Genomic DNA, 52,705 nt, shown 5'->3' with positions numbered 1-52,705 from the left:
GCATATCCCCGCCTTCAAGGTCAGCATCGAGGACAAGGATTTGACGGCCATCGTTTCACCGCGGCTAATCAATTTGACGTTGACCCTGTGCCGTGGCGACGAGAGCGACCAGCTCGATATTTCCCTGGACGACAGCGACGGCAAGCTGGCCATGCCGCCGCGCGGCGCGCAGATCGCCCTGGCGCTGGGCTGGCAATCGTCCGGCCTGGTGGACATGGGCAAATTCACCGTCGACGAGGTGGAGCACAGCGGCGCGCCCGACACCATCACCCTGCGCGCCAGGTCGGCCAACCTGATCGACACCTTCAAGCAGCAGCAGGAACACAGCTTTCACAAGACCACCCTGGGCGCCATCATCGAGGCCATCGCCTTTCGCAACGAGCTGGCGTCGGGCGTGTCGGCGCGCCTGCGCGACACCGCCATCGAGCACATCGACCAAACGCACGAGAGCGACGCGGCCTTCCTGCGCCGGCTGGGCAGGAAATACGACGCGGTGGCCACCGTCAAGAACGACACCCTGCTGTTCATCCCCATCAACCAGAGCCGCACCGCCAGCGGCAAGGCGCTGCCCATGATTCCCATCACGCGCGCCCTGGGCGACGGCCACCGCTACCACAGCGCCGAAAGCGACGCCTACACGGGCGTGCGCGCCTTCTGGCACGACGAACGCTACGCACGCCGCCGCAGCGTCGTGGCAGGCGTGCCGGGCAACAGCAAGCGCCTGCGCACCACCTTCGCCAACGAAACGGACGCGCGCGCGGCAGCCGTGGCCGAATGGCAGCGCATCCTGCGCGGCCTGGCCACCTTTGAAATGAGCCTGGCCCTTGGCAACCCGGCCGTATTCCCGCAATCGCCCGTGACCGTGACAGGCTTCAAGCCCGAGATCGACGCCACCGAATGGCTATCGGTCAAGGTCACGCACAGCCTGGGCGGCAGCGGCTTTACCACGCGCGTGGAATTTGAAACGAAGACGGAAGCAGTCGAGGCCGAGCGCGAGGACGAGAAAGACCCGGACGAAGGTATCACTGGCGTGGTGGCGAAGTGGAAGGACGTGGCGGCGAAAAAGAAAAAGGCGGGGCAGGAGCAGGCTGGCGCCACGGGCACGCTCAAGACGCTGGAACATCTTTATCAGAGCAGGCAGGCGGCAAAGCGGGCGGCCCTGCAGGCTTGGAAGAATATCGAGGAAGTACGGGAGATCATCCGCGAAAACAGCGAGGAACCGTGGAAGCCTCCGTGAGCTGCAGCCGGCGAAAATGCGATATAAATATACCGCATTTATCTGGAATCAACGGCTGCTATCGCCCCAAAACGGGCAGTTTTACGTTAGTTCGCATAAGACATCAACAGAAACGAGTTCAACGTTTAAATTCTTTCAATTCCGACTTCCCTATTGCAAGTTAAGGCTGAGCAACGCCGGAGAGGAGTACTTGCTTCCAATCCTTCAAACTTGCCAAGAAAATTTCCAAAATCACATGAAATAGCCAAATCCTAGCAGTCGACATAAACTATGAAATGACCTAAATTTTAGACATTACTACGGCCAACAGCGCTTCATTCCTCACGTTGATATTTGAATGCTTGGGCATACATCATGATCTCGCATTTACTGTCCACTGCAACGTCCCAAGATGCATTTTTGACTAGCTGATACTGCAGCGCATTCATCTCCTGCCACACTTGGTCCTGTTGCCACCTGCGGCTATCGATACCCTTAAAATAAAGGTACATGTCGCGGCACATAGGTGAATAGCAGAACGCATAATCACCGATTGGTTCGATAGAAACCAATACGTGTTTTTCATCGCAGTAGCGTTTCGCTTGGTCGCGATCACCACTGCCAATCAAGGTCTTACTTCGAAAATGCAATCCAAACTGCTGTCCGAACCAGGCATCTGCAAGTTCGTGTAGTTCGGGAGAAGTGTCTCTCGGTTGCCGTGCAATGTTTAGAAAGGGATTGACTAGTACGCCTTGCTTCTCTGGTAGTTCGCTCAGACGATGAGATCGAAAAATTTTCTTCATGAATACCTTTAGATTGGTTACAAGTATGGTCGGCTTAGACTCTTTGGATTGAGCTGATTTTTTCCTTTTGAACTTCATGTCAACTTAGCGCAGTTTTGATTTATTCACCGCGTTTGAGGGGCAGGCCTGCCATTCCGACACAGCCCAAGCTATGCGAACCCCGAGCTGAAGTCTCTGCGTAAGCTCAGCGTCATTACGCATACGCAGCATAGTTAGACGAGCCACATTGGTAATTAATATATCATAGTTGCTTTGAGCCTATACCCCAAGGCTGAGATCGCGTCCGAATGGCAAACTTGGTCCCGCTAGCCTATCATCACCCGCGTGGGATTTGAGACGAAGCCGGAAGCGGTCTGGGTCAAGCGCGAGGAAAAAAAGGGAAGACCCGGACGAAGGCATCACAAGCATGGTGGCCAAGTGAAGAACGTGGTGGCGAAATAGAAAAAGGCGAAGCAGGAGCTTGCTAGGGGTACAGGAACGCTCAAGACGTTGGAGCATCGTAAAGAGCAAGCGCTGTAAAACAAGCCGCCCCGCATACGTGGATGCAAGAATCAAATTTTTAAAAATCTCACAAAATAGTATAGTTAAAACCAATAAAATTTAGACGAAATATTAACAAAATAAGAAAGTCAATCTTTCCAGCAAGTTGACCAATATCACTCGACCAATCATACTGATGAGTGAAAATTATTGAAAATCGTTTTATACACACATACGGAGTTTCTCTTGGATCTGGTTTCGGATTTTATTAAAAGATACGGAAAAGAATTTGATTTTTACGAGCAAGCGTGTCGGCTAGCGGCTCAACTTATTGATTCCAATTTACAATCGGCGGGCGTTAGAGCAATCGTAACTTCAAGGGCGAAGAGCATACGACCACTTGAAGCTAAAGTGCGCCATCGCCAAGTCAAAAAACAGTATGATAGTATCGAGAGAATCTATGAGGATGTAGCTGACTTAGCAGGTGTAAGAGTAGCACTTTACTTCCCCGGACAGAGAAAAGAAGTCAATTCTTTCATTAAATCTCTATTTACAATAATAGAAGAACCAAAAGAGTTTCCAGATAAAGCACCATCAAGCTACATGAAGAGATTTTCTGGTTATGGTGCGACGCATTATCGAGTGCAAATCAAAGAGGAAAATCTAACTAGTTCTCAAATTCGATTTTCAAATGCAAAGATAGAAATACAGGTAGCATCTGTCCTAATGCATGCATGGTCTGAAGTAGAGCATGATCTCGTGTACAAACCTATGCAGGGCACACTATCCGAAGATGAATATGCGATTCTTGATGAGCTAAACGGACTGGTTCTTGCTGGCGAAATTGCTTTAGAACGGCTACAGCGAGCGATGGAACGCAGAGTCTCGGAGCATGGTAGAAAATACTCCACTCATTATGACCTTGCAGCCTCACTTGTGGACATGGCACGAGAAAAATTCGACGTTAGAAACTTCGACGAGCATCAAGTCGGAAGGGTTGACCTGCTTTTTGAATTGTTAAACGAATTGAGCCTCAACACACCAGATCATATTAGGAGCTATGTTTCTGCCTTTCATTTTGATCTTGATCGGCGCCCATTAGCGGAGCAAGTAATCGATCAAGTAATCGCTGGAAATTCTGATCGCTATATGGTGTTTGAAAAAATTCGAACAATAGGAATGTCTACTTTCGCAACCATCTCCAGCGAGGAAGCGATCAAGAAAAGACATGAATCCGCTAGCAAATTCATAAAATTATGGGTGGATTTAGAAGTATTTATTAATAATTATGCAGAAATCAACGGCGCAGCACGCCTATCCCCACTACGTGTATTAAGAATTTTAAATAAAGATATTCCACCAGATATTTTGATGCACATATCCGAATTAGGCAGATTTAGAAATCAATTAGTGCATGGGAAAGAACCATTTGATTTTGAAACTATTGACTTGTACACAGAAGATATTAAAAAGGCAACAAAAGAACTACACGAATTCTTGCAAGATGCAGAACCTCCTCCCATAAAATAATTCTAAATAAATAATCTGCAAGGTCGAGGGTCAGATCTGCCATTCCGACACAGGCCCAGCTATGCGAACCCCAAAGCTGAAGTCGCTGCGTAAGCTGGGCGTCAATACACATAAGCAGCATAGTTAATCGAGCCGTATCGACAATTAATGGATCACCGTTTCTGTGAGTCTGGACGTCAAGGCTGAGATCGTGACCGAATGGCAGACCTGACCCCGCTGCCACAAGACGTTGGAGCATCTTTACAAGAGCAAGCAGGCCGCGAAACGGGCGGCGCTGCATGCTTGGAAAACAATTGAGGAAGTACGGGATATCATCTGCGAGCATGAAGAGAAACCCTAGCAAAGATCCGCGGTAATCACAAGGAGAATAGGATAATTTTTCAATTGGGATTTCCCGCTATGCTTGCAACAATTCCGGAATCGGTCTTATATATTTCTTCGTCGAAGCCGCATTTTCTATGTCAGTTTTGTATTCGCGCATCAACTGCAAAATCTCATCGACGAGCTCACCAAATTCCCGGCCACCCAAATCCAGATATTCGCCATGCGCAACTTTATTTCTCTTATTCACAAGACTTTCATCGATAAGATTAAATTTAGTCGCATAAGAAATTGTACTTATATCCAAAGATGAAGCAATATTAGAAAATACTTTTGAAGTCAAATTTGATTCTGTGTCAATTGCTGACGACATATTCAAATTTGCCTTTTTCTCAAGCTCAGAAAATATAAAATTAAATGCCTCAAGATTTGGCGCCGATTTTCTTGAGTTCGCAAGAGTCTGCAACTTACCTTTCAAACCAAATAATGAAAAGCAACTTTGCAGTTCCTTATATGTATGCCCTTGATTATTTATATAATTCAAATAATGTTCGGAAGCGTTTTTTACAAAACCTTCCCAGTGGGCATAAAGAATCGCCACACCAGCCCGAATGAAGAACTTCTTTTCCTGCCCATCAGATTTAGACACGAATCTAAATGCGCCTATCTCTTTAACTCTCCACCCCATTTCTTTATCAAGAGTATCCTGAAGCTGGGTTAAGGTTTTAATATCAGACATTGCCAGGGCCTGTTGGGTTCAGGAAAATAGCCGCCAAGGGTAGAAGTCTTGAGAGACGTGTGGTACCTCTTATGCCAGCGCCAGAACTCTGTGTGAAGGCCTCTGTTGCCCACAGCTTTCGAGCGACTTCATTAAGGAAAGCATGACGTTCTACTGGTGTCATGGCTTCGATTTGAGCAAGATTTAAAGAAACCCCAGTAGCCATCACTTCAAATACAGAAATTAAGAATTTCCCGGAAAAACTGGCCCCGTTCCATCGTTTAAATGCCATGCTACCTAAAGCATCATCTAAGAACCTAAATGTTTTAGAGAATACCTCTTTTTCAGAGTCCATATCAAAATTATCATCGGTTGCCATTTTTATCAAGGCATCATCGAGATATTCATGTACATCTAAACCGGCTACATAAGGAACATTTCTAAATGCAAAAAATCGCAATGCTAATTCCACACCGGTCTGTGACTCTATCGCAACACCAGTTTGATCTGTAGTTTTTAAAAAGGAAGCATCAACCGAACGATCCATTAACCAATTGTAAAATTCCCGATTTAAGGAAACCGCCATACTATTTCTAACTTCCTGTTCGGACAGGCCGGCACCACCTGTATTTAGACGCTGAAAGAGTTCAAATTTCGCGGCAACGTCACTATCGGCCTTAAGAATTTCCACACGAATTCGTGCACGCTTCATCTCTATTTGCAGAGCTTGTCCAATCCCGTCATCCGCACCTGCAGCAGATTCTTTCCAACGTTTTTTGTCCAGGCTCGGCAAGAAGCGAGTTCCATTCAGAACTAGAGGCCCTAATTGGTCAGCACGCTCACCTTTGAGATCGCCAGTAAGCTGAAGCACCGTTGATAGGCGCTGAAGTCCATCGATAAGCTCCCACACTCCGTTTTCATCCTGATAGACAAAAATTGGTGGAATTGGAATTCCAAGAATTAACGACTCAATAAAACGTGTTTTTCGCTCATCTTCCCAACGAAAAAGTCGTTGGAAGACTGGATCAATAACAAGCTCTCCGTCCTTGTATAAGTTGATAATTTCACCGAGTGACATCTCATATCCATCGGTCACAACTCTCTTTCTAGTCGCCTGAATTTCGTCTGTTAGTGCCATGAAACCTCCAGTTAATTTAGTTCAACGAATGTTTTTTCTATCATTTTAAAACACAAGGCAACCATGCATATTACAAAGTAGAGGATAATCCGCTGTACGGTACAACCAAACGGTGCGTGCTTTGTATCGACCATTACAAGGCATTGATCATTTTTTTTTACGACCGACATGGATCGTTTGTGGTGCTGTTATATTCCCGTGGATCTGCTGACCAATCTCGCCATGAACAATAACTTGAGTATGCCGCTCTGCAGACTTAGCTACCGCGGTAGGAGGTGCATCAGCAATCCCTTCGACAACTCCCAACACGCGTGCTTTCCCGCGCAAATCTAACCGCCGATAACCCGCTAACAGCTCGTTCTCATCGTCGGTTAAAGAATTACTTGTCGGAACACCAAGCATCACATACGAGATATCTACCCCTATGCCTGCCAATGAGACCATGTAGCCAGCATCAGGCAAGGTCTTTCCTTGCTCATAGTTAATCTGAGCGAGTTTTTTCACGCCACCAACAGCCGCGAACGCTTCTTGTGTAAGGCCCAAACGTGTTCGCTCTTGCCTTAACCTATCACCAAAAATATTTTTATCCATACATCTAATTTGACAAGTATGTTTTGACATACTATAGTTACGCCATCCTGTAGCGATTACACATCATAACATTATGAAAAACTTGTCAAAAGTCGGACGCATTACCAAAGGCGTCACCTCCCAGCCGCTTGGCGTTCGCCTGGCTCCTGACGAGGTAAAGGAAATCGAAACTCTAGCAGCAGCTCAACAGCGGTCACGCGCATGGCTCCTTCGCCTCCTGATCCTGCGCGGCCTCGCCGACTACAAGCGCGAACTCGCATCCAAATCCACCCACTAAGGACCACGTCATGTACCCCGATGCAAAACGTATTCGCAAACATACAGTTGCGCTGCGCCTGGATGATTACGAGCACCAGCTTGTTTCCTCAATCGCCAACTACCAGGGCGAAGAGCTTGCGGTGCTGGTGCGCCAGATCGTGATGCGGGAAGCCTTGGCCGTGATCGCCTTGGATGACGCCACTATCGACAGCGTACAGCGTCGCAGCGTTTAAACCGAGTCACTTTTGAGCAACTCTAAAGTTACAGAAAATGCCAGACCATCAAATTCACCTCAATGACGAAGAGCGCGCGGTGCTGGAACTCGTGCGCCAGCGCCAGGGGCTGGCAAGTATCGATCAGGCGGCTGAATGGCTCGTCAAGTCGCGCTTACGCATACAGTCGAAAAACATGACAGGTCGCGGTCGCGCCCTGTACCAAGTGGAAAGAAAGCTGAAATGAGAGTCATCGGCCTGCCCTGCCCGCATTGCGAATACACCGTCCGCGCCGTCAAAAGCCGCACGATGTCCGCCATGTTCAAGGAAATCACCTACATGTGCCAGAACCCCGAATGCGGGCACTCCTTCGTGGCAGGCCTGGAAGTACTGCGCACCCTCTCGCTGTCCGCCATGCCCAAGCCGGATATCCGCATCCCGATGTCCCAGCATGCGCGCGCGGCAGCCACCAGCCAGCTGGCCCTCGACCTGACGGCGGGCTGCTGATGACTATCCCGATCCTCGCGCCGCCTTAACCCGGCCGCTGTAACTCCCCCTCTTTTGCTGTGCCCTGCTGCGTTCCTTTTTGAGCGTGCGGGATTCGTTCAACCTGAAATAAGGAAAACCGATGGAAAACACGCTGCACGCCACCAGCCATGCCGACCAATCCATGTCATCAAGCACGATCCGCCCGACCTTGCAAAATTGTATTGTCCCCGTGGCACCAACGTGTTTTCTGCTGCAAGCTGGCGCGGGCATCGGCATCGCGGCGCTGACCGCCCACATCCATGAGATCGCCAAGACCTATCACGCCTACGGCGCTGCCAATCTGACCTTCATCGTCAGCGATGCGCAGGCACTGGAACGTGACGGCTTTTTCGCGCCAGCCAAGCAGCGCGCCCTGGTCGGCAAGCTGCCCATCGAGGTGAACTACCTTTTCGCCAACGAAGCGGGTTCCCGCCACTGCTGCGGCGCATCGCACACGCTCCTGTACTGGGCAGAACAATTTCTCAAGCCAGGGGCACGCTGATGCTGCGCCTGGCCAAAACCTGCGGCATCTGGCTGCTGTCGCTCCTGATCGTCATTGCCCCCGGCGTGCTGCGGGCCATTGGCTTCATCAAGGACTGAACCATGCCGGCGTCCCTTATCGACAATCACCTGTCGTTCCAGCCTGCCGCCGAGATTCTGGCAGCGCGCGACAAGGATATGCCGACGCCGCCGGGCGCCGGGCATGCGCTGGCCGCCATCGCCGAAGCCAAGGCCCAGCTACGCAGCATCAAGCCGCGCAACCTGGCGCCCTTCATGGCCCAGGCCTGGGGATTGTCACCCCGTGGCGCGCGCCGCTCCGTGCTGATTGCCGCCGGCATGGACGCCGACCGCTGGGAATCGCCCATCCATTCATTTACCGAGGAAGAGCGCATCGAACTGCGCGCCGCCACCTCTGCCGCTATCCGTGTGTACGAAAGACTGTTGAATGCAATCTAAACAAATCCTGCTGCCTGCCCCGCAGCGTCACGAAGCCTTCTTGCGATCCGCCCAGTTCGCGCCCGAGCTGGCCCGCATTCCGTTCAAGTGGCGCAACCGCGTCATCAACGCGGCCCTGGCCAAGATGGCCTGGTCGTCCTGGTACAAAGTCTATGAATCCGTCGCCAGCAGCTTTGTGCGCGAGTTCGCCGAACAATACGTGCCGGCCGGCGTCGACCTGTCGCAGAGCGACGCCGACATCGTGGCCACCGCCGAGCGCGCGGCGGCCGGCGTGACCAAAATGCTGTGGATGGCAGTGTCCGACACGCACGCCCTGCAGATCATGGAAGACGAATGCGCCTCGTATGGCATCGAGCTGCCCGAGTTCGACGCGCTGGCCGACACCATCGCCCGCCTGGTGGATGCCCGCTGGTGGCGCCGCCAACTGCGCAAGCGCGTCAAGCGCGCCTTTGAAGCCGGCAATATCCGCCTGGGGTACGTGAACTATCGCGGCGAACCCTACGCCAGCAACGACGCCGTGCTGTCGCGCCTTGCGCAAAACCGCCGCAATGCGGCAGCGCTGGCAGCCACGCTGGTGCAGAACGAAAACGGCCAGCAATTCAGCATCGCCGAGCTGGCCGAGAAAACGACCGCGAATAAAGCCATCCGGCGCGGCGAACTGATGTTGCGCATCAACGGCTTTGAGCAGATCGCCCGCGAGTGCGGCGACCAGGGCATTTTCATCACCTGGACGTGCCCATCGCGCTTCCACGCCATGCAGCACAGCGGCAAGCCAAACGACAAGTTCGACGGCTCCACGCCGCGCGAGGCAAACGCCTACCTGGGCAAGATGACATCGCTGTGCCGCTCCGCGCTGGCGCGCCGGGGCATCGGCCTGTACGGCTTTCGCATCGCCGAGCCACATCACGATGGCTGCCCGCACTGGCATTTGCTGCTGTTCGTACGCCCCACCGCGAAATACAAGGCGGCCCACCTGCAGGACGTGGCCGGCCGCGCCATCCGCATCATGAAGCGCTACGCCTGGCGCGTGGACCGTGGCGAACCGGGCGCCTTCGCGCGCCGCCTGGACGTGAAACGCATCGACTGGGCCAAGGGCAGCGCCGCCGGCTACATCGCCAAGTACGTGGCCAAGAACATCGACGGCGTGGCCGAGCACAAGACGAAAGAAGGCTACGTTGTCACGGCCGACACCGAAGGCGATGTCGAGCTGACGCCATCGGCGCGCGTCGAATCCTGGGCCGCGTGCTGGGGCATCCGTCAATTCCAGCAATGGGGCGGTGCGCCCGTCACCGTATGGCGCGAACTGCGCCGCATCGAGGAGAACATGCTCAACGAAGCCCCGGCCGCCATGCGCCGCGCCTGGGACGCCGTGCAAAAAATCGACGGCGAAAAGCGCGCCTGCTGGGCCGAATACCTGCGCGCCCAGGGCGGCGCCCTGGTGCCGCGCAAGGAACTGGTCGTCACCCTGGCCAAGGACGAAAAGACCGTCATCGGCCGCTACGGCGAAACGCTGCGCACCACGCCCTACGGCGTGCGCTGCAGCGACCTCATTGGAGTGGTCTTCAAGTCCGTGCGCCATACGTGGACGCCGGTACAGGCCACAGGCGGGCGCGCGGTGGCTGTTGGGGTTGCCGTTCCTCGGACTCGTGTAAATAACTGTACGCACCCCGACCGCCCTGCCCCGGCCATGCCGCCGGCGGCGCCCATACCTGACCTGCCCGACGAGGCCAAAGCAGCACTGATTGCCGCATGGGCGGCCGTCAACGCCTGCCCGTGGCCCCGGCTGATCGTCCCCGACACCCCACCCCATGAAGGAAATGGCACATGAGCACCTATGCCGTGATCGTTCGCACGCAAACCGAACGCTTTGAATTTTTTGAGGTTGCCGCATCCAGCGGCGACGTGATCGACGCCGCCATCGACCGCTACGGCGTGTGCGGCGTTACCGCCAAACTGAAAGGAGCACCGCAATGCTGACCACCCTGACCAATTCGCCGCGGCAAATCGCCCTGGGCGACCGCGTGACGTTCGATACCGACGAAGGCTACCAGGCCGGCACCGTCAACGACCTGCGCCGCGACGTGGGCAATGGCGAGCTGCATGCGTGGGTGGAACTGGACCATCAGTGGCCAGGCATGTTCCGCGCCGTGCCGCTGGGCGCAATCGAAGCGGTCAAGAAGGCAACCGCGCCCGTCGGGTGCCCAGCATGACTGCGGAACGCTCAGTACCGGCCGTGGCGGCCTTGTTCGTGCGCGCCAATTCCATTTACAAGACCATGCCGGCGGTTGATGCCTGGGATGCGGAACGCGACGCCCGCACCTGGCCGGGTGGTGTGCCCGTGGTAGCGCATCCGCCGTGCCGCTCCTGGGGCACGCTGCGCCACCTGGCCAAGCCGCGTCCGGACGAAAAGGAACTTGCAGTATGGGCCGTCGCCCAGGTGCGCAAGTTCGGCGGCGTGCTTGAGCACCCGAAGCGCTCGACCCTCTGGCCACACTGCGGCTTGCCAGCGATCGGCGAGCGGGACAAATTTGGCGGCTGGACGCTCCCAATTTTCCAAAGCTCGTTTGGCCACCGCGCGGAAAAAGCCACCTTGCTGTACATCGTCGGCTGTGCGCCAGCTCAAATACCGGCCATGCCCATCGTCCTGGGCGACGCCTCGCATGTGATCGCCCCGTCCGGCCGCAACCGCTCCGGCGAGCGTCGCCGGAAGGGCGATCCAGGCTGGCGGCCGGAATGCGGTAAGGCAGAACGCGAGCACACGCCCGCCGAGCTGGCGCATTGGCTGGTGGCCCTGGCTCGACGCTGTGCGGTGCCCGCATGAACAGTCCATTCCTGTTCGATGGCCCGGGCGTCATTTCGTTCAGCGGCGGCCGTACCAGCGGCATGATGCTGTGGATGACGCTTCAAGCCTACGGCGGCACGCTGCCGGCTGACGTCGTGGTGTGCTTCGCCAACACCGGCAAGGAAGAGGAGGCGACTCTTGAATTCGTGCGCGACTGCGGCGAGCGCTGGGGCGTTCCCATCGTCTGGATAGAAAACCGTCCTCGCAATGAAGCGCGCGGCAAGGAATTTGCCATCGTGGACTTTGCTACGGCCAGCCGCCGCGGCGAACCGTTCGCCGATCTGCACGACGAAAAGAAATTCCTCCCGAACCCAGTAGCGCGCTTTTGCACGGCGGAACTCAAGGTACGCCCGATGCAGCGCTATTTGAAGTCGATAGGCCTGGTCGAGTGGACCACGTTTATCGGCATGCGCGCCGACGAGCCCTTGCGCGTGGCGCGGCTGGCGAATCAGGACTACGGCAAGCACGAAGTGAAAGAAGCGCCCCTGGCGGCGGCCGGACTGACCGTGGCCGATGTCAGCGCGTTTTGGGCAACACAAGATTTTGACCTGGGCTTGCCGAACATGAGCGGCAAGACGATGCACGGTAACTGCGATCTGTGCTTCCTGAAAGGCGGCAACCAGGTGCTATCCCTGATCCGCGAAAAGCCCAGCCGCGCGCTGTGGTGGATACAGCAGGAAAAGAACGCCCAAACGGCCGGATCGGGTGCTGGCGGCTGGTTCCGCAAGGACAGGCCCAGCTATCAGGCGATGTATGACATGGCTATGAATCACGGGGAGCTGTTCCCGTTCGACGATGCGCTGACGGATTGCGGCTGCACGGACTGATGATGTGCTCACAAAACGATACCAGTTTGAAAAGGAAAAGCGAATGCTTCGCTACATGACCATACCGAAGTTTTCAAGCGAGTCAGGCTACACGCCTGACGCGATCAGAACAAAGATCCGGGACGGGATCTGGCCGAAAGATGCCGTCTGGATCAAGGCACCAGACAATCGAATTTTAATTGACGTGAAAGGGTATGAATCATGGGTAGAGACGGGAGAGGTGTTAAAGCTGCATCGGAAAGCAGCATCGAAATCACCTTCATGTATCGCGGCACCAGGTGCCGGGAAAGGATCGCGCTCAAGCCCACCTCCGCTAACCTGAAACGGGCCGAGAACCATCGAGCGGCGATCCTGCACGCGATTGCCACCAACAGCTTTGACTACACGGCCACCTTTCCGCAATCGTCCAATGCCGCCAAGTTTGCCGACCAGGTCGGCGACGTGCAGACCATCGAGGCGTTTCTGGATAAGTGGCTCGACAGGCAAAAAAAGCACCTCAAGGCCAGCACGTACAATGGCTATCGCAAGATCGTCGTTGGCCAACTGATCCCTTGGTTCGGCACCATCATGCTGTCGGCGCTGCGCAAGAAAGACGTGCGGACGAAGCTGGAGCCCATGAACGCGACCAACAAGACCATGGCCAACATCCAGAGCGTGCTGCGCAAGGCGCTTGACGACGCGATAGAGGACGAGCTGATCGAAGTCAATCCACTGGCGCGCTGGTGCTATTCCAAAGTCGAGGCGCCGCAATCGAAAGACGATATCGACCCATTTACGAAGGAGGAGCAGGCGGCGATTCTGGCGCAGGCTACCGGCCAGGGGCGCAACCTGTTGCAGTTTGCATTCTGGACAGGCCTGCGCACGTCTGAGCTGGTGGCACTGGATTGGGCCGATGTGGACTTCGTGCGGGGCGTCGTGATGGTGACGCGTGCCCTCACGCAGCACTCCAAAGCGGCAGAGAGCACGAAAACGAACGCCGGTCGCCGCGAAGTCAAGCTTCTGGAGCGTGCTATGCATGCGCTGCAGGAGCAAAAGGCATTCACGTGGGCGAAGGGCGAAGAAGTTTTTCAAAATCCTCGCCTGGAGCGGCGCTGGGAGGGGGACCAGCCGATCCGCAAGACTTTATGGACCGGCATCCTGCAAAACGCTGGCGTGCGGTATCGCAACCCTTATCAGACGCGGCACACCTACGCCAGCATGATGTTGTCGGCTGGGGAACACCCTATGTGGGTGGCGAAACAGATGGGGCATGCTGACTGGACAATGATTGCCAGGGTATATGGGCGTTGGATGCCGGATGCAGATCAGACGGCCGGATCAAAAGCGGAAATTGTGTTCGGTCTTTAAGGATTAAGTCTATCGGCTGGCTGTCATGCAACATTACCTATCCTGACTGAGGGGCAGGAAACGCCCCAAAGCGGCCGTTCGTTCCTCCCAATTCGTCGTTGAAATGCGGACCTCTACGGAGTCAGCGGGTAACTTCTCTGAATGGCTGTTGACGAAGATAAGGCGAGCGAACTCGTTCGACAAATAGACCTAGATCGCGTGCGATGGCAATCGATCGCTCGCATTTCGAGGGTACTCCGATGTACATGTAGTAGTCATAGCCAAAGTGGACATACGCCTTACCTGGCACGACGAGTTTTCCCCAGGCCTCTTCGCGAAGGACTAGACGCGCGAAATCGAGGCTTCGAGCAATAGATAGGTTCCCCCGGTGCAGAAAGCCATCTGCGGTGGCGTCGCGACATTCCAATGCCGTCAACTCCAATGACTCGATACCTGCCTCATCCAGGAAACTTTTCATAGCAGACAGGTAGCTATTTTCAACATTCAGATATACCGCCTCAGACAGCATCCCACCGTCAACCACCCGTCCGATATCAGATCGCGAAGTCCAATCGCAACCTGTGTATGCGCCTGTCGCATCTCTCAGCGATGGCTCATATTTTGTTACACGGTATTGATTCTTCATGGTCGCGATTCAGGCAGAAGGGAACTGCGGAAAGCCATCTCTGGCAACGGCTGCTTTTGGCCGGTTGCCGTCGTTGCCAGGTTCCGTCACATTGCAGAAGTTCAGAGACGTTCAATCGTGTAAGCCTCAACTTCGCATCCCCAGCCGCTGAAATGACCGCAACCAAACGGCCCTTGGGGCATACGAACAACCCCAGAAATTCGGACGCGTTTTCCCTGCCAGCGCATGAGCATTTCTTGATTCGGCTGGATACTTCCTGCACCAAAGGTAATCCAAACGCTGGATTGATAGTACGGAGGATCTACCGCTTCCGTGATCTCCCGTCGCTCTGCCTTTGGATAATGGCCGAGAGAGTGATTCTCAAATTCAAACGTCAGCAAACCAACGATTTCGACCGGCTTACCGTCAAGCTCATCTGCGCGGTCGATTACTTCGTTGACAGATAGCACATTGCTCATCATGAGATACCGTCAAATTAAGGGTGTGTGGAACGACCGCTTTTGGCCGGTTGCCGTCGTTGGCAGGTTCCGCCCCGAAGCAGACGTAACCGACATGTCCAAGATTAACTTAAGTCAGTCGTATTTGACGCGTTTTTAACTGATCGATTTGGCGAGCTTTCGACTCTTCGGAGTAAGGCTCTGAGGATGAATCGAAGGGCTTGTAAACTCCAAAATCGTACATTTCATAATACTTTGTCATTGCTTCTGTCCAGGAAGATGCTTCAAACGTTGCAATAAATCGAGCATCAGCCGTCATAAATTCCGGCCGACTCCCGTTAGCAATACAAACCGTTATTCCATCTTCCTCCTCCCAAACCTCATGTAGTAAAGATGCCATTTCTACCTCTAGATGATTGAGTAGCCAGGTCAAAAAAATGAATGTTGCTATACGACCGCTTCTGGCCGACAACTGCCGTTGCAAGTTGATTGTCTGCATTTTGCCAGCAAAACCTTCAAGATGCCTAAAAAATCTAAGTTTACGGTAGGTTCGATTCCCGCCGTCTCCACCACCGAATAAATAAAAAGGGCTTCCCCGTTTTGGCGGGGAGGCCCTTTTTATTTATTCCATGCATGCAGAACGCGGGCGTCGCATCCGCGTCCGGTACGGACACGGGGGTTTTGCGGGACTTCGGCGAGCGCAGCTCGGCGCCGCAAAACCGGGTTGCGCTTGCAAGCGCAACCCTTTCCGATTCGTCTGACTAGCTTTTGCGCCGCAGGCGGTTTTCCTAGCAACAACATCAGCCGCTCAGGCCGTGCACGAAAACCGGACCTGACCCTCGCTCCGTGCTCGCTCCGCCTTATTACCGAATGGATGTTCAATGGCGTGACATTTGACGGTTTTGATTCCAGTCAGTGTCTCCTCAAGGAAGCCAAAGCGAAGTATGATCAATTTTTTGACGATGCCGGCGATCCGCAAGAGTGGTGGAACGGTGATGGGGCGCTGTTGGCTGAGGCATCCAGACAATCTGGCGTCGCAAAGCCGATGCCACCAGTTCAACTCCGCTGGTACTTCATGCAATCTAAGAGTTATCGGTTTTTCTCAAAAGCGCTCGTGGTAATGCGCCTTCCAATCGAAACGGTATTCAATCCATGAAACGTCCCTACGAATTTACCGCAATATTCCGTCACGCCGGCCGGCTTGACGTCAAAACGATGCTGGGTGAGCTGCAAGGACTTGTTCCTGATCTGCTAGCATGTTCACCGATATTAAATGGCTGGTTTCTTAAAGGAAACAAAAAAGCGGAAGCACTTCTTTACGAAGTCTTTGACCACGATGGCCCCACCACAGCCGCCATTGCGGTGTTGACCGAGTCGTTGAAACACGATGTGGATCCGCGCATCGTCAGCATGTGGAATGGTCGCGACGGCAGCGAAGGCGCGTCGGTTCAATACGTTGGACGCCTTATGCCGGAAACAAGCATGATGGTGCTGCGTGCCAAGCCAGGCGCGTTCGCGCAAGATTGGCAACTCGTCACAGAGCTCGTTCATAAGTCCGTAGCAATCTGGCATCCCACCGTCGTGACGGTTGAATCGGCCGGCTACTTTGACAAAAAGGTTTTCAAAGACCGTCCAGGAATCGGCTGGATGCTGTATCTGCCAAGGGTACTCAACGTTCAGCAAGTACCCGAGGCTCGCGCACTGGTGCCGGTGCTGGGGACCGACAACCAGCAGATTGGCACGATCATCGTCAGTGTCATCGACGCGCCTTTCTCTGACGAGAATCCGGAGCATGTCAAGATAGCCAATGCCATTGAAATCCGATTGGTCGATCAGGACTTGCTGCCTCGATACGCAGACCTTTGAACGACATCGACCTTCGCGCCAGATTGTCATAGGCGGACCAGAACTATCTACGCGAGATGACCCATCACTGCGGCGAGCACACCGCTGGTCGCCACGCAGAACCGTTCGACGCTGGCCAGTGTGTCTGGCGGCGGTGAGGCCTCGCCGGTCAATCAGCAACAGGGAAGGAGGCGGCACCAAGGGGCTATTTCAGGACGCATGCCGTTCTTGAGTATGACGTAGTCATTTCCGTTTTACATATGGCGCTATGACAGTAACAAGCCTTCCAGGACCGATGTGAACAAACTCGCGGCGTCCATCTGCCACTTACGAATTAGCAGATGGTCAGGATCTTCGTAGTAGTAGATCGGGCGACCAGCGGCCAGGTGAGACTTGGCAGCAGCGCCGTCATCGGCCACGAGGGCTTTCAAAACCTGCCTTGACAGCTCATCCAACTGATTATCATTCACAAATTGCTTGGCAATTTGCAACGCCAATCAAATAACCTCTTCCTAGTTCGATTTTTCATTTTTGGTGACTCCAAGTTTTCCAAGTATCCAGCAGGGATTCCTCTGACTACATTTTGCGCCGCAGGCGGTTTTTCCTAGCAACAACATCAGCCGCTCAGGCCCTGTACGAAAACCGGACTAGCTCAACCTGCCTCTTACTCCTTGCGGATGCAGACCAGGCGACCGGATCACAAGCGGAAATTGTGTTCGGTCTCTAACGATGAAATCGACCTCCTGACTGCCATGCAACATCAGGAGCCAATGATATAGTGGCGGCCATGTACTCAATGAAAGAAACTGCCATGAAAAACGACGCAACCGCTCGCCCGCAAGCCACCCAGGCACCTGTCAGACTCAGCAAAGGGGACTTCGTCACCGCACTGCGCAAGCTGCTGCAAGAAGAAGGAAAGGCCGGCAAGACCAGCGTGGACGTACGCGCGGCAACCCTGCACACCGACGTTGGCATTTATCCCGCGCGCGGCCACTCGATGCCGACCTGTTGCACGGTGATGTATGAGGAGATGCAGCCCGGTGACGAGATACTGCTGACGCCATCCGGCGGCAAAGGGCCAACGCTGCTGGTACGGTATAAATTCCCGCGCTGAAAATCGCGGTCTTAAGCTACTGGAGGCGATTCAGAGCGCTAATCTGCTCCGTCCGCTTCCGTCCCCGAAAGCAGCCAGTCAATCCGTATTGACGCAGCCAGGGAAGACTCTTGTTGTGGCCATAGGCGGAACTCCCCTCGCTCCGCAGGACTTAAAACCGGCCATAGCCGAGCACCAGGTTGACGCCAATAGAATTGTTAATATGCTACACCTATAAATGTAAAAACTTGCACTTTCATGCCCGCTGAAACCATCTACAAGGATGACCAGACAAGCCACGGCGGCGAAAAATGCAGGACTACAAGCACGGCCAGCGAGCCATATCCAGCAAAGGCACGATGATCAAACCAAGCAAGCAGAAGGGCCACCTGAGCAAACGCGATCTCGACGCATTGGCAAAGAAATCCCAACCATGAAAATTGCGCGCCTGCTTTCCTCCAGTTTCCTCGTGCTGGCTGTGGCCCTCGTCGTCTATGGTCTTTTCGGCTTCTCCCGTTTTGCGTGGTACACCGGCGTCTACTATGACGAGCGCATGATCCTGTTCGACCACGGCGCCTATCCTTTTGCGTGGGGTATCGCATTGCTGCTGACGGGGCAAATCGCCCGCTTGCACCATCGTCGGCCAGCCATGCTGCTCGCCGCTGGCGCCGCCCTGGCGCTGCTTCTCTGGAAGCGTGCAACGGTACCTGCCGCCATCGCCAATCAGCGACTTTTTCCGGATCCTGCTTTACTGGAGGGACTGATTGTTACCGCTGCCGTGGTGATCGTCCTGGCGCTGATAGACCGCCCCGTCGAGCAGGCCATCCGTAAGGCTCTTGGTCGTACCCGGTGACCCTTGAAGGTCCACCGCCCCCACTACTCGCCACACACCGCCCCACCAACCGCTCCTCCGATACTCAAGCCCGTCGACAAATCAAAGCCAAAATCGCAGTGATGGCCATCCTTTGGCCGATATCGGCACAGCAGCATGTCACGATGGCGAACGCGTATTTGTGCATCGGGACAGCCATTGGGAAAATCCGGTCCCATGGCGTCGAACATGTCTCTGGCAGCGGCTCCCGTCAGACGAAACGCGACTTTGGTATCGCCCGCAACCGGGGCGACGGCTTCGTCAAGATATCCGCCATAGATCGCGTACGAAGCTGAAAAATTCCTCTCTGCAAACGCCCATACGGCCCGAGCCTGGTGCGCCAACAGCAGGCACAGTAGCGTGACGCCTAGCAGGCTGGCGCGCCTCAGCATATGGAGCCGCCGATGCTGCGCCCCGTCAGCAGATCAAAGCCAAAGTCGCAATAATGGCCATCACGGGGATGGTAGGAGCAGCTCACTTCCGCCCGCTGGCGCAATCGATATTCGCCATCCACGCCGCACGCGTTGCGCAAGTCGGGCCCCATCGCATCAAATAGCTGTTTCGCCGCCTTGCCGTCGATCCAGAACGCGATGCGCTTGTCTTTCCTGGTCGGCGGCTGCGGATCGCTCAGGCTGCCGCCATAAACCGCATAGCGGCCTTTGAATGACTGGTAAGAAAATAGCCATTGGGGAGCGGATTGAGCCATGGCCGTAGCCAAAACAAGAAGAAGAAAAACAACGAGAAGGCGTTTCATATCATCTGCCTTGCTACTTGATCGTGACATGGAAATGGTCGTCGTGCCGTAGCGCTCGCAAAGAAATCTGCGCTCGACAATTCTTACCGCTATGCATTTTCTGAGCATTGCGAAGGATCAAAGGTCCGTACGTTGGTGGACTTGTTGCCAGTTGAAGCGATGGCGTTGCGCCATTTCGAAGTTAAAAAACCTCACCCCTTAAATATTCCATCGCCCGCCGATACTTCTCCACCCGCTCCAGATCCTTCTGCGTCGGCCTATCGATCCTCGACAAATCGCTATTCTCGGCCAGATCCGCCAGCTTGACGGCCTTGCCGACCGGGTCCAAGGCCGCGCGGGCGACGAACGCTTCGTAGGACTCGCCGTCGATCTTGGTCACGGCGCGCACGCCGTCGATGACTTCCTGGGAAAATCCTTCGCGCGCCAGGTCGTCGAAGGTGATTTTTCCATCGCTGTCTTCCACCACGTCATGCAGCACGGCAACGATCTGCTGAGCACCGGGGGCGACGCGCAGCATGACGCGCAAGGGGTGGAGTATGTACGGCGCGCCGCCCTTGTCCGTCTGGCCCGCATGGGTGGCGGCGGCAATTTCAATCGCGCGCTCCAGGGTGCCGCGTCTTACGTGTTCACTCATTGTTCACTCCTTGTTCACTCCACCTTGATTGGTGACCCCGTTGCGCCCCAGCCGCGGCGCTGCAAATGGCAAACACTGCTGCATAGCAAGGCTGGCACCAGTAAATTGAGGACTGGTACGAGCATCAGCAAACACAACAGCAATCCCAGGGCAAAAATCGCCGGACGCTGTTCGCGGCGCAACGCCGCTTGCTGTTCCGCGCCAAGCACCTTTTCAGCCGCCGCGCCGTAGACCATCTGGACATTCCAGGCCAGCAAGTACGAAATCAGCACGCACATGGCCCACACCGGAATCAGCAGGGAAAACAGCAGCAACAGGCGCCGCCGCCACACAGGGCGGGCGGAGGATGTATCCAGGCCGGCCGGCGGCTGCCAGGCGGCATAGCGGCGCGCCGCCACAGCCTTGGCGCGCTCCAGCAACAGCCAGCGCAACGGCAAGCGCGCCGTGCCGATGGCGCCGACGATAAAAACCAGCACATAGAAAAAGCCAGCCAGCGCCAGCAACGCCAGGGCGATCTGGCCGATCGACAACAGAGCTTTGGCGGCACTGCCCAGGCCGCCGGCGATATTGCCCATCTGCGAAAGCGTGGCAGGCCCGTTGGCCAGTGTCCCGACGCCATCCATCACGCCCAGCCCCAGCAAACCGGTAACGGACACCAACGCCAGCATGGCGCTCAGCTCGACAAAAAAACGGCCGAAGCAGCTATACAGTCCCAGCCACAGCGCCACGACCGCCATGCACCACAGCGCGGAGCGCCACCACAGCCCCGCATGACGCGCATCGCGCAGTCCCAGGCCGACGCACGTGAAGGCTTCCCGCCAGGCCTGCAGCCAGGTTTGCAATATTTGTGTCACGCTCAAGCGTACTCCGCAGTGAAGGGGCGGATACGTCGATCCGTATGTTGCCGATTGTACATGGACAAGGCTGGTCCACGCGCCACCGAGAGCAACGGGCAAACCCCGCTCCAGCTCGCCATTGTTTGCGATACCGCAATTCCCGGTGGAAAGGAATACGAAACAATGCCAACTCCCCCACCGTTGCGCCTAGCGGAGTTGACCATGCTTGAAGTTCAGCCCAGGGATAAGCGCGGTTTTTTTATCCTGCCCCAGGCTCCGGAAGGTGCCGGGTATTACGTCTATGGCAATCTGCACCGGATGCCACATTCCGGCCATATGGCCCAATATGCGCACCCCAGCTTGCTATCCCTGATCTTTTACATCGAACGTGAATGGCAGGCAATTGATGATCGGAAATTTGGCATCGGGAATATCAGTATCGCGGAAGGGTAGGGTACGACAAGCATGTGAGCCACCGGAAAGGCCTTGAAATGGATATACGCCCCATGCGGAAGGACAGGCTGGAAGGCCAGTCCGCACGCGTGTCACGCTTTGATGACGTGTATGACCGAAACGCCACCATCCAATTGATACGACTGTTTTTGCAGCATCCCATGGTCACCAAGGTCTTCTTTAACGATGGCGAGGTGCAAAAAACAATTGCCGGTGGGCGCGTCCGCTCTCTGCAAGGGCACGACGACCATCTTCATATTGAAATCAGGGAGCATGGATGAATACTCGGCTTGCATGCTGCGCCATGGCGCTCGCTCTATTCTCAACGGCACATGCGGCCGACAAGCAGCGGGAGTGGAGTGGCGAGCCAAGGCCATTGCGTGGTGACTATCAGATCTATGGCGGAACGCTGTCCGACATGCTGCCGCCCACGCGAAACGACCGGAAAGTGGCAATCATGGTCAAAGGGGAATTGGCACGGGAACTGTTTGCCCAGCTCGGCCCCGATGTGCAACAGGAGCAGGCCTGCAGCTCCTCAGCGGGTTACCGGGAGCGGCGCAGAGGAGATATTACCTGCGTTCATACAAAAGGGGCAGCATACGAATGCTATTTCGGACTCGACCTGCGCACGGGAAAAGGCACGTATGGAGCAATCTGCTAAACCGGGCTCTACCTGGCGCGGATAAAACGAAGGCCTGCCTCAGTGCGCAGGCGAGCAGTAGCGACAAGTACGGCCCGCTCCTCCACCTTCAAAAATGGCTATCGAAATGCAAAAGCAGTCACGGCCTGCTCGGCAGGCTCGCAAGACGATTCGTAACAGACCTGATTTCTTCCCGATGCCTTGGCCCTGTAGAGTGCCTTGTCAGCGAGCTCAACCAACTCGACCGCCTGGTTTTCCAGGTGCGTCGGCATGAAAGCCGCCACGCCGACGCTGGCCGTCACCACGCCAAGGGGATTGCCACTATGCTCGACTCCCAGCGATTGCACTGCTTGCCGGACGCCTTCCGCCACCGCCAAAGCGCCAGGCAAATCCGTCCCAGGCAATAAAATGACCAATTCCTCGCCACCGTAGCGCGCCGCAAGGTCGCCCGGCCTGCGCATGCTGTAGCCGACCACTTTGCCGATTTTTCTCAGGCACTCGTCGCCGGCCACATGGCCATAGATATCGTTGTATTGCTTGAAGAAGTCGACATCGATCAACACCAGTGCCAGAGCGCTTTTCTCACGCTGCGCACGGCTGCACTCGGCAAGCAGCGACTGATCGAAGTGGCGCCGGTTCGCCAGCCCCGTCAATCCATCCTGGTTGGCAAGACGGGCCAGGGTTTCATTGATCATTTCCAGTTCATTACTTGCCTCGACCAGTCTCGCTTCGCTCTTGACCCGCAAATCGATTTGCCGCACCACGCGGTATCCGATGAACGCGATCAGCAATACCAATACGCCACCTACCGCGTTCTGCAAAATCATGTCGAGACGCCACTCGGCGAGTACTTCATCCTGCGATAATGCGGCAGAGACGACCAGCGGATATTCCTCGACTCTTCGATAGCTATTGATACGCGTCACGCCATCGACTCGCGACTTGATCACTGCCGTGCCAACGGGACTTTTGGGCAAATAATCATGGAATAGGGGAAACTGCGAAAGATCGCGTCCCAGCAAACTTTCATCGAACGGCCGTCTCAATAAAAGAATGCCCTTTCCATTCGCGATGAAAATGGCGCCCTTTTTTCCTATTGAGAAACGTTCATAAAACAGCCTGAAATAATTCATGTCGATGGTCGCCAGCGCCACGCCGCCAAAACTTCCGTCAGGCATATTGATACGCCGCGACACCGTGACTATCCAGTGTCCCGTCGATTTGCTGCGCACGGGAGGACCGACATAAGGCCCCCGATCAGCATGCGTTCGATGGTATTGGAAATAATCGCGATCGGAATTATTCAGATTGCTCAACAGCGTTTTCTGAGAATTCACGAGCCAGCTGCCATCCCTGGCATAGATGAAGATGCCGTGTAACTGACGCAGCTCGGCGACACGGCTCACCAGCAATTTGTGCATGCGGGCCAGTTCAGAATCGGAAACACCATCGGTTTCCACCCGCTCCACCAGGCCGACCAGCACCGTATCGGCTTCCTTGATGGTGTCATAAGCATGCTGCGCAACAGATTGCGCCAGGTTGGCGCTTTCGCGCCCCGCTTCATTGAGTTGCACTTCGCGTGCGCGCAAGGTCATCCACAGCTGGATCGCCAGCAGCGACAGGCACACCAGCACGACAAATGAGATCGCCAGCGGCAGCAGGGAAAAGCCACGAAAGCCTGCTCCCAGCAAACGTGGCGGCAAGCTGCGTGACCTGGTCATGGGTACACTCCCGGTTTGATATGCGGCAAAGTGTGCACCAAATAGGTGGCAACATACTCACACATCGTCACAAACACGATATAAAAAAGTTACCGCCATGGCGTCGGAGTATCCGGTTCCAGCTCGCTATTGTTTGCGATACCGCAATTCCCGGTGGAAAGGAATACGAAACAATGCCAACTTCCCCACCAAGTGCGGACTGGAGGTGGACATTCCTCCATTGCGCAAAGATGGCCTGCCCATTCCAGTATATTGGTACAACAAAGAATACGATCAAGCTGCGACGGCAAAGCTCATCGCACTTTTTCGCGCCCATGCCAGTGTGCGCAGGGTGCTGTTTACCGATTCAAGAATCACGACCATCACTTTCACCTGGAACTGAGTACCTGACATGAAGAAACTGTGGGCTATGGCGTTCGGCGCCCTCACCGTGTTTTCACTGGCTTATGCGGCTGGCAACAGCGACTGGGGCGAATACCAACCGTTCAAGGGTTCTTATCTGATCTATTCGAATACCTTGGGCGAGCAACAGCCGCCCACACCGCATGAGCGCAAGATTTCTTTCATGGTCACGGGGGCAGTGGCCAAGGACATGTTTGACTCCATGGCTCCGGATTCGAAAGAGCGCTGCAGTTTGGAGCAAGGCTATCGGCAGCGCGACAAGGAAAATGTCTCGTGCACCCTGGATCACGACGCCTATGTACGCCACTTCGGCTTTAATCTGCGCAATGGAAAAAGCATAGGTGGATCGATTTGCCAGGTCGCCTGTTGCCTGGCACCGTCAAACGGCGCCAGGCTCACAGGCCCCTACCGCCGGCTCAACGGCACATATTCCCCCGGCAAGCTGGCCACCTCCAGCGCATCGGCAAAGGCCAGCAGGAACTTCGCCGGACCATGCTCGGACACGAGCAGGGAGGCGCCCTTGTGGCGCAGCAGTTTCAATACTTCTTGCTGGTGCGCCTGGTATTCGCTGGAGTGGCCGTAAAAGGTTTGATACATCTCCAGCGTTTCCATGGCCTTGGCGGCCAGGATGAATTCGGGTTTGTCCATGATGTCTCCTCGTTGTCATTGCTGCCAAAACCACGAAAAAAAACCTCAAGATGTGCGGCCCATGCCGGTCGCACAGCCTTGCGGCAACCACATCCGTATTTCCATCATACGCCTCAACCCGGCCATTGCGCCGTCCAGTCGCGCATCTTTTTCCATCCCGCCCGTCCGACGCCATCCCTGCGGTGCGCACGCTAGCGCCAGCTGCCGGCACATGGCATCATGCGCGTTGCCCATTTACTCTGACGACACATGGATCAATATCACTTCCTGGTAGGCGAATTCAAGAAAGATAGCCCCTTCATCGCCGCCGCAGCCAGCGCGCAACTGTTTGCCTGGTTCGCGCACATCGGCGAACCCGTCGAGCGCTATGGCAACAAGCGCGGCAAGGTCGTCAAGTTCTCACAGCGCAATTACGAGAAAATGCTGTTTGCGCCAGAGACCGACAGCATCGAGCTGTTTTCACCGCGCATCGTGCCGCCCGACGAAGCCGACGAGACCACCAACTGCGACGCGCTTGTCGTGTATTCATCGGGCTCGTTGTTCGTGCTGGCCATACGCGCCAGCAAGCTTGCGCTGGCGCCCTTGTTCGACGCTGCGCGGGCCATACCCGGCCTGTTCGAGCATTGCGAGTATATCTACTGCTACGCTGAAACACAGGGCTATGGCACCGGCTACGCGCTCGGCTACCGGCAGCTCGACGAGGCCCATCCGATGACCTTTGGCATTCCTTGCCCCGCAAATAACTGGGCCGCCATCAAGCGGCGCGGGCTGCAGGATGCACACCTGCGCGATGTCTATCCCATCAATGGTTTTACGCAAGCCCGACTGGATGCGCTGCCGCCCGAGCGCCGGCAAGCCCTGCGCGGTGCGATGCAAGCCCATGGCCGCTGCGAAGAGCATGCCGGCTGGATCTTCTGGTACCTGCAGCCCGGGGAATTGGACGCGGCCCGCGCCGCACTGAACGCACACGCCATGCTGGGCGCCTACATCAACAACTGAACCTCATGACCACACATTTATCGCTGCACTGCTATCTGCAAGACGAGGCCGCCGAACGTCCCAAACGCTGTTCCGACGTGACCATTCAGGCCGACCCGGCCACCCTGCGCGCCATCGCCCGCTTCCTGATGGCCAGCGCGGACACGTTTGAGCAGGCGCAAGACCGGGCCGGCATGCACGCGCATCTGCAAGACGAGTGGGACGGCTGGCAGGACGACTTCCCCGACCTCGTCGTGGTGGCGGCCTAGCCAGGCGCCCCGGCTCGCGCGTGTCGGGTAACATACGCCACCTTTGCCATACAGAGAACACTGATGCACCAATCCCGATACGCCCTGCCGTCGCTGCGCACGGCCGTGCTGGCCGCCGCGCTGGCCAGCCTGTCCGCCTGCGCCAGCCAGCCCGCGCACGAAACGCTGTTCCTCGCCACCACGCTCACGCCCGCGCATTCCTTCACCAAGGGTATCGAAGGCCCGGCCGTGGATGCGGATGGCAATATCTATGCCGTCAACTTTGCGCGCCAGCAAACCATCGGCAAGGTCAGCCCCGGCGGCACTGGCGAGGTGTACCTGACCCTGCCCGGCACCAGCATCGCCAACGGCATCCGCTTCGGCAGCCGTGGGCAGATGTATCTGGCCGACTACATGGAACACACGATCTACCTGGTCGACCCGGCCACGCGCGCGCTCACCATCCACGCGCGCGAACCGCGCATGACGCAGCCGAACGACATCGCCATCACGGCCGACGACGTGCTGTATGCGAGCGATCCGAACTGGAAGGAAAACACGGGCCGCGTGTGGCGCATCGCGCAAGACGGCACGGTGACCCTGGCGCTCGACACCATGGGCACGGCCAACGGCATCGAGGTCAGTCCCGACGGCAAGATCTTGTATGTGAATGAAAGCGTGCAGCGCAATATCTGGATGTACGACATCGCCGCCGACGGCAGCCTGAGCGGCAAGCGATTGCTGATCAAGTTCGACGATTTCGGCATGGACGGCATGCGCGTGGATATCGACGGCAATCTGTACGTGACGCGCTACGGCAAGGGCACGGTGGTGAAATTGTCGCCGCAAGGGCGCATCCTGCGCGAGATCAGCGTGCCCGGCGCCAAGCCCAGCAACATCACCTTCGGCGGCCCCGATGGCCGCACGGCGTACGTGACGGAAGTGGTGCAAGGGCGGCTGCTGCAATTTCGCGTCGACCGCCCAGGGCTGGAATGGCTGCGGGCGCAGGAGCGGCGCAAGCCAGAATAGCAGTGGGGATGTCGGCTTACGCGCTTGCGCGCTAAGCCGACCTACGCACTGCCACGATGGCCCGGTAGGTCGGCTTAGCCGGAACGGCGTAAGCCGACAACCTGCTTGGCCGCGACCAAGTCAGCGGGGAATGACGCGCTCCGCCTTCAATTTCTCGAACAGATTGAAGAAGGCATCCTGCGTATCCTGGTAATCGAGAAAGCCCGCCTTGCGGCTCTTGCCCATGTCCGTCATGACTTCCATCGGCCGCCCCAGGTCGGCATCCGTATGCCACCAGGAAGCGAGGCGGCTGACATCCAGCTCCACCAGGCCGTGCTGCTGCGCGATGGCGCGCCACTGCGCGGGCGCGTCCTGCATGCGGCCGGCCAGCGGCGCCATCGCCTCGGGCAGGTCCGCCGCCTCGACACCGAAATAGGCGGCCAGGCGCGGCCACAGCCACTTCCAGCGGAACACGTCGCCATTGACGATATTGAAGTCCTCGTTGCGCGCGCAAGGGCTGTCCGCCGCCCACGCCAGGTGGCGCGCGATCTGACCCGCGTCCGTCATGTCGGACAGGCCGTGCCATTGCGCGGGCGAACCCGGAAAGACGAAGGGCTGGCCGCCGGCCTTGCACAGATTCGCATACACGGCCAGGGTCAGGCCCATGTTCATGGCATTGCCCAGCGCGTAGCCGATGATGGTGTGCGGGCGGTGCACGCTCCACGTAAAGCCGTACCGCGCGGCTGCGTCGAATAGCCGGTCTTCCTGCGCATAGTAAAAGTTCTCCACGTCCTGGCGCCCCTGCTCTTCGCGGAACGGCGTGACGGGCACCGCTCCCTTGCCATACGCATCGAACGGTCCCAGGTAGTGCTTGAGGCCAGTCACCAGCGCCGCATGGCGCAAATGGCCAGTGGGGCCCAGCGCGGCCAGCACATTGGCGACCATGGCGCCATTGACGCGGATGTTTTCCTGCTCGTTTGCCTGGCGCGCCCAGGCTGTGAAAAAGACGTGGCTGGCATCAATGCCCGCCAGGGCGGCGCTGACCGCCACGCCATCCGTGGCATCGAGCGGCAGGCATGCGCAGCCGGCGGGGACTGGCGTGCGGCCGCGCGAGACGCCCGTCACCTGCCAGCCCTGCGCCAGCAAGTGCGTGGCCAGGTTGCTGCCGATAACGCCGCTGGCGCCGATAATCAATGCGTGCTTGTTCATGCATACTCCCATGGCTGTGTAAGAAACCATGATATAGCGGACAGAAATTCTTATCCGCGATAGTATTTCATCTTATTCATGAAAAATACTCTGCAATCATGTCAGAACACTTGAAAGGCATCGCGCCTTTTCTTGCCACCGCCGACGCCGGCAGTTTCACCAAGGCGGCCACACGGCTGCACCTGAGCAGTTCGGCCGTGAGCAAGAGCGTGGCGCGCCTGGAAGCGCGCCTGGGCGTGATCCTGTTCGAGCGCAGCACGCGGCGCTTGCAATTGAGCAGCGCGGGGCAGGCCTACTACGCCACCTGCAAGCGCGTGCTGCAGGAACTGGTCGATGCGGAAAACGTGCTGGCCGAGCAGGATGGCGAACTGGCAGGCAAGGTGCGCATCGGCGTGCCCGCGTCGTATGGCCGCATGCGCGTGATGCCGGCGCTGATTGAACTGTGCGAAAAGTATCCGCAGCTGCAGCCGTCGATCAGCTTCAGCGACCGCTTTGCCGACCTGTTCGAAGAGCGCATCGATATCGCCGTGCGCATCGGCGCGCCGGGCAGCTGGCCGCCGGGGCTGGGACAGATGCCCTTGGGCGAAGAGCGCCTGATCTTTTGCGCGGCGCCCGCCTACCTGGCGCGGCGCGGCACGCCGGTGGCCATCGCGGATCTCGATGGCCACGACTGCATCGCCTATGGCCGCGGCGACGGCACGGCGGCGCCATGGCTGTTTGCCGGCGAGGACGGGGTGGAACGGCGCGCGATCGATCCGCGCCTGACGGTGGGGGATGCCGAGGCGCAGACGGCCGCCGTGCTGGCGGGTCTGGGCATCGCGCAGCAGGCGACCTGGCTGGTGCAGGAGCACCTGGCCAGCGGCGCCATCGTCGAAGTACTGCCGGCCTGCGCCACGCCAGGCTTGCCGCTGTCCCTCGCGTGGCCGCTGGCGCGCCAGCTGACCACCAAGACCGGCACGCTGCTCAAGGAATTGAAGCAGCGCCTGACGATCAGCTGATACTCAATATGCAACTCAATATAAAACGTTCTTCGCTTCCGGCTGATCGACATTGGCCTTGGTGACGATCACCACGCCCGTGTTGACGAACGGCGCGACCTTCTTGCCTTCGATCAGGCTGACGAGGGTTTTCACGCCCAGTGCGCCCATCGAGTACGAACCTTGCACGGCGGTCGCGTACAGGGTGCCGTCCTTGACGAAGTTTTTCAAGTCTTCATTGCCATCGAAGCCCACGGCGATCACCTTGCCGGCCTTGCCCGCCTGCGCGATGGCGCGGCCCATGCCCACGGCCGTCGGCTCGTTGGCGCCGAAGATACCCTTCAAGTCAGGATTTGATGCCAGCACGTCGGTCGTCTGGTTCAGCGCCGTGGCCATCTGCGACTGCGAGTAATACGTGCCGACGATCTGCAGCTGCGAGTTCTTTTCGATATAGCGCTTGAAGCCGCCCACCCGGCCCGTTTCGGAACCGGCGCCCGCCACGTACGACATCACGGCGATCTTGCCCGTCTTGCCGACCTGCGAAATGAGGGCCTTGGCGCTTTGCTCGCCGGCCGCTTCATTGTCGGTCGACAGGAAGGACTGGTAATAGCGCTTGCCGCTGTCGGCCACCAGCGAATCGATCAGCACGACGGGAATCTTCGCTTCCCACGCCTTCTTCAGGGCCGGTACCAGCGCGTCCGGGTCCGACGCGGCCAGCACGATGCCGGCCACTTTGCGCGTGACGGCGTTTTCCACCATGCTGACCTGGTCGGCGATGGCCGATTCCGAAGCCGGTCCCTGGAAGGTCAGGCTGTAGCCCTTGGCGTCCGCGGCGCTGGCCGTGGCGCCCTTTTTCACGTTTTGCCAGTAGTTGGAATTGGTCGTCTTGACGATCACGGCGATCTCGCCCGGGGCGGCGAAGGCGGCGCTGGAGCTCAGGGCAAATGCTGCGGTCAACAGACCGAGTGACATGGCTTTGATGGTGTTCATTGTCGTCCTCATGTAATTATAGATTTAGTAGATTGACTTCATGCGTGCTGCTTGCTGCTTCAAGCGCGGTTGCGCTTCTGATCGATCCAGACGGTCAGCAAGATGACCAGTCCGATAATGATTTGCTGGATAAAGCTCGATACCCCGTTCATGTTCAAGCCATTGCGCAGGATGCCGATGACGAAGGAGCCGATGACGGTGCCGGAAATGGTGCCGATGCCGCCGATCAGCGAGGCACCGCCGATCACGGCGCTGGCGATCGCATCGAGTTCGTACATCACGCCCTCGTTCGGCTGCGCCGTCACCAGGCGCGACATCAGCACGCAGCCCGTCAGGCCCGACAAGGCGCCGGACAGGGTGTACACGAGCAGGGTCACGCGGCCCACCTTCACGCCCGACAGGCGCGCCGCCTCCGCATTCGAGCCGACGGCATAGATATGCCGGCCAAAGGTGGTGCGGCTGAGCATGATGGACACGGCCACGGCGATCACCACCATCAGCACCACCGGATACGGAATGCCGGGAAACACGACTTCGGGAAAGGTGCCGCCCGTGTCCCGCTCGATGCGCCACAGCACGCCGTTACCGAGTTCGCCGAACGACTCGCCCAGGCCGGAAATGGCGCGCGCACCCGTCACCTGCAGCGCCAGGCCGCGCGCGATCAGCATCATGCCCAGGGTGGCGATGAACGGAGGCAGCTTCAGTTGCGTGATGCAAAAGCCGTTGACGGCGCCGCACATGGCGCCCACCACGACGCCGCCCAGCATGGCGACGGGCACGGGCACGCCGCTTTTCACCAGCAGCGCGGCGGCCACGCCGGCCAGCGCCAGCACGGAGCCGGAACTCAAGTCGATGCCGCCCGTGATGATGACGCAGGTGGCGGCAATGCCCAGGTAGGCGATCGACGTCACTTGCAAGGCCACGCTCATGCCGTTGCTGACGGAGAAAAAGGCGTTGCTGGTCAGGGAAAACACGAGCAGCAACAGCGACAGGCTGCCCAGCGCGGCGAATTTTTGGATCAGTTCTTTGTTCATTTTCTTGTGGCTTTCTGATGTTAATGCATTGCTGCCTGGCGGCCCGATGCGAGCTGCATGATCTCTTCCTGCGACGACTCGCGCGTGTTGACGATGCCGCTGATACGCCCTTCATGGAACACGGCCACCCGGTCCGTCATGCCCATGATCTCGGGCAGCTCGGACGTGATCAGCACCACGCCGATGCCTTCCGATGCCAGCTTGTCGAGCAGCTGGTAGATGGCGAACTTGGCGCCCACGTCGATGCCGCGCGTGGGTTCGTCGAAGAAGATGATTTTCGATTCGCGGTACAGCCATTTGCTGATGACGATCTTTTGCTGGTTGCCGCCCGAAAGGTTGCGCGCGATCTGCTTCGAGGTCGGCGTCTTGATGCCCAGCGCCGCGATGTACTGTTGCGCCACCGCCTCTTCCCTGGCGAAATCGATGAAGCCGAAACGGTTCGCCAGCCCCGACACATTCGTCAGGGTCAGGTTGGCGACCACCGACATGCGGATCGCCAGGCCGTGGCTCTTGCGGTCTTCCGACAGGTAGGCGATGCCGTGGCCGATGGCGTCGATGGGACTGTCGATGGTCACCGCCACGTCGCCCAGGTGGATCGCGCCGCTGGTGAGGGGATCTGCGCCAAAGATGGCGCGCGCCACTTCCGTGCGCCCCGCCCCCATCAGGCCGGAAAAGCCGAGGATCTCGCCGCGCCGCAAATCAAAGCTCAGCGGGCCGAAGACATCCTTGCGGTGCAAATCGGTCACGCGCAGCAGCACGTCATCCGTCGGCGTCGAGACGCGGTCGGGAAATTTTTCATCGAGGGTGCGGCCCACCATCTTGGCCACGATGGTGTCCAGGCTCGTGCTGGCAAAATCGTCCGTGCAGACGAATTTCCCGTCGCGCAGCACCGTCACCCTGTCGATGATGTGCTGCATCTCTTCGAGCCGGTGCGAGATGTAGACCACGCTCACGCCATTGCGCTTGAGTTCATTGATGATGTCGAACAGCTGGCCCGTCTCGCTTTCCGTCAGCGAGGACGTGGGCTCGTCCATGATCAGCACTTCCGTATTGAGCGACAGCGCCTTGGCGATTTCCACCATCTGCTGCTGCGCACAGGACAGGTTTTTCACCAGCTGGCGCGGGTCGATGCGCAACTTCAACCGGTCCAGCAGCGCCTGCGCATCGGCACGCATCTTCTTGCGGTCGATGAAAATGCCGCGCACCGGTTCGCGCGCCAGAAAAATATTCTCGGCCACGCTCAGGTGCGGGATCAGGTTCAGTTCCTGGTGGATGATGGCGATGCCGGCCGCCTCCGCATCCACGCTGCAGGAAAAACTGCACACCTTGCCCTTGTAGACGAGTTCTCCCTCGTCGGCCTGGTACACGCCGCTCATCACCTTCATCAGGGTGGACTTGCCGGCGCCGTTTTCACCGCACAGCGCATGCGCTTCGCCGCGGCGCAAACTGAAACTGACGTTATCCAACGCCAGCACGCCGGGAAAGCGCTTGCTGACCTTGTTCAGCGCCAGTATCTCTTCGGATTGATTCATGGTGTGTCTCCTCCACTCCACTGCCATAGGCCGGCGCGCCGATGTCTGAGCATCTTGGCGGCGCGCCGGTCTGCTACTCGTTTAACCGTCGATCAGTTGCGGATTCCAGGCATGCACGGTCTGGCTCTGTTCACCGAGGCCGCTGATCCCCAGGCGCATGGTGTCGCCCGGCTTCAGGTACACGGCCGACGGCTTCTGCCCCATGCCCACGCCCGGCGGCGTGCCGGTGCTGATGATGTCGCCCGGGTACAAGGTCATGAAACGGCTGATGTAGCTGACCAGATTGGCCACGCCGAAGACCATGGTTCTGGTATTGCCGTCCTGGACGCGCTTGCCGTTCACTTCCAGCCACAGGCCCAGGTTTTGCGGGTCCGCCACTTCATCGCTTGTGACCAGCCAGGGACCGATCGGACCGAAGGTATCGCAGCCCTTGCCCTTGTCCCACTGGCCGCCGCGCTCCAGTTGGTATTCGCGTTCGGACAAATCGTTCACCACGCAATAACCGGCCACGTGCGACAGCGCATCGGCTTCGCTCACATAGCGCGCGGTGGTGCCGATCACCACGCCCAGCTCCACTTCCCAGTCGCTTTTCTTCGAGTCCTGCGGCATCACCACGGCATCGTTGGCGCCGATGATGGCGCTGGTGGCCTTCATGAACAGCACCGGTTCAGCCGGCACGGCCATGCCCGATTCGGCCGCATGATCGGCATAGTTCAGGCCCACGCACAAAAACTTGCCCACGCCCTTCCACGGCGGCGCGATGCGGCCGGGATTCGCCACCACCGGCAGGCTGGCGATATCAAGGGCGGCCAGGGTTGCCAGGCCATCCTTGCCCAAGGTTGCGCCCGTGATATCGGACAGCACGCCGGACAGGTCGCGCACGGCGCCGTCGGCATCGATCAGTGCAGGTTTTTCAGCGCCCTTGGCGCCATAACGCATCAGTTTCATGTGTGTCTCTCGTCGTTGTAATTAGTTTGACCAGCCACCGTCAATGACATGGACCATGCCGGTGGTAAAAGCGGATTCATCGGAAGCCAGGTAGACTGCCAGCGCGGCGATTTCCTCTGCCCTGCCCACTCTGCCCATCGGCTGGCGGGCGACAAACGCCGCCTGCACTTCATCGATGCTCACGCCCGTCGCTGCCGCCTGCGCCGCAATGCGTTCCTTCAGCGACGGCGACTCGATGGTGCCGGGGCAGATCGCATTGCAGCGGATGCCGCGCGTGACGAAGTCCGCCGCCACCGATTTCGTCATGCCCACCACGGCCGCCTTCGAGGTGCCGTAGATAAAACGGTTCGGCGCGCCCTTCACGCTCGACGCCACCGACGACATATTGACGATGGAGCCGGCGCCCCGTGCCAGCATGCCGGGCAGCACGGCGCGCATCAGCCGGTACATGGAGCGCGCGTTGATGTCGAAGGAACGGTCCCACGCCGCATCGTCGCAGTCGAGGATGGTGCCGCCGTCGACGAAGCCGGCGCAGTTGAACAGGATATCGACGGGGCCGATCTCGTCGGCCAGCGCGGCGATGGCCGCGCCATCGGTCACGTCGAGCCGGCGGATGGCGCAGCCCGTCGCTTCCTTCAAGGCGTCGAGCTGGGCCTGGTTGATATCGGTGGCGATCACGGTGGCGCCTTCGCGCACGAACGCTTCAGCCGTGGCGCGGCCGATGCCCTGGCCCGCGGCGGTGAGCAGCGCGATTTTGCCTTGTAGTCTGGCGGTCATGTTGTCTCCTTTTATTTTTAACCCAACACCTGGCAATTCTGGGGTCGGACCCTCAGGGTCCGACCCCGGCCTTTTTTGGGGTCTACGTCATATGAAAAACCTGCTCCATCATCGCCCAGTGCTCGCCCTCGGCGCGCGAGGCCAGCGGCTCCTGGCACGGGGCGCAAAAGGTCCACCAGCGCTGCGTTTCCGGGTCGGCGGCGATGGTGGCCATGTCGGCCTCAAAATCCTCGCCGTGGTATTCCCAGTAACCGAACAGCAGGTTTTCCGGCTGGCGCAGGAAGATCGAATAATTGCTGACATGCGCGGCCGCCAGCCTTGCCAGCACCTGCGGCCAGACGGCGGCGTGCAGGGTTTTGTATTCGGCGATACGTTCCGGCGCAATGCCGATGACCATGCCCATTCTTTGCATTGCGACTCCTTTTGTTGGCTTACGCCGTAGCGGCTAAGCCAACCTACAGTTGGCATCGCGGTAATTCGTAGGTTGGCTTAGACGGCCTTGGCCGACGTAAGCCAACAAGCGCACCACCAGCGTTCATTCAAAACCATAAAACCGGCACGCATTGCGTCCGAAAATATCGTCCTTGTCCTCTTGCCCCAGATGCGCCAGCAGTGCCTCGCTGGCGGCCAGCCACGCCGCATAGCCGCCGGCCAGATCCACCACGGGCCAGTCGCTGCCCCAGATCACGCGCCGGGGGCCGAACACGTTCAGCACATGTGCGGCATAGGGGCGCAGGTCGTCCACGTGCCAGCCGGGCCGCGCTTCCGTCACCAGCCCGGACAGCTTGCAATGCACGTTCGGCAGCGCGGCCAACTGCGCCATGTCTTCGCGCCACGCACCGAAGGCGGCGTCGGCGATCGGCGGCTTGGCCGCATGGTCGATCACGATGGCCAGCCGCGGATAGTCGCGGGCACATTGCAGCAGCGCGGGCAGGTGGCGCGGCAGCACCAGCGCGTCCAGACGCACGCCGTGTTCGACCATGGCAGCCAAGGCCGGCGCCAGCGCGGGATTGGCGATCCACTGGTCGTCATCGATATCCTGCAGCATGGGCCGCAAGCCTGCGAGCTTCGGCTGCGACGCCAGGCATGTAATCGCCGCCGCTGCGTCAGGCGCCAGCAAATCGGTCCAGCCCACGACGGCCCGAATAAAGCTGTTCTGTTCCGCCAGCGCCAGCAGGTAGTCGGTATCGGCAGCCGACGGCAGCGACTGCACCAGCACCGTGCCGGCGATACCGTGCGCAGCCAGCAGCGGCGCCAGGTCGGCGGGCGCAAAATCGCGGTGGATGGCGGCCAGCGATGGCGGCGGCCAGCTACCGGCGCGCGCGGCCAGCTGCCAGAAGTGCTGGTGGGCGTCGATGCGCATCATGCGGCCACTCCCGCAGGCAGCGGCGCGCGCGCATCGAGCAAGTCCGCGTCCCGCAGCGCCAGCCACAGGGCGTCGGGCAGCGGCGTGGCGAACCAGTCCAGGTTTTGCCGCAGCTGCGCCAGGTCTTGCCCGCCCGGGATGCAGGAAACGACGGCCGGATGGGCGAGCGGGAACTGCAGCGCGGCAGCCTGCAGCGGCACGCCGAACTCACGGCAGACGGCGTCCAGGCGCGCCACGCGCTTGAGTATGGCGGCCGGTGCATCGGCATAATTGAATTTGCCATTGCCGGCCAATACACCCGAGTTGAACGGGCCGCCGATCACGATGGCGTTGCCGCGTTCCACGCAGGCGTCCAGCAATGGCGACAGCGAAGCCTGCTCCAGCAAAGTATAGCGGCCGGCCAGCAAGGTGCAATCGAGGTCGAATTCCGCCATCGCGCGCAGCACGATCTCGCATTCATTGATACCGAGGCCCACGGCTTTCACCTGGCCGCTGGCGCGCAACTCATCGAGGGCGCGAAAACCGCCACCGGCCGTCAGCTGGCGCCAGTAATGCTGATCGTGTTCGCCATGCGTGGCCTTGCCGATATCGTGCACGAACAGAATGTCGATGCGCTCCAGGCCCAAGCGCTGCAGGCTATCTTCGTGCGAACGCAGCACGCCGTCATATGTATAGTCGTAATGGGGACGGAACGGCAGCGGCGCGGCAAAGCCGTCGTCGCCGGGGCGAACGGAGGCGTCGGGCCGCATCAGCCGTCCCACCTTGGTGCTGATCACAAATTCATGGCGGGGCCGTTCGCGCAGCGCCGCACCGAGACGGCGTTCGGACTGGGTATAGCCATAGAACGGCGCCGTGTCGAAGAAACGCACGCCCGCGTCCCAGGCGCCATCGAGCGTGGCGCGCGCCTGCGCGTCGCTGACGGGCTGGTACAAGCCGCCTATCGGGGCGCAGCCCATGCCGATGCAGGGCAGCGACAGGCCTCCGCGCGGCAAGGTATGCAATTGTGTGACATCCATGAATGCGGCCCTCAAGCGGCGCGCAATGGGAAGCAGCCTGGCCCCACCGCGTCGAATTGTTTATAGGTCAGCACGAATTCCTGGTGGCCCAGGTCTTCCGAGCGGCTCAGTTCTCCGTTGGCCACGTTCAGCACGGCGGCGACGATCTCCGCGCCCACTTCTTCCAGGGTGGCTTCGCCCGTGAGGATCTTGCCCGCGTTGATATCCATGTCGTCGGCCAGGCGCTCGAAGGTTTGCGGATTGGCGCACACCTTGATGACGGGTGAAATCGCCGAGCCGACGACGGAGCCGCGGCCCGTGGTAAACAAGGTGATGTGGGCGCCGCAGGAAATGAGTTCGACGATTTCCGCGTTGTCCGACACGTTCGGAAAGCCGAAGCGCGGCTCGCCGTCCGGCACCACGTCAAGCAGGTACAGGCCGCCGCCGGCCGGCTGGTCGCCCGGTTTCAAAATGCCGACGATGGGCGAGGAACCGCTCTTGGCATAGGCGCCCAGCGACTTTTCTTCCTGCGTGGTGAGGCCGCCATCGGCGTTCCCCGGCGAGAAGCTGCCATGGCCCATGATGGTGTAGTAGCGGGCCGCCTTGGCCACGGTTTCGACGATGGCGTTGCCTAGGTCCGGACTCACGGCGCGCCGCTGCATGTGGTATTCGCAGCCCACCAGTTCGCCCGTCTCTTCGAAGATGCAGGGGCTGCCGGCCGCGATCAGGGTGTCGAACGCCACGCCGACGGCCGGGTTGGCGCTGATGCCGCTGGTGCTGTCGGAGCCGCCGCAGATGGTGGCGACGACCAGTTCATCGATCCCCATCGGCACGCGCTCCTGCCGCGCCAGGTGTTCCAGCGCCCAGCCGATCCACTCGACACCGCTGCTCACGCTGGGGCGCGTGCCGCTGTTTTCCTGGATCGTGATCGTGTGGACGGGGCGGTCGCTGTCGGCCACGGCGCTGGAGAGGCCGTACTTGTTGAAGCCTTCGCAGCCCAGCGAGACCAGCAGCACGGCGCCCACGTTCGGGTGCGTCAGCAGGCGGCGCATCACCTGGTCCGCGTATTCATTGGGGAAACAGCCAGTAAAGCCGATCAGGTGCACGGGCTGGCCGGGAAAGGCGTGGACCATCAGGCGCGCCACGTGATGCGCGCATTCGACCATATAGGCCACGACCACGATATTGCGGATGCCCTTGCGGCCATCGGCGCGCAGGTAGCCCGACAGGGCGGGTGTCGTCGTTGGAGCGTTCATGCTTGGTCGTCCTTGTCCAGGAAGTGGTGGCCGTCCTGGCCCAGGGTAAACGTGGGGATGTAATCGCTTGCCAGGTTGTGCGTGTGGATATGCTCGCCGATGGCGACGGGGGCCGTGATGCTGCCGATCAGGGCGCCGTAGCGCAGCACCTTGTCGCCCACGGCCAGCGCGCAGCGCGCCACCTTGTGGCCAATCTGGATGTTTTGCGCCAGGGTGACGGGCACGCCGTCAATGGCGACGACGTCGCCGCAGGCCAGGGCTGTCCTGGCGATCAGGCAGTTATCCTCGGGCGACATCAAGAGCAGGCTGGCAGGCTGGGAAGCGAGGCTCATGGCGCACCCTCCCCGGCAAAAACGGCTAGGCGGCCGGCTGGCTCAGTTTTTCCCGCGTGCCGATCGAGGACAGCATGGTGCTGCGCGAGGAATCGAGGTGCGAGCGCATGGCATCGAGCGCCTTCGGCAAGTCGTGCTCCGCCAGCGCGCGCAGGATCGCCAGGTGTTCCTGCACCGCGTACTGGTTGCGGCCCTTTTCCTCGCCCTTGTCCCACTGGTAGTGGTAGTGAAACACGAACGAGACGATATCGTAGAAGCCCTGCGCGAAGCGATTGTTCAACAGGCCGATCAGGAAGGTGTGGAACTCGCGGTCCAGCGCCGGAAACGCGTTGTGGCGCGTGTCTATCCTGGCCGCCAGCTTCTCGTGCTGCTTGATCAGCCGCGCCAGTTCCGCATATGCCGGATCGCCATGCGGCAGGTGCGCAAACTGCTCCACGGCCGCCATCTCGAACATGCGCCGCATGTCCGCCAGTTCGGTGGCGAACGAGCGGTCGAACGCGCACAGGCGCCAGCCGCCGCGCGGTTTCTTTTCGATCAGGCCGAAGCGCGAAAAGCCGATCAAAAATTCGCGCACGCTGACGGTACTGGCGCCCGCCTCGCGCGCCAGCTCCGCTTCCGAAAACTCCGCGCCGGGCGGCATGTCGCGCTGGTACACGCGTTCCATCAGCACTTGCTGGATGCGCTCCGCCCCCGACTGCAATTCCGAAATATCGAAGTAGTCGCCCGGTATGGGTTTGCGCAGCAAGCGCCGGTCCGCCGGGCTGGCGATCAGGCGCCGCGTCGACAGATACGTGATCGCGCTGCGGATGGCCGTGCGGCTGCCCTGGCAGATGGTGGTCAAGAACTGCTCCGTCGGCAGCATCTCGCCCACTGCGACATTCTCGGCGAGAAATTGCAACAGCAGATTGGTACTGCGCTTGAAGACGGTGGCGGGTTTGGACATGGATGAATGAACGCGCTATGCCAGCGAAAGGGAAAGTGGATGAGTGGGCCATTTTAGTCGATATCGGATTGGATCGGCATGCCAGAAAAGAAACAACTGCGCTGAGCGGGGCGTTCATGGCTGCGCTCCCGGCGCCAGCATGGCGCGCAGGCGCGGCTGCGCCAGGGCGGGACACAGCTGCCGCGCCAGCGCCGCCACGGGCGCCATGCGGCGCGCGATTTTGCCGGCATGGTGCTGGGCGATGTCGGCCAGGCGGTGCGCGAGGAAGGGATTGCTGAAGCGTTCCCTGACCTGCGCCACATAGGCCAGCGCGGCGTCACCGTGTCGCGCGCCCATGGCGGCAAACACGGGCAGCACTTCCTCGTGCCACAGGGCTTCCAGCGCGGCGCGCATGGCGCCATCGTCCATCGCCTCGCGCACCGTCATGCCGGCCGGGCTGCCCCGTTCCATCCACAGCTGCGCCAGATAGGTGTGACCGAGGTTGAGCAGGAACAGCTTGCGCTGTTCATACTCGCGCAGATTGCCCGTCACCACCAGCTGCGGGTGGCGGCACGGCAGCAGCATGCCTTCCTGCGCCTCGATGGCCCATAGCGCATACGGTTCGGCCACCGCGCCTATCGGTTCGATCGGTTCGGAAACGATGCGGTCGACGAGGGAATTGATCCACAGGCAGCCCGTTTGCAGATACCCGATGAACGCGGCATCGCAGCGCCACTGCCGCGCCAATGTCACGATCACCTGGCGCAGTACATGACCGTTGTCGGCCACCAGTTCGCACGGAAAAATCGAGACGGGTGCGGCGCCGGCCAGGTAGCGGTCATGCAGCAGCACCAGCAGCTTGCCGGGAAAGCTGGCGGGAACGGTTGCGCCATCGAGCATGCCGGCGTGGTCGGAATCAGCCAGCTGGTAGCCCGTGTCGCCCGTATTCGAGACGATCACGCGCGCGGCCACGGCCGCATCGCGCACCTGCCGCCAGTCGCTGCCAGCTTGCCACGCTTGCGTGACGGCGTCGGCGCGGCGTTCCTCGTCGACTTGCGCGCCGTCCTGCCAGCCGCGAATGCGCACCGGGTAGCCGCCGGCCTGGCGAAACGCCGCCACCCGCGCCGCGCCCTGCGCGCTGCCGGTCGTTTGCACGATGGTGATATGGCCCAGCGCCTCGCCTGCCTTGGCCGCTTCGCTGACGAACAGGTCGGCGTGCGCCTGCAGGAAGCGGCTGGTGCCAAATTGCAGTATGGGATTGAGATCGCTCATCTCAGACCTCGACGATGGCCTTGATGACACCCGCCTCGGGCTGCATCCAGCGATCGAGCACGCCCGTAAATTCGTCGAGCGTGGTGCGGTGGGTATTGAGCAGCGCGGTGGGCACTTTCCCCGCCTTCATGGCCGCCACCACTTCCTCGAAATCGTCGACGGTGGCGTTGCGGCTGCCCAGCAAGGTCGTTTCGCGCTTGTGGAATTCCGGGTCGGAAAAGGACAGGCGGTCGCGCACGATGGACACCAGCACATAGGCACCGCCGTGAGCGACAAAGTCCAGGCCCCGCTCCATGGCGGCGATATTGCCGGTGGCGTCAAACACCACGTCGAAGAATTCGCCGCCGGTGGCGTCAGACAGCTGCTCCTTGTCGCCGTCGCCCAGTTGCACCGTGCGGGTAATACCGAGCGCGTCGCGGCAGAATTGCAAACGGTCGGCGCGGCCATCGAGCACCGTCACGTCGGCGCCTTTCAAGGACGCGAACAACATCACGGCCATGCCGATCGGACCGGCGCCCACCACCAGCACGCGCTTGCCGGCATCGACCGCGCCGCGCTTGACGGCATGCGCGCCGATGGCGAGAAATTCGATCATGGCTGCGTCGTCGAGCGAGATGCCTTCCGTCTTGAAGACGAAGCGCTCGGGCAGCGCCAAGTATTCCGTCATGCCGCCGTCGCGGTGCACGCCCAGCACTTCGATGCGGGTGCAGCAGTTGGTCTTGCCCTGGCGGCAGGCCACGCAAGTACCGCACGACAGGTAGGGCATCACGTAGACCTGGTCGCCAGCGGCCAGGCGCGAGCCGGCTGGCGCACTGTCGATATGGCCGGACAATTCATGGCCCATCACGCGCGGATAGCTGAGAAAAGGCTGGGTGCCGCGGAAGATATGCATGTCGGTGCCGCAGATGCCGACGCGGCGTATGCGCAGCAGCACTTCACCCTCGCCGGGCACGGGCACGGGGCGCTGCTCCATGCGCAAACTGCCGGGCGTATCGCAAACGATACTTTTCATCATGGTCGTCTCTCTCGCCGCCCGGATCTTGCCGGTGGCATATTATATTTAACGTACAAACCAACTGTGAAAAAAATCCGTCTGTGCGGATTGTCTTTCCAGCCCTGCCAATGGCGCGCTTTGCTGCGCCGCACAACGATTTTTTCGTCATTCCATGTGGCTCGAACGCGCTGATTCTGCTGCAGTCGTCGTTCGGTTTTATAAATATACCGTACAAAAAAATGAAGGTCAACGGATTCTTTTTATGGTTTTTTCGGCTCCTCTGCTACATTCCTGCTTGACCCTGACGTTACGTCAGGCGCCATCGTGGTTGGTACGCACTGAAGACAAGGAGAAGACGATGCTGTTGAAAATCGGTGAACTGGCCAGGCTCACGGGCCTGACCATCCGCACCCTGCACCACTACGACAGCATCGGCCTGCTCTCGCCTTCGGCGCGCACGCAAGCTGGCTACCGCCTGTACCAGCACGGCGACATGGACCGGTTGCACCGGATCATGGCGCTGCGCAAGTTCGGGTTGTCGCTGGCCGATATCGCCAACGCCCTCGCCGGGCCGGATCTGCCGCTCTCCTCCATCGTGGCGCGGCAAATCGCCATGCTGGAACGCCAGATCGCGCAAGCTTCCACCTTGCGCGAACGCCTGTGCAGCCTGCAAACGCAGCTGACGCAGGGGCAGGCGCCGGAACTGGCCGAGTGGCTCACCACTATGGAGTTGATGACCATGTACGACAAATACTTTAGCCCAGAAGAACTGCAACAGCTGCCGCTGCTGTCCGATGCGGCCGTGGAACAGGAATGGAAAGCACTGGTAACGAAAGTGCGCGCCGTCAAGGACGCGGGCGCGGGCCCCGGCGATGCGCCAGCGCAAGCGCTGGCCACCGAATGGATGGTCAAGCTGGTGCGCGACACGAGCGCCCATCCGGGCCTGTTCGCGCGCCTGAACGACATGCATGCGCAGGAGCCCTCAATGCAGGCGACGACCAGCATCGACGCGGACTTGATGCAGTTCATCCTCGCCGCCTTCAATGCCTCGCGCATGGCGCTGTACCGGCCTTTCCTCGATGAGCGGGAATATGCGCACCTGGTGGCCAACTACGGCAAGCGTTCGGGCGAGTGGCCAGCCCTGATCGCCGCCGTGCGCGCCGCCATCGATGCGCGCACGCCGCCCACCGATCCGGCCGTGCTGCAACTGGCAAGGCAGTGGCTGGAACTGTTCCGCTCCTACGCGGGCACGGACCCGGCCACGCAGCTGAAATTTCGCCAGGCGCACCAGCAGGAACCGCGTCTGATGGAAGGCAGCTTCGTCGACGGGGCCATGCTGCAGTACCTGGGCGCGGCGATGGCCGTCGTGGCGCAGGAGCGACCACACGCATAGTTGACGTGTGGCATCTCGTGGGCGCGGCCATGTAGAATCGGCCTTCGCCCACGAGAGGATTAACCGATGCGCCGCTTTCTGTTTGCTTGCCTGACCCTGCCCGCCCTGAACCTCGCCATGGCTGGCGATGCGCCCGTGCAAGGGGTATGGCAGGGCACCGTGGGCAAGGCCAATATCGTGGCCTGCTTCAACCAGCCCAGCACCACGCAAGGCTCTGACCGCAGCGGCAATTATTACTACACGCGCTACAAGACGCCGATCATGGTGGCCAAGCCGAACGGCAAGACCCTGTGGCAGGAACTCGACGCCAAGGGCAATACGACGGGCACGTGGAGCCTGGGCACGCCGCAAGGTGGCAAGCTCACCGGCACGTGGACGGAGCCGAAAAGCGGCAAGACCCTGCCCCTGGCCTTGACCCTGCTGGAAGCGGCGGGCGACCGCGAACACCCGTCGTGTGCCAGCGATGCCTACAACCTGGCGCTGGAAGACTTTCCCGCCACCAAGGTCAGCAAACCCGTTACCTTTGAAGGCAAGCAATACCGCAACCTGCAAGTGGGCGACACCATCACAGTGGAGCTGATGGCGCCCGGCGACGGCGTGGCGAAAATCAACACACAGCTGCGCGCCGTGCTGGCGAAGAATAAAAAAGACCTGGAAGACTTCTATGCCACGCGCCGCGAATACCTGGGCCGCAACGGTTTCACGACGGAAGACGAAGTGTATGCGGATCCGACCTACTGGTCGCCGCGCTGGGTGACGGTCAAGTTCTACCGCTGGGCGGCCGGCTATGGCGCCAGCGGCATCTCCATCAAGTTCCGCACCTGGGACGTGAAAACGGGCCAGGAAACGGATGTGTGGAACTGGTTTGGCGCCAGCGCCAGCGATGGCGACGACAAGGCCGCATTGCCGGACCGCCTGCGCCAGGCCCTGTTCAAGGATGTGAAAATCGACGCCGAATGCAAGGGCACGGATTACGACGGCCGCGGCCGCTTCCATCTGTCATTGAAACCGGAGGGCGTATCGTTCTGGCAAGACCCGAACGGCAGCGGCTGCGAAAACGACTTTTTACTGCCCTACAGCAAGATCGGCCCCTTCCTCACCGTCAAGGGCCGGGCCGCGCTCAGCGATTTGCTGCCGAAGAACTAGGCGCCACTCACCATCGTCGCCACCATCTCCGCCGTGGCGGCCGCCAAGGTCCAGCCCAGGTGGCCGTGGCCCGTGTTGTAGTACACGCCAGGCGCCTTGCCCGGCCCCACTTTCGGCAGCATGTCGGGCAGCATGGGGCGCAAGCCCGCCCACGGCACGACCTTGCGCGTATTCACGCCAGGAAAGCACTGCTCGACCCATCCCAATAGCGGGCGGATGCGGTCGGCGCGGATGTCGTAATTGACGCCATTGAATTCGGCCGTGCCCGCCACCCTGAGCCGGTCGTCACCGAGGCGACTGCTGACCAGCTTGGTGGCATCGTCGAGCAGGCTGACGGACGGTGCGGCCGCGCGGCTGGCTGGGTCTTCAAGCTGCACGGTGATGGAATAACCTTTCACGGGATACACGTTGACATGGTCGCCCAGCATGGCCGCCATCGCGCGGCTGGCCGTGCCCGCGCAGATGACGACGGCGTCAAACACGGTGCTGTCCCCATCCATGGAGACGCGCACCTTGCCGTGTTCGCGCGCCAGCCCCGTGACCTGTGCACCATAGCGGCAGGCCACGCCCAGGCGGACGCACGCGTCGGCCAGGCCGCTGGTGAATTTGTGGATGTCGCCCGTGGAATCGCTGTCCGTGTAGTAGCCGCCGTAAAAGTCGCCCTGCAGCGCCGGTTCGATGGCGCGCATTTCCGCCAAGCTCACGGCGCGCCGCTGCAAGCCGCCCTGCGCCAGCAAACGCGATACGCCGGCCGCCCGCTCGAAGCCGGCCTTGTCACGGTAGACGTGCAGGATGCCGGCGCGGCGGTGATCGAAAGCTATGTTTTCAGCTTGCGCCCACGCAAACAAATGTTCACGCGCGGCGATCGCCATGCGCGCCGTGGCGATGGTGTTGCGCTCGTAAGCGGGCATGGCGGCGAGAAACTCCGCAAACCAGCTCAGCTTGTGCCAGCTGGGCCAGGGATGGAGCAGCAGGGGCGCATCGCGCCGCGCCATCCATTTCAGGGCGTTCAAAATCGTTGCCTTGTGGTTCCACACTTCCGCATGCGAGGCCGACAATTGCCCGCCGTTCGCATATGACGTTTCCATGGCGGCGTAACGGTGGCGCTCGATCAGGGTGACGTGCACGCCCCGCTTGGCCAGCGCATACGCCGTCGTCACGCCCGTAATCCCTCCGCCGATGACAGCCACCCGCCTCATTGCGGCGACACCTTGTGCACGACCGTGTCGTCCGCCTGCAACACGCGGCCGTCCAGCGCCAGCACGTCCATCCTGCGCACGGGCAAGCCTGAGCCACGCTGCAACAGGGTGGAATGGGACTCGCCCGCTTCGAACAATTGATCCTCGCTCCACTGGCGCAAGCCGACGACGACGGGAAACAGGGCCAGCCCCTTTTGCGTGAGCACGTATTCCTGGTAGGCCGTGCCGTCCGAGGCGGGCGCGACCGTAAAAATGCCCTCTTCCACCAGGGTGTGCAGGCGGTCGGCCAGGATGTTCTTCGCCACGCCCAGGCTTTTCTGGAACTCGCCGAACCTGCGCATGCCGTCGAAGGCGTCGCGCACGATCAGCAGCGACCAGCGCTCGCCGATCACGTCGAGCGCGCGCGCCACGGGACAGGGGTCGGTTTTCAGGCTCTTGCGCTTGGCCATCGTCATGCTCCAGGATTGAGTGGTTGCATTTTAAAACTTCCCGGCGTAGACTCCAAGTGGTTTTAATTTGAAACCACTTAATTGACCTCCCATGCGCGATACGACAACTCCCATCACGACAGCACTTCCTCCTACCCTCGTCTGGCTGTTTGCCACGGCGGCCGGCCTCAGCGTGGCCAATGTGTATTACGCCCAGCCCTTGCTGGCCACCCTGGCGCACGAATTCGGCATGACAGAAGCGGCCAGCGGCATGGTCATCACGGCCACGCAGATCGGCTGCGCGCTGGCCCTGCTGCTGCTCGTGCCCCTGGGCGACATGCTGAACCGGCGCCGCCTGACCTTGTTCCAGCTGGGCTTGCTGGCCATCACCCTGGTGGCGCTGGGCTGCGCCCGTTCCACGGCCGCCTTGCTGGGCGGCATGCTGATGGTCGGCTTGCTGGGCACGGCCATGACGCAGGGCTTGATCGCCTATGCGGCCAGCGCGGCGGCCAGCCATGAGCGTGGCCGCGTGGTCGGCATGGCGCAGGGCGGCGTGGTGATAGGCTTGCTGCTAGCGCGCACCCTGTCCGGCGTGGTGGCGGACCTGGCCGACTGGCGTGCCGTGTATTTTGTCTCGGCGACCATCGCTTGCGCTTTGCTGTTGCTGTTGTGGCGTAAGCTGCCGCCGGCGCAGCCATCCAGTCAACGGCTGGCGTATGGCGCCCTGCTCGCCTCGATGCTGGACATGCTGCTGCACAACAAGGTGCTGCGCGTGCGGGGCATGCTGGCCCTGCTGATGTTTGCCGTCTTCAATATTTTCTGGAGCGCCCTGGTGCTGCCCTTGACGGCGCAAGGCTATTCCCATGCGGCCATCGGCGCGTTTGGCCTGGTCGGCGTGATCGGCGCGTTGGGTGCGGCGCGCGCCGGCGCCATGGCGGACAAGGGTCGCGCGCAATGGACGACGGGCGCGGCCCTTCTGCTGTTGCTGGCCGCGTGGCTGCCACTGAGCTTTGCGGGCGCGGCCCTGTGGCCCTTAATCGTCGGCATCATCGCGCTGGACCTGGCAGGCCAGGCCATCCACGTGACGAACCAGAGCCTCATCTTCAAGGATGACAGCGACGCGCACAGCCGCCTGGTAGCGTGCTACATGCTGTTTTATGCGGTGGGAAGCGGACTTGGTGCGATTGCCGCCACCAGCGTGTATGCGCTGGCGGGCTGGCATGGGGTATGCGCGCTGGGCGCGGCGGTCAGCTTGCTCGCCCTGCTGTTCTGGCGGCTGACCTTGCCTGCTGAAAAAGCTGAGTGATCAACGCTTAATTCAGCATGGCCGTGGCGGAACCATGGCGGTAGGTTTTCAATGCATCGGGCTGGATCTGGATCAGCGAACCGCTGACTTTAATCAGGTGCAAGTCCGTCAGCTGGTGCAGCACGCGCGACAGGGTGGCGGGCGCCAGGTTCAGGAACGATGCCAACAGACTTTTCTTCAGGTCCAGTTTGACTTCGTTCGAGCGCTGCTGATCCGACGCCTGCAACAGATACTCGACCACGCGCTGGGTGGCGTTCTGCACGGAGCAGCGCTCCACGTTGCGGATGAAACCCATCAGGTGGTGCGACAGGCTGTTCATCATCTGGCGCGCGATGCGCGGCGACTGGTCCAGCAGGCGCAGCAGCGCGTGCGGCGGGATGCGCAGCAGCAAGCAGTGCTCGAGCGCTTCGGCGCAGAATGGATACGGTTCATCGAGGAAAATCATGGCTTCGCCGAAGCTCTGGCCCGGACGGATCAGTTCCAGTACCTTGTCCGTACCTTCCATGGAAAACACGCTGAGCTTGACGAGGCCGAAGACCACCACATAGGCGCCTTCCGCCACTTCGCCCTTGCGGAACAGCACTTTGCCTTTTTCCACTTCAACACGCACGACATCCTGGCGCAATTGCTCTAATTGCGAAGGGGAAATATGGCGGAACAGAGCCTGGCTCGATAGCAAGCCATCGACGTTGACCTTATGCATGACACTCTCTTATTAGATTAGCGAATGACTAAGAGTGTAATGGGCCGGCACGGTCAAGGCCATACGTCAAAGGAACTAGGGTTGTCTAGGCCGGAACGCCATGCAGATCAAACAATCGCGCATTGCTTGCGCACTATTTGCACTTTGTTTGATCTTTATTTGCTCAATTCGCGCTCGACCGCGTAGACGGCGATCTGCACGCGGCTGCTGAGCTTAAGCTTTTTGAGGATGTTTTGCACGTGGATTTTCACCGTGCTTTCGGCCACGTCGAGCTGGCGCGCGATTTCCTTGTTGCTCAGCCCTTGCGCCAGGCAGGCCATGGCTTCGCGTTCGCGCGGCGTCAGTTTGTCATAGTCTTCCTGCGGCGCGTTCTGCCCCGCGCGGAACTGCGACACGAGCTTGGCCGTCATGGCGTCGGCGATCACGGATTCGCCGGCGGCGGCGCGGCAAATGGCCTGCCCCAGCTGCTCGGCCTCGATGTTTTTCAGCAAATAGCCGCGCGCACCGGCGCGCAGGGCCGCACCGAGGTCGGCCGCGTTTTCCGACACGGTCAGCATCAGCACGACCATCTGCGGCAGGTCCTGCAAGATCAGCTGCAACGCCTCGACGCCAGTCACGCCGGGCATGTTCAAGTCCATCAGCACCACGTCGGGCCGCAGTTCGGCCGCCAGGCGCACGCCGTCGAGCCCGTTCGATGCCTCGCCCACCACCTGGAATTGAGGATTGCGCTGCAGCAGCAGCTTGACGCCGCTGCGCAGCAAGGTGTGGTCGTCGACCAGCAGGATTTTGATTGGTGCGTTCACGTGTTTGTTGCCTGATAAAGATGATTCATTTGTTACGCGGCCTGGCGCCGGGCTGCCGGCAAGGCCAGCGAGATCGTCGTGCCGCCGCCGGGCGTGCTGTCGATGGCAAATTGCGCACCGAGCCGCTCGGCTCTTTCCTGCATGATACGCAAGCCGATCTGCAATTCCGTTTTCTTGTCGCGCAGGTTGGCGGCGAAGCCTTCGCCATCGTCGCGCACCTGCAGCGCAAAATCGCGCCCGTTGTCCACGCGCAGCGCCACGTTGCTGGCCTGCGCATGCTTGCGGATATTCGACAGCGCTTCCTGCACGATGAACAATATCTGCAGTTGTTGCTCGGGAGCCAGCGGGGCGCCGTTGCCGCTCATGTCCAGTGTACCGACGACACCCGTCTGCAGCTCGAACTTGGCCAGCACTTCCGACAGCTTGCTTTCGAGGTCGCTACCATGCCAGCGCGTGCGGAAATTGACGAGCAATTCGCGCACGTCCTGGTAGCTTTGCTCGACGCCCATGCGCATCAGCGGCAACACTTCGGCCGCTTCGTCGAGCTGGCCACGGCGCACGGAATCGTCGAGCATCTGCACTTGCAGGCTGATGAAGTTCAGGCTTTGCGCAATACTGTCATGCAAGCCTTCGGCCAGCAGGCTGCGTTCGCGCGCCACGGCGAATTCCTTTTCGCGCGCGATCAGGCGCTGGTTTTCAATGGCGATGCCGAGGCTCTGGCCCAGCGTTTCCAGCCAGCCCTGCTGCTGCGCATGCACGGCTTGCGGGCGCGCAAAGTGCAGCGAAAAACTGCCGACGACTTGCTCGCGCGCAAGGATGGGGAAGACGGCGATGGCGATGAAACCTTCGTCCTGGCAACGGTAGCGCTGCAGCGCATCGACCTGGCGGAAATCGCGGATCTGGATCACGCCCTGCGCCACGGCCGCGCCGCACAGGCAATCGTTGTTGCGGATGCAGTGTTCTTCTTCCACCATGGCGTCGGAAATGCCCTCGTGCACGATGATGTGCACGGTGTCCTGCTGCGGATCGAGGATGCGCACGGTGCCGCCTTCGGCCTGCGCGAACTCCATCACATGGCGCAGGAAGCCACGGCACAGCGCATCGATGGCGTGCTGTCCCGCCAGCAAGGTGGAAATCTCGTGCAGGGTGGCCAGCTGGCGCTCCTGCGCGGCGCTCAGGCCCGATGCGGCTTGCGCCAGACGGCGCTGGCGCCAGCGCGACGCTGGAAGTTGTTTGCGGGAAGGTTGACTGCGCGGCGCATGCATGAAGAACTCGAATCTGAAAAGTGGTGCGCCTGGCAAGCGCTGCGGCCTGCCGGGCTGATAAAGGTTACAAACGGGTTACAAACGGATCTCGGTACCGAGCAGTTTGACGAACTGCGCCAGCCAGGCCGGGTGCGCAGGCCAGGCGGGCGCCGTGACGAACTGGCCATCCGTGACGGCGTCCGTGACGGCGATGTCGGCATACGTGCCGCCCGCCAGTGTCACTTCCGGCGCGCAGGCGGGATAGGCGGAAATGCGCTTGCCACGGATGACGTCGGCGGCGGCCAGCAATTGCGCGCCATGGCAGACGGCCGCGACGGGCTTGCCCGCTTCGGCGAAATGGCGCACGGCGGCGATGACGTTCTTGTTCAGGCGCAGGTATTCGGGCGCGCGGCCGCCGGCGATCATCACGGCGTCATAGTCGGCCGGGTCGATCTCGTCGAAGCTGGCGTTCAGGGTGAACAGATGGCCCGGCTTTTCCGTGTAAGTCTGGTCGCCCTCGAAATCGTGGATGGCCGTCTTGATCGTCTCGCCGCTTTTCTTGCCGGGACAAACGGCATGCACGGTATGGCCCAGCATCAGCAGGGCCTGGAACGGCACCATCGTTTCATAATCTTCTGCAAAATCGCCGGTCAAAAACAGAATTTTCTTCGCTGCCATTTAGTTCTCCTATGAAAGATTGATACCGCAAGGCGTATCTTAGCGCGACTTGGCAACCATACTGGATATTTATCAAACTTTTGCGCCTTGATCGAGGATTTTACAGGCTGAGGCAGAATTATTTGCAGCCTCGCCGGTCAAATCAAGCACACCTCCTTGAAAGGCCGGGCCATGGACAGCAGCAGCGGCAATATCCTCATACGTATCTTCGACCACTTGCCCGATGCCGAGCGCGCCCGCAACCGGCTGCTGGCCGATGGCTTTCCCGCTCACGCCGTGCAACTGGACGCGGGCGACGACGAGGCCGGCCCCGTGCAGGGCAATTTTACTGTCGGCAATCGCGACACCCTCACCAGCCGGCTGGAACGCGTGATCAATGCCCTGTTCGGCGGCGACAACCATATGTACCGGCGCAACTATGGCAAGACGGCGTTTCGCGGCATGGTGCGCCTGGTGGTGGCCACGCGCCATGCCGATGAGCAAGAGCGCGCGCACGCCATCGTGCAAGCGTGCGGCGGCAACGATATCGAACAGCGCACGGCCCGCTGCGGCCAGGACAGGCACGATGGCGTGGCGGCCCTGTCGCACTAGCCGGAGCGCACAGCAAGGAGAACGAGATGGACGTCACATGGGTGGTCGTGGCCGACAGCAGCCGCGCGCGGCTGTTTGCGCTGGGACAGCAAAACCAGCTGGGCGAGCTGCAAGACTTCGTCAATCCGGCGGGCCGTGACAACGATAACGCCTTGAACAGCGATGCCGGTGGACGCTTCGGCAGCGGCATGCGCGCCGGTACGCAAGCGGGCACGCAGGCGCACACGGCCGAGCCACAGGTGACGCCCGTCGACCATGCGAACGAACAGTTTGCCCGGCAGATCGCGCAGGTGTTGCAGCAGGGCCTGCAGCAAGGGCGCTACAGCAAGCTGTGCCTGGTCGCCGCGCCGAAGTTCCTGGGACAATTGCGTCTAAGGCTAGATGCCCAGGTGGAAAAACGGCTCAGCCATGCCCTGGCCAGGGATGTCGCCAGCATGAACGTGCCGCAACTGGAAGCCTATCTGCAGCAAGCGCTGGACAGGAACGGCGGCGGCAGCTGAATGGCAGCGGCCCCATCGCCCTCCGCAAGCAGGCACAATCTGTGGCAAGATCTGCGTTCTTTCTTTCAAAACCGGAACTTGCCATGATTTTTGAAATTGCCCACATCCAGATCAAATCGGCCACGCACGCTGCCTTCGAAGCGGCCGTGACGAAAGCCGTCCCCCTGTTCCAGCGCGCACGCGGCTGCGAGTCGATGCGCCTGGAGCGCTCGATCGAAAACGGCGACGCCTACCGTCTGGTAGTCGGCTGGACAACCCTGGAAGACCATACCGTGCATTTCCGCGGCAGCGAGGACTTCCAGGCATGGCGCGGCCTGGTCGGTGAATTTTTCGCCGCCCCACCGCAGGTCGAGCACATGGATACGGTGGTGACGGGGTTCTAGACAGGCACCTACACTGCGGGGTGGTGGAAGACCTGCCGCAAATACGCGAGGAAAGTTTCATCCTTGCACAGGGTCTTGCCCGGCGAATCCGATAATTTCGCCACGGACTGGCCATTGCAGCGCACCAGTTTCATGACGATGTTGAGCGGCGTCAAGCCGACGTCGTTGGTGAGATTGGTGCCGATGCCAAAGCCCGTCATGATGCGGTCGGCGAAGTGCTGGTACAGGGCGAAGGCCTTGTCCAGATCCAGGCCATCGGAAAACACGAGGCGCTTGGTATTGGCGTCGATGCGCAGGGCCGCGTAGTGGGCCAGCGCCTTCTCGCCCCACTCGACGGGGTCGCCCGAATCGTGGCGCAAGCCGTCGAACAGCTTGGCGAAATACAGGTCGAAGTCGGCCAGGAACGCATCCATGCCCACCACGTCCGTCAGCGCGATGCCCAGGTCGCCCCGGTATTCCTGCACCCAGTCTTCCAGTGCCGCCTTTTGAAAATCGCGCAGGCGCACGCCGAAGGACTGGAACGATTGCATGTATTCATGCGCCATGGTGCCGATCGGCACGATGCCCAGCTTTTTCGCCAGGTAGACATTCGACGTACCCTTGAAATACTCGGGCACGTCGCGCGCCAGCCGTTGCACCACCTCGTCGTGCCAGGCGCCGGAAAAACGCCGGCGCACGCCGAAGTCGGAAAATTCAAACGGATGCTTGCGCCGTGGCAGCTTGCCGAATTCCTTGACGGCTTGCACTTTCAAGCCCAGGCGGTGGC

67 protein-coding genes (2 of these 67 running past the window's edge) are annotated in these 52,705 nt (G+C 59.8%); 32 read left to right on the top strand and 35 right to left on the bottom strand.

What is annotated here, in order from left to right; all coding sequences use genetic code 11:
• Window positions 1-1,237 carry the 3' portion of a phage late control D family protein gene (locus FG13_RS25635; protein WP_035825605.1) on the top strand. It extends 8 nt beyond the left edge of the window, so only the last 1,237 of its 1,245 coding nucleotides appear in the window; its start codon lies beyond the left edge, outside the window; its stop codon occupies window positions 1,235-1,237.
• A gap of 314 nt (window positions 1,238-1,551) precedes the next feature.
• On the opposite strand, the gene FG13_RS30265 is transcribed toward FG13_RS25635, so the two are convergent.
• Window positions 1,552-2,019: a hypothetical protein gene (locus FG13_RS30265; protein WP_152598862.1), complete on the bottom strand. Its 468-nt coding sequence runs from the start codon at window positions 2,017-2,019 to the stop codon at window positions 1,552-1,554.
• 726 nt (window positions 2,020-2,745) lie between these two features.
• Between FG13_RS30265 and FG13_RS29720 the strand changes: the two genes are divergently transcribed.
• Window positions 2,746-4,029, top strand: coding sequence for a RelA/SpoT domain-containing protein (locus tag FG13_RS29720; RefSeq protein ID WP_081922862.1), 1,284 nt, complete (start codon window positions 2,746-2,748; stop codon window positions 4,027-4,029).
• 397 nt (window positions 4,030-4,426) lie between these two features.
• Here FG13_RS29720 and FG13_RS25620 read toward each other — a convergent pair whose 3' ends face one another.
• The 3 genes from FG13_RS25620 to FG13_RS29710 all read right to left on the bottom strand — a co-directional run bounded on the left by FG13_RS25620 (window position 4,427) and on the right by FG13_RS29710 (window position 6,797).
• On the bottom strand, window positions 4,427-5,089 hold the full coding sequence (locus FG13_RS25620) for an MAE_28990/MAE_18760 family HEPN-like nuclease (RefSeq protein WP_035825600.1): 663 nt from the start codon (window positions 5,087-5,089) through the stop codon (window positions 4,427-4,429).
• On the bottom strand, window positions 5,082-6,206 hold the full coding sequence (locus tag FG13_RS29715) for a GmrSD restriction endonuclease domain-containing protein (RefSeq protein WP_081922716.1): 1,125 nt from the start codon (window positions 6,204-6,206) through the stop codon (window positions 5,082-5,084). Before FG13_RS29715 ends, FG13_RS25620 begins: the two co-directional genes overlap by 8 nt.
• Before the next feature lie 147 nt (window positions 6,207-6,353).
• On the bottom strand, window positions 6,354-6,797 hold the full coding sequence (locus FG13_RS29710; RefSeq protein ID WP_035825598.1) for a helix-turn-helix domain-containing protein: 444 nt from the start codon (window positions 6,795-6,797) through the stop codon (window positions 6,354-6,356).
• Window positions 6,798-6,870: 73 nt separating this feature from the next.
• On the opposite strand from FG13_RS29710, the gene FG13_RS25610 reads away from it, so the two are divergent.
• From FG13_RS25610 to FG13_RS25560, 12 genes are all read left to right on the top strand, one after another.
• A complete protein-coding gene (locus tag FG13_RS25610) occupies window positions 6,871-7,074 on the top strand; it encodes a ribbon-helix-helix protein, CopG family (RefSeq protein ID WP_081922715.1) in 204 nt (67 codons plus the stop codon).
• A gap of 10 nt (window positions 7,075-7,084) precedes the next feature.
• Complete coding sequence (locus tag FG13_RS25605; protein WP_035825594.1) at window positions 7,085-7,288, top strand: hypothetical protein; 204 nt, start codon at window positions 7,085-7,087, stop codon at window positions 7,286-7,288.
• Between the two features lie 37 nt (window positions 7,289-7,325).
• Entirely contained in the window at window positions 7,326-7,514 is a 189-nt protein-coding gene (locus FG13_RS25600) for a hypothetical protein (RefSeq protein WP_035825591.1), read from the top strand.
• The gene (locus FG13_RS25595; RefSeq protein ID WP_034745818.1) at window positions 7,511-7,774 is read left to right on the top strand and encodes an ogr/Delta-like zinc finger family protein; all 264 of its coding nucleotides are present in this window, start codon (window positions 7,511-7,513) and stop codon (window positions 7,772-7,774) included. Before FG13_RS25600 ends, FG13_RS25595 begins: the two co-directional genes overlap by 4 nt.
• A 121-nt stretch (window positions 7,775-7,895) precedes the next feature.
• Window positions 7,896-8,297 carry a hypothetical protein gene (locus FG13_RS25590; RefSeq protein WP_035825586.1) on the top strand — a complete coding sequence of 134 codons (402 nt, stop codon included), beginning with the start codon at window positions 7,896-7,898 and terminating at the stop codon, window positions 8,295-8,297.
• A gap of 101 nt (window positions 8,298-8,398) precedes the next feature.
• Window positions 8,399-8,752 carry a hypothetical protein gene (locus FG13_RS31025; RefSeq protein WP_034745810.1) on the top strand — a complete coding sequence of 118 codons (354 nt, stop codon included), beginning with the start codon at window positions 8,399-8,401 and terminating at the stop codon, window positions 8,750-8,752.
• The gene (locus FG13_RS25580; RefSeq protein WP_081922714.1) at window positions 8,742-10,580 is read left to right on the top strand and encodes a replication endonuclease; all 1,839 of its coding nucleotides are present in this window, start codon (window positions 8,742-8,744) and stop codon (window positions 10,578-10,580) included. Before FG13_RS31025 ends, FG13_RS25580 begins: the two co-directional genes overlap by 11 nt.
• Window positions 10,577-10,729, top strand: coding sequence for a hypothetical protein (locus FG13_RS30750; RefSeq protein ID WP_175539401.1), 153 nt, complete (start codon window positions 10,577-10,579; stop codon window positions 10,727-10,729). The genes FG13_RS25580 and FG13_RS30750 overlap by 4 nt, the downstream gene beginning before the upstream one ends.
• The gene (locus FG13_RS25575; RefSeq protein WP_051959459.1) at window positions 10,723-10,962 is read left to right on the top strand and encodes a hypothetical protein; all 240 of its coding nucleotides are present in this window, start codon (window positions 10,723-10,725) and stop codon (window positions 10,960-10,962) included. Before FG13_RS30750 ends, FG13_RS25575 begins: the two co-directional genes overlap by 7 nt.
• A complete protein-coding gene (locus tag FG13_RS25570; RefSeq protein ID WP_200880272.1) occupies window positions 10,959-11,573 on the top strand; it encodes a hypothetical protein in 615 nt (204 codons plus the stop codon). The genes FG13_RS25575 and FG13_RS25570 overlap by 4 nt, the downstream gene beginning before the upstream one ends.
• Window positions 11,570-12,421, top strand: coding sequence for a phosphoadenosine phosphosulfate reductase domain-containing protein (locus tag FG13_RS25565; RefSeq protein ID WP_051959458.1), 852 nt, complete (start codon window positions 11,570-11,572; stop codon window positions 12,419-12,421). Before FG13_RS25570 ends, FG13_RS25565 begins: the two co-directional genes overlap by 4 nt.
• 201 nt (window positions 12,422-12,622) lie before the next feature.
• The gene (locus FG13_RS25560) at window positions 12,623-13,768 is read left to right on the top strand and encodes an Arm DNA-binding domain-containing protein (protein ID WP_035825585.1); all 1,146 of its coding nucleotides are present in this window, start codon (window positions 12,623-12,625) and stop codon (window positions 13,766-13,768) included.
• Between the two features lie 121 nt (window positions 13,769-13,889).
• Here FG13_RS25560 and FG13_RS25555 read toward each other — a convergent pair whose 3' ends face one another.
• The 3 genes from FG13_RS25555 to FG13_RS30250 all read right to left on the bottom strand — a co-directional run bounded on the left by FG13_RS25555 (window position 13,890) and on the right by FG13_RS30250 (window position 15,329).
• Window positions 13,890-14,393: a hypothetical protein gene (locus FG13_RS25555; protein WP_035825583.1), complete on the bottom strand. Its 504-nt coding sequence runs from the start codon at window positions 14,391-14,393 to the stop codon at window positions 13,890-13,892.
• A 101-nt stretch (window positions 14,394-14,494) separates the two neighbouring features.
• Window positions 14,495-14,854, bottom strand: a complete 360-nt coding sequence (locus FG13_RS30255; RefSeq protein ID WP_152598861.1) for a hypothetical protein — start codon at window positions 14,852-14,854, stop codon at window positions 14,495-14,497.
• Window positions 14,855-14,960: 106 nt separating this feature from the next.
• Window positions 14,961-15,329: a hypothetical protein gene (locus tag FG13_RS30250; RefSeq protein WP_152598860.1), complete on the bottom strand. Its 369-nt coding sequence runs from the start codon at window positions 15,327-15,329 to the stop codon at window positions 14,961-14,963.
• A 231-nt stretch (window positions 15,330-15,560) separates the two neighbouring features.
• On the opposite strand from FG13_RS30250, the gene FG13_RS29705 reads away from it, so the two are divergent.
• Both FG13_RS29705 and FG13_RS25550 read left to right on the top strand, forming a co-directional pair.
• Entirely contained in the window at window positions 15,561-15,986 is a 426-nt protein-coding gene (locus tag FG13_RS29705; RefSeq protein WP_235211806.1) for a Tox-REase-5 domain-containing protein, read from the top strand.
• Window positions 15,983-16,696 (top strand): immunity 52 family protein, encoded by a 714-nt coding sequence (locus tag FG13_RS25550; RefSeq protein ID WP_051959456.1) that lies wholly within the window; start codon window positions 15,983-15,985, stop codon window positions 16,694-16,696. The genes FG13_RS29705 and FG13_RS25550 overlap by 4 nt, the downstream gene beginning before the upstream one ends.
• A 245-nt stretch (window positions 16,697-16,941) precedes the next feature.
• Here FG13_RS25550 and FG13_RS25545 read toward each other — a convergent pair whose 3' ends face one another.
• On the bottom strand, window positions 16,942-17,172 hold the full coding sequence (locus tag FG13_RS25545) for a hypothetical protein (protein WP_035825578.1): 231 nt from the start codon (window positions 17,170-17,172) through the stop codon (window positions 16,942-16,944).
• Between the two features lie 314 nt (window positions 17,173-17,486).
• Between FG13_RS25545 and FG13_RS25540 the strand changes: the two genes are divergently transcribed.
• Together FG13_RS25540 and FG13_RS25535 are read left to right on the top strand one after the other, a co-directional pair.
• Window positions 17,487-17,789 (top strand): hypothetical protein, encoded by a 303-nt coding sequence (locus tag FG13_RS25540; protein ID WP_035828739.1) that lies wholly within the window; start codon window positions 17,487-17,489, stop codon window positions 17,787-17,789.
• Window positions 17,790-18,201: 412 nt separating this feature from the next.
• Window positions 18,202-18,621 (top strand): hypothetical protein, encoded by a 420-nt coding sequence (locus FG13_RS25535; protein WP_035825576.1) that lies wholly within the window; start codon window positions 18,202-18,204, stop codon window positions 18,619-18,621.
• A 23-nt stretch (window positions 18,622-18,644) separates the two neighbouring features.
• On the opposite strand, the gene FG13_RS29185 is transcribed toward FG13_RS25535, so the two are convergent.
• From FG13_RS29185 to FG13_RS25510, 4 genes are all read right to left on the bottom strand, one after another.
• Window positions 18,645-19,031 (bottom strand): hypothetical protein, encoded by a 387-nt coding sequence (locus tag FG13_RS29185; RefSeq protein ID WP_051959455.1) that lies wholly within the window; start codon window positions 19,029-19,031, stop codon window positions 18,645-18,647.
• Window positions 19,025-19,393 (bottom strand): hypothetical protein, encoded by a 369-nt coding sequence (locus tag FG13_RS25520; protein ID WP_152598859.1) that lies wholly within the window; start codon window positions 19,391-19,393, stop codon window positions 19,025-19,027. The genes FG13_RS29185 and FG13_RS25520 overlap by 7 nt, the downstream gene beginning before the upstream one ends.
• 181 nt (window positions 19,394-19,574) lie before the next feature.
• Window positions 19,575-20,027: an HD domain-containing protein gene (locus tag FG13_RS31205; protein WP_035825570.1), complete on the bottom strand. Its 453-nt coding sequence runs from the start codon at window positions 20,025-20,027 to the stop codon at window positions 19,575-19,577.
• 14 nt (window positions 20,028-20,041) lie between these two features.
• Window positions 20,042-20,887: a hypothetical protein gene (locus FG13_RS25510; RefSeq protein ID WP_152598858.1), complete on the bottom strand. Its 846-nt coding sequence runs from the start codon at window positions 20,885-20,887 to the stop codon at window positions 20,042-20,044.
• Window positions 20,888-20,941: 54 nt separating this feature from the next.
• Here FG13_RS25510 and FG13_RS25505 point away from each other — a divergent pair, with 54 nt between their 5' ends.
• Genes FG13_RS25505 through FG13_RS25495 form a run of 3 tightly spaced genes read left to right on the top strand, consistent with a single transcriptional unit; the run spans window position 20,942 to window position 21,977 of the window.
• Complete coding sequence (locus FG13_RS25505; protein WP_035825564.1) at window positions 20,942-21,316, top strand: hypothetical protein; 375 nt, start codon at window positions 20,942-20,944, stop codon at window positions 21,314-21,316.
• A gap of 38 nt (window positions 21,317-21,354) precedes the next feature.
• On the top strand, window positions 21,355-21,597 hold the full coding sequence (locus FG13_RS30245) for a hypothetical protein (RefSeq protein WP_152598857.1): 243 nt from the start codon (window positions 21,355-21,357) through the stop codon (window positions 21,595-21,597).
• Window positions 21,594-21,977 (top strand): hypothetical protein, encoded by a 384-nt coding sequence (locus FG13_RS25495; protein WP_161784212.1) that lies wholly within the window; start codon window positions 21,594-21,596, stop codon window positions 21,975-21,977. The genes FG13_RS30245 and FG13_RS25495 overlap by 4 nt, the downstream gene beginning before the upstream one ends.
• A 98-nt stretch (window positions 21,978-22,075) precedes the next feature.
• Here FG13_RS25495 and FG13_RS25490 read toward each other — a convergent pair whose 3' ends face one another.
• A complete protein-coding gene (locus tag FG13_RS25490) occupies window positions 22,076-23,677 on the bottom strand; it encodes a sensor domain-containing diguanylate cyclase (RefSeq protein ID WP_051959453.1) in 1,602 nt (533 codons plus the stop codon).
• A gap of 205 nt (window positions 23,678-23,882) precedes the next feature.
• Between FG13_RS25490 and FG13_RS30550 the strand changes: the two genes are divergently transcribed.
• The gene (locus FG13_RS30550; RefSeq protein ID WP_161784211.1) at window positions 23,883-24,059 is read left to right on the top strand and encodes a hypothetical protein; all 177 of its coding nucleotides are present in this window, start codon (window positions 23,883-23,885) and stop codon (window positions 24,057-24,059) included.
• 425 nt (window positions 24,060-24,484) lie between these two features.
• Here the strand turns inward: FG13_RS30550 and FG13_RS30545 are convergent, their stop codons facing one another.
• Window positions 24,485-24,727 (bottom strand): hypothetical protein, encoded by a 243-nt coding sequence (locus FG13_RS30545; RefSeq protein ID WP_035825558.1) that lies wholly within the window; start codon window positions 24,725-24,727, stop codon window positions 24,485-24,487.
• Between the two features lie 249 nt (window positions 24,728-24,976).
• On the opposite strand from FG13_RS30545, the gene FG13_RS25480 reads away from it, so the two are divergent.
• The 3 genes from FG13_RS25480 to FG13_RS25470 all read left to right on the top strand — a co-directional run bounded on the left by FG13_RS25480 (window position 24,977) and on the right by FG13_RS25470 (window position 26,982).
• Complete coding sequence (locus FG13_RS25480; protein ID WP_035825556.1) at window positions 24,977-25,726, top strand: hypothetical protein; 750 nt, start codon at window positions 24,977-24,979, stop codon at window positions 25,724-25,726.
• Between the two features lie 5 nt (window positions 25,727-25,731).
• Window positions 25,732-25,974 (top strand): Imm32 family immunity protein, encoded by a 243-nt coding sequence (locus FG13_RS25475; RefSeq protein WP_035825552.1) that lies wholly within the window; start codon window positions 25,732-25,734, stop codon window positions 25,972-25,974.
• A gap of 63 nt (window positions 25,975-26,037) precedes the next feature.
• Window positions 26,038-26,982 carry an SMP-30/gluconolactonase/LRE family protein gene (locus tag FG13_RS25470; RefSeq protein WP_200880313.1) on the top strand — a complete coding sequence of 315 codons (945 nt, stop codon included), beginning with the start codon at window positions 26,038-26,040 and terminating at the stop codon, window positions 26,980-26,982.
• 120 nt (window positions 26,983-27,102) lie between these two features.
• On the opposite strand, the gene FG13_RS25465 is transcribed toward FG13_RS25470, so the two are convergent.
• Window positions 27,103-28,170 carry an SDR family oxidoreductase gene (locus FG13_RS25465; protein ID WP_035825550.1) on the bottom strand — a complete coding sequence of 356 codons (1,068 nt, stop codon included), beginning with the start codon at window positions 28,168-28,170 and terminating at the stop codon, window positions 27,103-27,105.
• A gap of 98 nt (window positions 28,171-28,268) precedes the next feature.
• Between FG13_RS25465 and FG13_RS25460 the strand changes: the two genes are divergently transcribed.
• Window positions 28,269-29,168 (top strand): LysR substrate-binding domain-containing protein, encoded by a 900-nt coding sequence (locus tag FG13_RS25460; RefSeq protein WP_035825548.1) that lies wholly within the window; start codon window positions 28,269-28,271, stop codon window positions 29,166-29,168.
• Between the two features lie 15 nt (window positions 29,169-29,183).
• Here the strand turns inward: FG13_RS25460 and FG13_RS25455 are convergent, their stop codons facing one another.
• The 13 genes from FG13_RS25455 to FG13_RS25395 form a co-directional block, all read right to left on the bottom strand.
• Complete coding sequence (locus FG13_RS25455) at window positions 29,184-30,137, bottom strand: ABC transporter substrate-binding protein (protein ID WP_035825547.1); 954 nt, start codon at window positions 30,135-30,137, stop codon at window positions 29,184-29,186.
• Between the two features lie 59 nt (window positions 30,138-30,196).
• Window positions 30,197-31,171 carry an ABC transporter permease gene (locus FG13_RS25450; RefSeq protein ID WP_034759656.1) on the bottom strand — a complete coding sequence of 325 codons (975 nt, stop codon included), beginning with the start codon at window positions 31,169-31,171 and terminating at the stop codon, window positions 30,197-30,199.
• 20 nt (window positions 31,172-31,191) lie between these two features.
• On the bottom strand, window positions 31,192-32,703 hold the full coding sequence (locus FG13_RS25445; protein ID WP_235211805.1) for a sugar ABC transporter ATP-binding protein: 1,512 nt from the start codon (window positions 32,701-32,703) through the stop codon (window positions 31,192-31,194).
• Window positions 32,704-32,784: 81 nt separating this feature from the next.
• The gene (locus FG13_RS25440) at window positions 32,785-33,651 is read right to left on the bottom strand and encodes a fumarylacetoacetate hydrolase family protein (RefSeq protein WP_035825545.1); all 867 of its coding nucleotides are present in this window, start codon (window positions 33,649-33,651) and stop codon (window positions 32,785-32,787) included.
• Between the two features lie 21 nt (window positions 33,652-33,672).
• A complete protein-coding gene (locus FG13_RS25435) occupies window positions 33,673-34,428 on the bottom strand; it encodes an SDR family oxidoreductase (protein ID WP_035825543.1) in 756 nt (251 codons plus the stop codon).
• Window positions 34,429-34,510: 82 nt separating this feature from the next.
• Entirely contained in the window at window positions 34,511-34,840 is a 330-nt protein-coding gene (locus FG13_RS25430; RefSeq protein WP_035825541.1) for an L-rhamnose mutarotase, read from the bottom strand.
• Between the two features lie 123 nt (window positions 34,841-34,963).
• The gene (locus tag FG13_RS25425) at window positions 34,964-35,794 is read right to left on the bottom strand and encodes an amidohydrolase family protein (RefSeq protein ID WP_200880312.1); all 831 of its coding nucleotides are present in this window, start codon (window positions 35,792-35,794) and stop codon (window positions 34,964-34,966) included.
• Window positions 35,791-36,810: an aldo/keto reductase gene (locus FG13_RS25420; RefSeq protein ID WP_035825539.1), complete on the bottom strand. Its 1,020-nt coding sequence runs from the start codon at window positions 36,808-36,810 to the stop codon at window positions 35,791-35,793. The genes FG13_RS25425 and FG13_RS25420 overlap by 4 nt, the downstream gene beginning before the upstream one ends.
• Window positions 36,811-36,821: 11 nt before the next feature.
• The gene (locus tag FG13_RS25415; RefSeq protein WP_035825537.1) at window positions 36,822-38,045 is read right to left on the bottom strand and encodes a UxaA family hydrolase; all 1,224 of its coding nucleotides are present in this window, start codon (window positions 38,043-38,045) and stop codon (window positions 36,822-36,824) included.
• A complete protein-coding gene (locus FG13_RS25410; RefSeq protein ID WP_035825536.1) occupies window positions 38,042-38,377 on the bottom strand; it encodes a UxaA family hydrolase in 336 nt (111 codons plus the stop codon). The genes FG13_RS25415 and FG13_RS25410 overlap by 4 nt, the downstream gene beginning before the upstream one ends.
• A 25-nt stretch (window positions 38,378-38,402) precedes the next feature.
• On the bottom strand, window positions 38,403-39,320 hold the full coding sequence (locus tag FG13_RS25405; protein ID WP_035825535.1) for a GntR family transcriptional regulator: 918 nt from the start codon (window positions 39,318-39,320) through the stop codon (window positions 38,403-38,405).
• A gap of 114 nt (window positions 39,321-39,434) precedes the next feature.
• Window positions 39,435-40,571, bottom strand: coding sequence for a D-mannonate oxidoreductase (locus FG13_RS25400; protein WP_035825533.1), 1,137 nt, complete (start codon window positions 40,569-40,571; stop codon window positions 39,435-39,437).
• A gap of 1 nt (window position 40,572) precedes the next feature.
• Complete coding sequence (locus tag FG13_RS25395; protein ID WP_035828730.1) at window positions 40,573-41,583, bottom strand: zinc-binding alcohol dehydrogenase family protein; 1,011 nt, start codon at window positions 41,581-41,583, stop codon at window positions 40,573-40,575.
• A gap of 340 nt (window positions 41,584-41,923) precedes the next feature.
• On the opposite strand from FG13_RS25395, the gene FG13_RS25390 reads away from it, so the two are divergent.
• Both FG13_RS25390 and FG13_RS25385 read left to right on the top strand, forming a co-directional pair.
• Window positions 41,924-42,958 carry a MerR family transcriptional regulator gene (locus FG13_RS25390; RefSeq protein WP_035825530.1) on the top strand — a complete coding sequence of 345 codons (1,035 nt, stop codon included), beginning with the start codon at window positions 41,924-41,926 and terminating at the stop codon, window positions 42,956-42,958.
• Between the two features lie 66 nt (window positions 42,959-43,024).
• Window positions 43,025-44,104 (top strand): hypothetical protein, encoded by a 1,080-nt coding sequence (locus FG13_RS25385; protein WP_035825528.1) that lies wholly within the window; start codon window positions 43,025-43,027, stop codon window positions 44,102-44,104.
• Here FG13_RS25385 and FG13_RS25380 read toward each other — a convergent pair.
• Both FG13_RS25380 and FG13_RS25375 read right to left on the bottom strand, forming a co-directional pair.
• Window positions 44,101-45,303 (bottom strand): D-amino acid dehydrogenase, encoded by a 1,203-nt coding sequence (locus tag FG13_RS25380; protein ID WP_035825526.1) that lies wholly within the window; start codon window positions 45,301-45,303, stop codon window positions 44,101-44,103. The two genes, FG13_RS25385 and FG13_RS25380, sit on opposite strands and share 4 nt — an antisense overlap.
• Window positions 45,300-45,752: a winged helix-turn-helix transcriptional regulator gene (locus FG13_RS25375; RefSeq protein WP_035828729.1), complete on the bottom strand. Its 453-nt coding sequence runs from the start codon at window positions 45,750-45,752 to the stop codon at window positions 45,300-45,302. Before FG13_RS25375 ends, FG13_RS25380 begins: the two co-directional genes overlap by 4 nt.
• Window positions 45,753-45,843: 91 nt before the next feature.
• Between FG13_RS25375 and FG13_RS25370 the strand changes: the two genes are divergently transcribed.
• The gene (locus tag FG13_RS25370; RefSeq protein ID WP_035825524.1) at window positions 45,844-47,037 is read left to right on the top strand and encodes an MFS transporter; all 1,194 of its coding nucleotides are present in this window, start codon (window positions 45,844-45,846) and stop codon (window positions 47,035-47,037) included.
• A 7-nt stretch (window positions 47,038-47,044) separates the two neighbouring features.
• Here the strand turns inward: FG13_RS25370 and FG13_RS25365 are convergent, their stop codons facing one another.
• From FG13_RS25365 to FG13_RS25350, 4 genes are all read right to left on the bottom strand, one after another.
• Window positions 47,045-47,740, bottom strand: a complete 696-nt coding sequence (locus FG13_RS25365; protein ID WP_034759676.1) for a Crp/Fnr family transcriptional regulator — start codon at window positions 47,738-47,740, stop codon at window positions 47,045-47,047.
• 155 nt (window positions 47,741-47,895) lie between these two features.
• Window positions 47,896-48,543 (bottom strand): response regulator, encoded by a 648-nt coding sequence (locus FG13_RS25360; RefSeq protein WP_035825522.1) that lies wholly within the window; start codon window positions 48,541-48,543, stop codon window positions 47,896-47,898.
• Window positions 48,544-48,575: 32 nt separating this feature from the next.
• Window positions 48,576-49,808 (bottom strand): GAF domain-containing sensor histidine kinase, encoded by a 1,233-nt coding sequence (locus FG13_RS25355; RefSeq protein ID WP_035825520.1) that lies wholly within the window; start codon window positions 49,806-49,808, stop codon window positions 48,576-48,578.
• A gap of 75 nt (window positions 49,809-49,883) precedes the next feature.
• A complete protein-coding gene (locus tag FG13_RS25350) occupies window positions 49,884-50,465 on the bottom strand; it encodes a DJ-1/PfpI family protein (protein WP_035825518.1) in 582 nt (193 codons plus the stop codon).
• A gap of 171 nt (window positions 50,466-50,636) precedes the next feature.
• Between FG13_RS25350 and FG13_RS25345 the strand changes: the two genes are divergently transcribed.
• From FG13_RS25345 to FG13_RS25335, 3 genes are all read left to right on the top strand, one after another.
• On the top strand, window positions 50,637-51,056 hold the full coding sequence (locus tag FG13_RS25345; protein WP_035825515.1) for a hypothetical protein: 420 nt from the start codon (window positions 50,637-50,639) through the stop codon (window positions 51,054-51,056).
• 26 nt (window positions 51,057-51,082) lie between these two features.
• Window positions 51,083-51,556, top strand: coding sequence for a host attachment protein (locus FG13_RS25340; protein WP_035825512.1), 474 nt, complete (start codon window positions 51,083-51,085; stop codon window positions 51,554-51,556).
• A gap of 83 nt (window positions 51,557-51,639) precedes the next feature.
• Window positions 51,640-51,939: an antibiotic biosynthesis monooxygenase family protein gene (locus FG13_RS25335; RefSeq protein WP_035825510.1), complete on the top strand. Its 300-nt coding sequence runs from the start codon at window positions 51,640-51,642 to the stop codon at window positions 51,937-51,939.
• An 8-nt stretch (window positions 51,940-51,947) separates the two neighbouring features.
• Here FG13_RS25335 and pncB read toward each other — a convergent pair whose 3' ends face one another.
• Window positions 51,948-52,705: the 3' portion of a nicotinate phosphoribosyltransferase gene (gene pncB, locus FG13_RS25330; protein WP_035825508.1), read on the bottom strand. The gene runs 433 nt beyond the window's last position; 758 of the gene's 1,191 nt are visible here — the last part of the coding sequence; its start codon lies off the right edge, out of view — the gene reads right to left on this strand; it ends in the stop codon at window positions 51,948-51,950.

The organism is Janthinobacterium sp. RA13, from assembly GCF_000745325.1.
GTDB classification, from domain to species: Bacteria; Pseudomonadota; Gammaproteobacteria; order Burkholderiales; family Burkholderiaceae_D; genus Janthinobacterium; species Janthinobacterium rivuli.
This window is presented reverse-complemented; position numbering and strand designations above follow the sequence as displayed.

What these genes read in the sequence shown, in the direction of transcription:
- FG13_RS30265 (WP_152598862.1), bottom strand. Translation starts at nt 2,019, where the DNA reads ATGAAGAAAATTTTTCGATCTCATCGTCTGAGCGAACTACCAGAGAAG.
- FG13_RS25620 (WP_035825600.1), bottom strand. Translation starts at nt 5,089, where the DNA reads ATGTCTGATATTAAAACCTTAACCCAGCTTCAGGATACTCTTGATAAA.
- FG13_RS29715 (WP_081922716.1), bottom strand. Translation starts at nt 6,206, where the DNA reads ATGGCACTAACAGACGAAATTCAGGCGACTAGAAAGAGAGTTGTGACC.
- FG13_RS29710 (WP_035825598.1), bottom strand. Translation starts at nt 6,797, where the DNA reads ATGGATAAAAATATTTTTGGTGATAGGTTAAGGCAAGAGCGAACACGT.
- FG13_RS25610 (WP_081922715.1), top strand. Translation starts at nt 6,871, where the DNA reads ATGAAAAACTTGTCAAAAGTCGGACGCATTACCAAAGGCGTCACCTCC.
- FG13_RS25605 (WP_035825594.1), top strand. Translation starts at nt 7,085, where the DNA reads ATGTACCCCGATGCAAAACGTATTCGCAAACATACAGTTGCGCTGCGC.
- FG13_RS25600 (WP_035825591.1), top strand. Translation starts at nt 7,326, where the DNA reads ATGCCAGACCATCAAATTCACCTCAATGACGAAGAGCGCGCGGTGCTG.
- FG13_RS25595 (WP_034745818.1), top strand. Translation starts at nt 7,511, where the DNA reads ATGAGAGTCATCGGCCTGCCCTGCCCGCATTGCGAATACACCGTCCGC.
- FG13_RS25590 (WP_035825586.1), top strand. Translation starts at nt 7,896, where the DNA reads ATGGAAAACACGCTGCACGCCACCAGCCATGCCGACCAATCCATGTCA.
- FG13_RS31025 (WP_034745810.1), top strand. Translation starts at nt 8,399, where the DNA reads ATGCCGGCGTCCCTTATCGACAATCACCTGTCGTTCCAGCCTGCCGCC.
- FG13_RS25580 (WP_081922714.1), top strand. Translation starts at nt 8,742, where the DNA reads ATGCAATCTAAACAAATCCTGCTGCCTGCCCCGCAGCGTCACGAAGCC.
- FG13_RS30750 (WP_175539401.1), top strand. Translation starts at nt 10,577, where the DNA reads ATGAGCACCTATGCCGTGATCGTTCGCACGCAAACCGAACGCTTTGAA.
- FG13_RS25575 (WP_051959459.1), top strand. Translation starts at nt 10,723, where the DNA reads ATGCTGACCACCCTGACCAATTCGCCGCGGCAAATCGCCCTGGGCGAC.
- FG13_RS25570 (WP_200880272.1), top strand. Translation starts at nt 10,959, where the DNA reads ATGACTGCGGAACGCTCAGTACCGGCCGTGGCGGCCTTGTTCGTGCGC.
- FG13_RS25565 (WP_051959458.1), top strand. Translation starts at nt 11,570, where the DNA reads ATGAACAGTCCATTCCTGTTCGATGGCCCGGGCGTCATTTCGTTCAGC.
- FG13_RS25560 (WP_035825585.1), top strand. Translation starts at nt 12,623, where the DNA reads ATGGGTAGAGACGGGAGAGGTGTTAAAGCTGCATCGGAAAGCAGCATC.
- FG13_RS25555 (WP_035825583.1), bottom strand. Translation starts at nt 14,393, where the DNA reads ATGAAGAATCAATACCGTGTAACAAAATATGAGCCATCGCTGAGAGAT.
- FG13_RS30255 (WP_152598861.1), bottom strand. Translation starts at nt 14,854, where the DNA reads ATGATGAGCAATGTGCTATCTGTCAACGAAGTAATCGACCGCGCAGAT.
- FG13_RS30250 (WP_152598860.1), bottom strand. Translation starts at nt 15,329, where the DNA reads ATGCAGACAATCAACTTGCAACGGCAGTTGTCGGCCAGAAGCGGTCGT.
- FG13_RS25550 (WP_051959456.1), top strand. Translation starts at nt 15,983, where the DNA reads ATGAAACGTCCCTACGAATTTACCGCAATATTCCGTCACGCCGGCCGG.
- FG13_RS25540 (WP_035828739.1), top strand. Translation starts at nt 17,487, where the DNA reads ATGAAAAACGACGCAACCGCTCGCCCGCAAGCCACCCAGGCACCTGTC.
- FG13_RS25535 (WP_035825576.1), top strand. Translation starts at nt 18,202, where the DNA reads ATGAAAATTGCGCGCCTGCTTTCCTCCAGTTTCCTCGTGCTGGCTGTG.
- FG13_RS29185 (WP_051959455.1), bottom strand. Translation starts at nt 19,031, where the DNA reads ATGCTGAGGCGCGCCAGCCTGCTAGGCGTCACGCTACTGTGCCTGCTG.
- FG13_RS25520 (WP_152598859.1), bottom strand. Translation starts at nt 19,393, where the DNA reads ATGAAACGCCTTCTCGTTGTTTTTCTTCTTCTTGTTTTGGCTACGGCC.
- FG13_RS31205 (WP_035825570.1), bottom strand. Translation starts at nt 20,027, where the DNA reads ATGAGTGAACACGTAAGACGCGGCACCCTGGAGCGCGCGATTGAAATT.
- FG13_RS25505 (WP_035825564.1), top strand. Translation starts at nt 20,942, where the DNA reads ATGGACAAGGCTGGTCCACGCGCCACCGAGAGCAACGGGCAAACCCCG.
- FG13_RS30245 (WP_152598857.1), top strand. Translation starts at nt 21,355, where the DNA reads ATGGATATACGCCCCATGCGGAAGGACAGGCTGGAAGGCCAGTCCGCA.
- FG13_RS25495 (WP_161784212.1), top strand. Translation starts at nt 21,594, where the DNA reads ATGAATACTCGGCTTGCATGCTGCGCCATGGCGCTCGCTCTATTCTCA.
- FG13_RS25490 (WP_051959453.1), bottom strand. Translation starts at nt 23,677, where the DNA reads ATGACCAGGTCACGCAGCTTGCCGCCACGTTTGCTGGGAGCAGGCTTT.
- FG13_RS30545 (WP_035825558.1), bottom strand. Translation starts at nt 24,727, where the DNA reads ATGGACAAACCCGAATTCATCCTGGCCGCCAAGGCCATGGAAACGCTG.
- FG13_RS25480 (WP_035825556.1), top strand. Translation starts at nt 24,977, where the DNA reads ATGGATCAATATCACTTCCTGGTAGGCGAATTCAAGAAAGATAGCCCC.
- FG13_RS25475 (WP_035825552.1), top strand. Translation starts at nt 25,732, where the DNA reads ATGACCACACATTTATCGCTGCACTGCTATCTGCAAGACGAGGCCGCC.
- FG13_RS25470 (WP_200880313.1), top strand. Translation starts at nt 26,038, where the DNA reads ATGCACCAATCCCGATACGCCCTGCCGTCGCTGCGCACGGCCGTGCTG.
- FG13_RS25465 (WP_035825550.1), bottom strand. Translation starts at nt 28,170, where the DNA reads ATGAACAAGCACGCATTGATTATCGGCGCCAGCGGCGTTATCGGCAGC.
- FG13_RS25460 (WP_035825548.1), top strand. Translation starts at nt 28,269, where the DNA reads ATGTCAGAACACTTGAAAGGCATCGCGCCTTTTCTTGCCACCGCCGAC.
- FG13_RS25455 (WP_035825547.1), bottom strand. Translation starts at nt 30,137, where the DNA reads ATGAACACCATCAAAGCCATGTCACTCGGTCTGTTGACCGCAGCATTT.
- FG13_RS25450 (WP_034759656.1), bottom strand. Translation starts at nt 31,171, where the DNA reads ATGAACAAAGAACTGATCCAAAAATTCGCCGCGCTGGGCAGCCTGTCG.
- FG13_RS25445 (WP_235211805.1), bottom strand. Translation starts at nt 32,703, where the DNA reads ATGAATCAATCCGAAGAGATACTGGCGCTGAACAAGGTCAGCAAGCGC.
- FG13_RS25440 (WP_035825545.1), bottom strand. Translation starts at nt 33,651, where the DNA reads ATGAAACTGATGCGTTATGGCGCCAAGGGCGCTGAAAAACCTGCACTG.
- FG13_RS25435 (WP_035825543.1), bottom strand. Translation starts at nt 34,428, where the DNA reads ATGACCGCCAGACTACAAGGCAAAATCGCGCTGCTCACCGCCGCGGGC.
- FG13_RS25430 (WP_035825541.1), bottom strand. Translation starts at nt 34,840, where the DNA reads ATGCAAAGAATGGGCATGGTCATCGGCATTGCGCCGGAACGTATCGCC.
- FG13_RS25425 (WP_200880312.1), bottom strand. Translation starts at nt 35,794, where the DNA reads ATGATGCGCATCGACGCCCACCAGCACTTCTGGCAGCTGGCCGCGCGC.
- FG13_RS25420 (WP_035825539.1), bottom strand. Translation starts at nt 36,810, where the DNA reads ATGGATGTCACACAATTGCATACCTTGCCGCGCGGAGGCCTGTCGCTG.
- FG13_RS25415 (WP_035825537.1), bottom strand. Translation starts at nt 38,045, where the DNA reads ATGAACGCTCCAACGACGACACCCGCCCTGTCGGGCTACCTGCGCGCC.
- FG13_RS25410 (WP_035825536.1), bottom strand. Translation starts at nt 38,377, where the DNA reads ATGAGCCTCGCTTCCCAGCCTGCCAGCCTGCTCTTGATGTCGCCCGAG.
- FG13_RS25405 (WP_035825535.1), bottom strand. Translation starts at nt 39,320, where the DNA reads ATGTCCAAACCCGCCACCGTCTTCAAGCGCAGTACCAATCTGCTGTTG.
- FG13_RS25400 (WP_035825533.1), bottom strand. Translation starts at nt 40,571, where the DNA reads ATGAGCGATCTCAATCCCATACTGCAATTTGGCACCAGCCGCTTCCTG.
- FG13_RS25395 (WP_035828730.1), bottom strand. Translation starts at nt 41,583, where the DNA reads ATGAAAAGTATCGTTTGCGATACGCCCGGCAGTTTGCGCATGGAGCAG.
- FG13_RS25390 (WP_035825530.1), top strand. Translation starts at nt 41,924, where the DNA reads ATGCTGTTGAAAATCGGTGAACTGGCCAGGCTCACGGGCCTGACCATC.
- FG13_RS25385 (WP_035825528.1), top strand. Translation starts at nt 43,025, where the DNA reads ATGCGCCGCTTTCTGTTTGCTTGCCTGACCCTGCCCGCCCTGAACCTC.
- FG13_RS25380 (WP_035825526.1), bottom strand. Translation starts at nt 45,303, where the DNA reads ATGAGGCGGGTGGCTGTCATCGGCGGAGGGATTACGGGCGTGACGACG.
- FG13_RS25375 (WP_035828729.1), bottom strand. Translation starts at nt 45,752, where the DNA reads ATGGCCAAGCGCAAGAGCCTGAAAACCGACCCCTGTCCCGTGGCGCGC.
- FG13_RS25370 (WP_035825524.1), top strand. Translation starts at nt 45,844, where the DNA reads ATGCGCGATACGACAACTCCCATCACGACAGCACTTCCTCCTACCCTC.
- FG13_RS25365 (WP_034759676.1), bottom strand. Translation starts at nt 47,740, where the DNA reads ATGCATAAGGTCAACGTCGATGGCTTGCTATCGAGCCAGGCTCTGTTC.
- FG13_RS25355 (WP_035825520.1), bottom strand. Translation starts at nt 49,808, where the DNA reads ATGCATGCGCCGCGCAGTCAACCTTCCCGCAAACAACTTCCAGCGTCG.
- FG13_RS25350 (WP_035825518.1), bottom strand. Translation starts at nt 50,465, where the DNA reads ATGGCAGCGAAGAAAATTCTGTTTTTGACCGGCGATTTTGCAGAAGAT.
- FG13_RS25345 (WP_035825515.1), top strand. Translation starts at nt 50,637, where the DNA reads ATGGACAGCAGCAGCGGCAATATCCTCATACGTATCTTCGACCACTTG.
- FG13_RS25340 (WP_035825512.1), top strand. Translation starts at nt 51,083, where the DNA reads ATGGACGTCACATGGGTGGTCGTGGCCGACAGCAGCCGCGCGCGGCTG.
- FG13_RS25335 (WP_035825510.1), top strand. Translation starts at nt 51,640, where the DNA reads ATGATTTTTGAAATTGCCCACATCCAGATCAAATCGGCCACGCACGCT.